Annotated in this window: 45 protein-coding genes and 2 pseudogenes (2 of these 47 only partly in view); 30 read left to right on the top strand and 17 right to left on the bottom strand. The window is 70.6% G+C overall.

Translation table 11 applies throughout. The features are described 5' to 3' along the window. The 5 genes from ACKTSN_RS41675 to ACKTSN_RS41655 form a co-directional block, all read left to right on the top strand. Nucleotides 1-1,212 carry the 3' portion of an ATP-grasp domain-containing protein gene (locus ACKTSN_RS41675; protein WP_409473810.1) on the top strand. Its footprint begins 81 nt before the window's first position, so 1,212 of the gene's 1,293 nt are visible here — the last part of the coding sequence; its start codon lies beyond the left edge, outside the window; the stop codon is at nucleotides 1,210-1,212. After that, nucleotides 1,209-2,462, top strand: coding sequence for an ATP-grasp domain-containing protein (locus tag ACKTSN_RS41670; RefSeq protein WP_409473809.1), 1,254 nt, complete (start codon nucleotides 1,209-1,211; stop codon nucleotides 2,460-2,462). The genes ACKTSN_RS41675 and ACKTSN_RS41670 overlap by 4 nt, the downstream gene beginning before the upstream one ends. 98 nt (nucleotides 2,463-2,560) lie before the next feature. Continuing rightward, nucleotides 2,561-3,439, top strand: a complete 879-nt coding sequence (locus ACKTSN_RS41665; RefSeq protein ID WP_409473808.1) for an isocitrate lyase/phosphoenolpyruvate mutase family protein — start codon at nucleotides 2,561-2,563, stop codon at nucleotides 3,437-3,439. Further along, on the top strand, nucleotides 3,436-4,683 hold the full coding sequence (locus ACKTSN_RS41660) for an MFS transporter (protein ID WP_409473807.1): 1,248 nt from the start codon (nucleotides 3,436-3,438) through the stop codon (nucleotides 4,681-4,683). Before ACKTSN_RS41665 ends, ACKTSN_RS41660 begins: the two co-directional genes overlap by 4 nt. A 183-nt stretch (nucleotides 4,684-4,866) precedes the next feature. After that, a complete protein-coding gene (locus tag ACKTSN_RS41655; RefSeq protein WP_409473806.1) occupies nucleotides 4,867-5,520 on the top strand; it encodes a DUF4158 domain-containing protein in 654 nt (217 codons plus the stop codon). Nucleotides 5,521-5,651: 131 nt separating this feature from the next. Here the strand turns inward: ACKTSN_RS41655 and ACKTSN_RS41650 are convergent, their stop codons facing one another. From ACKTSN_RS41650 to ACKTSN_RS41640, 3 genes and pseudogenes are all read right to left on the bottom strand, one after another. Next, a complete protein-coding gene (locus tag ACKTSN_RS41650; protein ID WP_409475050.1) occupies nucleotides 5,652-6,197 on the bottom strand; it encodes a Tn3 family transposase in 546 nt (181 codons plus the stop codon). A 61-nt stretch (nucleotides 6,198-6,258) separates the two neighbouring features. Next, a pseudogene (locus ACKTSN_RS41645) lies at nucleotides 6,259-8,718 on the bottom strand (Tn3 family transposase); the annotation flags it as partial. A gap of 154 nt (nucleotides 8,719-8,872) precedes the next feature. Further along, nucleotides 8,873-9,400 (bottom strand): annotated as a pseudogene (locus tag ACKTSN_RS41640) (FUSC family protein); the annotation flags it as partial. Between the two features lie 196 nt (nucleotides 9,401-9,596). Between ACKTSN_RS41640 and ACKTSN_RS41635 the strand changes: the two are divergent. From ACKTSN_RS41635 to ACKTSN_RS41615, 5 genes are all read left to right on the top strand, one after another. Then, on the top strand, nucleotides 9,597-10,151 hold the full coding sequence (locus ACKTSN_RS41635; RefSeq protein WP_409473805.1) for a DUF5134 domain-containing protein: 555 nt from the start codon (nucleotides 9,597-9,599) through the stop codon (nucleotides 10,149-10,151). A gap of 94 nt (nucleotides 10,152-10,245) precedes the next feature. Continuing rightward, entirely contained in the window at nucleotides 10,246-11,181 is a 936-nt protein-coding gene (locus tag ACKTSN_RS41630) for a M56 family metallopeptidase (RefSeq protein WP_409473804.1), read from the top strand. 56 nt (nucleotides 11,182-11,237) lie between these two features. Further along, entirely contained in the window at nucleotides 11,238-11,909 is a 672-nt protein-coding gene (locus ACKTSN_RS41625) for a phosphatase PAP2 family protein (protein ID WP_409473803.1), read from the top strand. Between the two features lie 58 nt (nucleotides 11,910-11,967). Further along, nucleotides 11,968-12,657 (top strand): HAD family hydrolase, encoded by a 690-nt coding sequence (locus ACKTSN_RS41620; protein WP_409473802.1) that lies wholly within the window; start codon nucleotides 11,968-11,970, stop codon nucleotides 12,655-12,657. A 142-nt stretch (nucleotides 12,658-12,799) separates the two neighbouring features. Then, nucleotides 12,800-13,498, top strand: a complete 699-nt coding sequence (locus tag ACKTSN_RS41615; protein WP_409473801.1) for a TetR/AcrR family transcriptional regulator — start codon at nucleotides 12,800-12,802, stop codon at nucleotides 13,496-13,498. Here ACKTSN_RS41615 and ACKTSN_RS41610 read toward each other — a convergent pair. Beyond that, complete coding sequence (locus ACKTSN_RS41610; protein WP_409473800.1) at nucleotides 13,486-14,988, bottom strand: LVIVD repeat-containing protein; 1,503 nt, start codon at nucleotides 14,986-14,988, stop codon at nucleotides 13,486-13,488. The two genes, ACKTSN_RS41615 and ACKTSN_RS41610, sit on opposite strands and share 13 nt — an antisense overlap. Before the next feature lie 193 nt (nucleotides 14,989-15,181). Between ACKTSN_RS41610 and ACKTSN_RS41605 the strand changes: the two genes are divergently transcribed. Continuing rightward, a complete protein-coding gene (locus ACKTSN_RS41605) occupies nucleotides 15,182-15,835 on the top strand; it encodes a DUF305 domain-containing protein (RefSeq protein WP_409473799.1) in 654 nt (217 codons plus the stop codon). A 39-nt stretch (nucleotides 15,836-15,874) separates the two neighbouring features. Here ACKTSN_RS41605 and ACKTSN_RS41600 read toward each other — a convergent pair whose 3' ends face one another. Beyond that, nucleotides 15,875-16,339 (bottom strand): DUF6214 family protein, encoded by a 465-nt coding sequence (locus tag ACKTSN_RS41600; RefSeq protein WP_409473798.1) that lies wholly within the window; start codon nucleotides 16,337-16,339, stop codon nucleotides 15,875-15,877. A gap of 219 nt (nucleotides 16,340-16,558) precedes the next feature. On the opposite strand from ACKTSN_RS41600, the gene ACKTSN_RS41595 reads away from it, so the two are divergent. Together ACKTSN_RS41595 and ACKTSN_RS41590 are read left to right on the top strand one after the other, a co-directional pair. Continuing rightward, entirely contained in the window at nucleotides 16,559-17,902 is a 1,344-nt protein-coding gene (locus ACKTSN_RS41595) for an FAD-dependent oxidoreductase (RefSeq protein ID WP_409473797.1), read from the top strand. Between the two features lie 127 nt (nucleotides 17,903-18,029). Then, nucleotides 18,030-19,418 (top strand): nucleobase:cation symporter-2 family protein, encoded by a 1,389-nt coding sequence (locus ACKTSN_RS41590; RefSeq protein WP_409473796.1) that lies wholly within the window; start codon nucleotides 18,030-18,032, stop codon nucleotides 19,416-19,418. A gap of 39 nt (nucleotides 19,419-19,457) precedes the next feature. Here ACKTSN_RS41590 and ACKTSN_RS41585 read toward each other — a convergent pair whose 3' ends face one another. Together ACKTSN_RS41585 and ACKTSN_RS41580 are read right to left on the bottom strand one after the other, a co-directional pair. Next, nucleotides 19,458-23,741 (bottom strand): cation-translocating P-type ATPase, encoded by a 4,284-nt coding sequence (locus ACKTSN_RS41585; RefSeq protein WP_409473795.1) that lies wholly within the window; start codon nucleotides 23,739-23,741, stop codon nucleotides 19,458-19,460. 60 nt (nucleotides 23,742-23,801) lie between these two features. Then, nucleotides 23,802-24,572, bottom strand: coding sequence for a hypothetical protein (locus tag ACKTSN_RS41580; protein WP_409473794.1), 771 nt, complete (start codon nucleotides 24,570-24,572; stop codon nucleotides 23,802-23,804). Nucleotides 24,573-24,936: 364 nt separating this feature from the next. Here ACKTSN_RS41580 and ACKTSN_RS41575 point away from each other — a divergent pair, with 364 nt between their 5' ends. Next, entirely contained in the window at nucleotides 24,937-25,914 is a 978-nt protein-coding gene (locus ACKTSN_RS41575) for a pectate lyase family protein (RefSeq protein WP_409473793.1), read from the top strand. A gap of 33 nt (nucleotides 25,915-25,947) precedes the next feature. Continuing rightward, nucleotides 25,948-26,730, top strand: coding sequence for a pectate lyase (locus tag ACKTSN_RS41570; protein WP_409473792.1), 783 nt, complete (start codon nucleotides 25,948-25,950; stop codon nucleotides 26,728-26,730). Between the two features lie 79 nt (nucleotides 26,731-26,809). On the opposite strand, the gene ACKTSN_RS41565 is transcribed toward ACKTSN_RS41570, so the two are convergent. Next, nucleotides 26,810-27,574: a PaaX family transcriptional regulator C-terminal domain-containing protein gene (locus tag ACKTSN_RS41565; protein ID WP_409473791.1), complete on the bottom strand. Its 765-nt coding sequence runs from the start codon at nucleotides 27,572-27,574 to the stop codon at nucleotides 26,810-26,812. Nucleotides 27,575-27,649: 75 nt separating this feature from the next. Here ACKTSN_RS41565 and ACKTSN_RS41560 point away from each other — a divergent pair, with 75 nt between their 5' ends. Beyond that, nucleotides 27,650-29,326 (top strand): acyl-CoA dehydrogenase family protein, encoded by a 1,677-nt coding sequence (locus ACKTSN_RS41560; protein ID WP_409473790.1) that lies wholly within the window; start codon nucleotides 27,650-27,652, stop codon nucleotides 29,324-29,326. Nucleotides 29,327-29,344: 18 nt separating this feature from the next. Here the strand turns inward: ACKTSN_RS41560 and ACKTSN_RS41555 are convergent, their stop codons facing one another. Continuing rightward, nucleotides 29,345-29,941, bottom strand: a complete 597-nt coding sequence (locus ACKTSN_RS41555; protein WP_409473789.1) for an Rv1733c family protein — start codon at nucleotides 29,939-29,941, stop codon at nucleotides 29,345-29,347. Between the two features lie 203 nt (nucleotides 29,942-30,144). On the opposite strand from ACKTSN_RS41555, the gene ACKTSN_RS41550 reads away from it, so the two are divergent. Next, nucleotides 30,145-31,227, top strand: coding sequence for a WD40/YVTN/BNR-like repeat-containing protein (locus ACKTSN_RS41550; protein ID WP_409473788.1), 1,083 nt, complete (start codon nucleotides 30,145-30,147; stop codon nucleotides 31,225-31,227). Nucleotides 31,228-31,373: 146 nt separating this feature from the next. Here the strand turns inward: ACKTSN_RS41550 and ACKTSN_RS41545 are convergent, their stop codons facing one another. Next, nucleotides 31,374-32,051 (bottom strand): uracil-DNA glycosylase, encoded by a 678-nt coding sequence (locus ACKTSN_RS41545; RefSeq protein ID WP_409473787.1) that lies wholly within the window; start codon nucleotides 32,049-32,051, stop codon nucleotides 31,374-31,376. Nucleotides 32,052-32,211: 160 nt separating this feature from the next. On the opposite strand from ACKTSN_RS41545, the gene ACKTSN_RS41540 reads away from it, so the two are divergent. Next, nucleotides 32,212-33,297 (top strand): N-acetylglucosamine kinase, encoded by a 1,086-nt coding sequence (locus ACKTSN_RS41540; RefSeq protein ID WP_409473786.1) that lies wholly within the window; start codon nucleotides 32,212-32,214, stop codon nucleotides 33,295-33,297. A 181-nt stretch (nucleotides 33,298-33,478) separates the two neighbouring features. Further along, nucleotides 33,479-34,402 (top strand): sirohydrochlorin chelatase, encoded by a 924-nt coding sequence (locus tag ACKTSN_RS41535; protein ID WP_409473785.1) that lies wholly within the window; start codon nucleotides 33,479-33,481, stop codon nucleotides 34,400-34,402. Between the two features lie 80 nt (nucleotides 34,403-34,482). On the opposite strand, the gene ACKTSN_RS41530 is transcribed toward ACKTSN_RS41535, so the two are convergent. Continuing rightward, the gene (locus ACKTSN_RS41530) at nucleotides 34,483-36,129 is read right to left on the bottom strand and encodes an IS1182 family transposase (RefSeq protein ID WP_409473784.1); all 1,647 of its coding nucleotides are present in this window, start codon (nucleotides 36,127-36,129) and stop codon (nucleotides 34,483-34,485) included. A 133-nt stretch (nucleotides 36,130-36,262) separates the two neighbouring features. After that, on the bottom strand, nucleotides 36,263-37,759 hold the full coding sequence (locus ACKTSN_RS41525; RefSeq protein WP_409473783.1) for an FUSC family protein: 1,497 nt from the start codon (nucleotides 37,757-37,759) through the stop codon (nucleotides 36,263-36,265). Between the two features lie 256 nt (nucleotides 37,760-38,015). On the opposite strand from ACKTSN_RS41525, the gene ACKTSN_RS41520 reads away from it, so the two are divergent. From ACKTSN_RS41520 to ACKTSN_RS41510, 3 genes are all read left to right on the top strand, one after another. Continuing rightward, complete coding sequence (locus tag ACKTSN_RS41520) at nucleotides 38,016-38,492, top strand: Lrp/AsnC family transcriptional regulator (protein WP_224735706.1); 477 nt, start codon at nucleotides 38,016-38,018, stop codon at nucleotides 38,490-38,492. A gap of 34 nt (nucleotides 38,493-38,526) precedes the next feature. Further along, nucleotides 38,527-39,222 carry an HAD family hydrolase gene (locus ACKTSN_RS41515; protein WP_409475049.1) on the top strand — a complete coding sequence of 232 codons (696 nt, stop codon included), beginning with the start codon at nucleotides 38,527-38,529 and terminating at the stop codon, nucleotides 39,220-39,222. Nucleotides 39,223-39,354: 132 nt separating this feature from the next. Continuing rightward, a complete protein-coding gene (locus ACKTSN_RS41510) occupies nucleotides 39,355-42,159 on the top strand; it encodes a beta-L-arabinofuranosidase domain-containing protein (RefSeq protein WP_409473782.1) in 2,805 nt (934 codons plus the stop codon). Between the two features lie 9 nt (nucleotides 42,160-42,168). Here the strand turns inward: ACKTSN_RS41510 and ACKTSN_RS41505 are convergent, their stop codons facing one another. Then, nucleotides 42,169-42,912: a LysR family substrate-binding domain-containing protein gene (locus ACKTSN_RS41505; protein WP_409473781.1), complete on the bottom strand. Its 744-nt coding sequence runs from the start codon at nucleotides 42,910-42,912 to the stop codon at nucleotides 42,169-42,171. 58 nt (nucleotides 42,913-42,970) lie between these two features. Between ACKTSN_RS41505 and ACKTSN_RS41500 the strand changes: the two genes are divergently transcribed. Continuing rightward, nucleotides 42,971-43,357 carry a DUF5997 family protein gene (locus tag ACKTSN_RS41500; RefSeq protein ID WP_409473780.1) on the top strand — a complete coding sequence of 129 codons (387 nt, stop codon included), beginning with the start codon at nucleotides 42,971-42,973 and terminating at the stop codon, nucleotides 43,355-43,357. Between the two features lie 88 nt (nucleotides 43,358-43,445). Here ACKTSN_RS41500 and ACKTSN_RS41495 read toward each other — a convergent pair whose 3' ends face one another. The 4 genes from ACKTSN_RS41495 to ACKTSN_RS41480 are packed head-to-tail and all read right to left on the bottom strand — an operon-like array spanning nucleotide 43,446 to nucleotide 48,238. Continuing rightward, complete coding sequence (locus tag ACKTSN_RS41495; protein ID WP_409473779.1) at nucleotides 43,446-44,579, bottom strand: XdhC family protein; 1,134 nt, start codon at nucleotides 44,577-44,579, stop codon at nucleotides 43,446-43,448. Beyond that, nucleotides 44,572-46,707 carry a xanthine dehydrogenase family protein molybdopterin-binding subunit gene (locus tag ACKTSN_RS41490; protein WP_409473778.1) on the bottom strand — a complete coding sequence of 712 codons (2,136 nt, stop codon included), beginning with the start codon at nucleotides 46,705-46,707 and terminating at the stop codon, nucleotides 44,572-44,574. The genes ACKTSN_RS41495 and ACKTSN_RS41490 overlap by 8 nt, the downstream gene beginning before the upstream one ends. Then, entirely contained in the window at nucleotides 46,704-47,696 is a 993-nt protein-coding gene (locus tag ACKTSN_RS41485; RefSeq protein ID WP_409473777.1) for an FAD binding domain-containing protein, read from the bottom strand. Before ACKTSN_RS41485 ends, ACKTSN_RS41490 begins: the two co-directional genes overlap by 4 nt. After that, nucleotides 47,693-48,238 (bottom strand): 2Fe-2S iron-sulfur cluster-binding protein, encoded by a 546-nt coding sequence (locus ACKTSN_RS41480; RefSeq protein ID WP_409473776.1) that lies wholly within the window; start codon nucleotides 48,236-48,238, stop codon nucleotides 47,693-47,695. Before ACKTSN_RS41480 ends, ACKTSN_RS41485 begins: the two co-directional genes overlap by 4 nt. Before the next feature lie 243 nt (nucleotides 48,239-48,481). On the opposite strand from ACKTSN_RS41480, the gene ACKTSN_RS41475 reads away from it, so the two are divergent. The 7 genes from ACKTSN_RS41475 to ACKTSN_RS41445 all read left to right on the top strand — a co-directional run. Next, on the top strand, nucleotides 48,482-49,060 hold the full coding sequence (locus ACKTSN_RS41475) for a TetR/AcrR family transcriptional regulator (protein ID WP_409473775.1): 579 nt from the start codon (nucleotides 48,482-48,484) through the stop codon (nucleotides 49,058-49,060). Nucleotides 49,061-49,321: 261 nt separating this feature from the next. Then, nucleotides 49,322-50,692, top strand: a complete 1,371-nt coding sequence (locus ACKTSN_RS41470) for a cytochrome P450 (protein WP_409473774.1) — start codon at nucleotides 49,322-49,324, stop codon at nucleotides 50,690-50,692. Between the two features lie 28 nt (nucleotides 50,693-50,720). Next, complete coding sequence (locus ACKTSN_RS41465) at nucleotides 50,721-51,728, top strand: (-)-alpha-amorphene synthase (RefSeq protein ID WP_409473773.1); 1,008 nt, start codon at nucleotides 50,721-50,723, stop codon at nucleotides 51,726-51,728. 184 nt (nucleotides 51,729-51,912) lie between these two features. Next, complete coding sequence (locus tag ACKTSN_RS41460) at nucleotides 51,913-54,822, top strand: ATP-binding protein (RefSeq protein ID WP_409473772.1); 2,910 nt, start codon at nucleotides 51,913-51,915, stop codon at nucleotides 54,820-54,822. 206 nt (nucleotides 54,823-55,028) lie between these two features. Further along, nucleotides 55,029-56,033, top strand: coding sequence for a trypsin-like serine peptidase (locus tag ACKTSN_RS41455; protein ID WP_409475048.1), 1,005 nt, complete (start codon nucleotides 55,029-55,031; stop codon nucleotides 56,031-56,033). Between the two features lie 110 nt (nucleotides 56,034-56,143). Beyond that, nucleotides 56,144-57,265 carry an amidinotransferase gene (locus ACKTSN_RS41450; RefSeq protein ID WP_409473771.1) on the top strand — a complete coding sequence of 374 codons (1,122 nt, stop codon included), beginning with the start codon at nucleotides 56,144-56,146 and terminating at the stop codon, nucleotides 57,263-57,265. Between the two features lie 160 nt (nucleotides 57,266-57,425). Further along, nucleotides 57,426-57,671, top strand: partial view of an ArsR/SmtB family transcription factor gene (locus tag ACKTSN_RS41445; RefSeq protein WP_409473770.1) — the 5' portion only. Its footprint extends 117 nt past the window's final position; 246 of the gene's 363 nt are visible here — the first part of the coding sequence; it begins with the start codon at nucleotides 57,426-57,428; the stop codon falls past the right edge of the window.

Raw genomic sequence — 57,671 nt, 5'->3', positions numbered from 1 at the left:
GATGTCGAGCTGGGGTTGTTGCTGGACTCCGAGTCCGTGCACGGTCTGGAGCCCAGGGAGTTCACCCTCGTCGAGAAGATGTCGTTCTCCGCTGGCGTGGAGGCCATCTGCGAGCGCATCGAGGGCCTGCGCGCGCACCGTCATCTCGAATCGATTATCAACATCGACGAGACGCTCGTCCCACTGTGGACCGAGGTATGCGACCGCCTTGGCCTGCCCGCGATGAGCCGACAGGCTGCCACAGCCGTGCGCAGCAAGAGTGAAATGCGCCGCCGCTTCGCCGAGCGCATCGGCATGCACGTCTCGGCTCGATCACGCGTCGTCACCAGCCAAGAGGAGGCGCTCGCCTTCGCCTCGAAGGTCGGTTACCCGGTCGTGATCAAGCCTGGAAACCTGTGGGGCAGTTACTTCGTCTCCCGCTGCGACCGTTCCGAGGACCTGGCTCACGCCTTCGGGGAGATCGCCGGCACACTGCCGGACTTCTCGACACAGCAACGTGTCAACGGCGTCCCGGTCGAGATCCTGGTGGAAGAGTTCATGACCGGCACGAACCACTCGGTGGAGTGTCTGGTCCTGGGTGACGAGGTGTGGACGACCCCGGTGATCGACGTGGTCACCGGGACCGACCTCGGAGGCAACGACTTCCACCACTTTGCCCGGGTGACTGCGACCCGCCTCACCAGTGAAGAGCAACAGCACATGCGGGAGTTGGCGGCCCAGGCCGTCCGAGCCCTGGACGTCGACCGCGGTATCGTCCACGTCGAGTTCGTCCATGGCTCCGACGGATCGCGCCTCATCGAGGCCGGCGGCCGTCCCGGCGCGAACCGGGCCCCGCTGCTGCAAGCGGCGTTCGGGATCAATCTCCTGGCCGGATACCGGGACGTCCTGCGCGGCAGCACACCGCAGGTGGAGTCGGACAGGCATGGGGCAGCGGCTGTCGTCACCCCCTACCCGCACACCGCAGGAGTGCTGTCCAGCTACCGAGGGCTTGCCGAGATCAAGGCCCTGACCAGTACGGTGCAGGTTGACGTCTACAAGAATCCCGGAGAGCGTGTTCAGCCCCGTCAGGAAGGCGCCGGTTCACCGCTGCGCATTGAGATGTGCGCGGACTCGCCCGAGCAGCTCTCGGCCGACCTGCGTACGCTGACAGCCCTGTGCGAGGACCTTTTCGACATCGCGGACACCCAGGACGCCGCCGTGGTGGCCTTATGAGGCGGCATCTGGTCTTCCTGGAGAGCAACCTGACCGGCAGTGGCTACGAGGCCATCGCCGCAGCACACCGGGCCGGGCATCGCGTTACGTTCCTCACCCAGGACATGTCGATATATGTCGCCCCCGGCCATGAAAAGCTCGACCAGGCCTGGATCGACGAGATGGTGGTCTGCGACAGCAACGACCCGCGCGCCGTGGTCGCGGCGGTGCGAGAGCTGGCCCAGCCCGTGGACGCGTTGATCGCGGTGGGCGAATGGCACATGATCTGTGCCGCCGAGGCCAGTCGGGAGCTGAGGCTGCCCGGTCCCGCACCCGACGGCGTACGTGCGGCACGGGACAAGTCCGAGACCCGTCGGCTGTGCAATGCGGCAGGCGTGCCCGTGCCCCGTTTCATACGTGTCACCGACCCCGCGGACGTCCGCGGTCAGGCGCTGACGTTTCCGTGCATCGTCAAACCCCTGGATGACGCAGGCAGTAACGGGGTCAGGCTGTGCGCCTCGGTCGAAGAGGCAGCGGACCACGTCCGTGCGGTGTTGGAGGATACCCACAATGAACGCGGTCAGCGGAAGATCCCCGCGGCCCTCATCGAGGAATACGTCGACGGCCCGGAAGTGAGCGTCGAGATGCTGGTGCATGAGGGCTGTAGCACCACTCTGGCCGTCACTTGGAAAGAACTCGGCGCCCTGCCGCACTTCATCGAGACAGGCCACCATGTACCGGCAGAGCTTGGTGCGGGCCTGGACGAGCAGTGCGTCCGAACAGCCGCCCAGGCGCTACGCGCGGTCGGCTTTGACTTCGGCGCCGCCCATGTGGAACTGCGTCTCGCGGCTGACGGACCCCGGCTCATTGAGATCAACTGCCGCCCGGCAGGCGACCGGATCACCCAGTTGGTCAAGCTGTCCACTGGCGTCAGCATCTCTGCGGAACTCGTGGCTATGCATCTGCCGCCGTGGTCCCCACCGCAGCCGGACCGTGGCAGTGCGGCTGCCATCGCCTTCCTGCCTTCCACGTCCGGAATAGTGACGAGCGTGAGCGGCACGCACGAGGCCCGGCGGATTCCCGGCGTGGTGGACGTCAGCCTCTATGTCGAACCGGGATATTGCAGCGACCCGCAACTCAACAACACTGCTCGCCACGGTCACGCCATCACCATCGCTCCTACCGGGAAAGAGGCCCTGGCCCATGCTCGCGCGGCAGTCGCTTGCCTCCGTGTCGACACATCTGACCAGGTAACCGCCGGCGCTCACTGAGCACCCGCACCAGCGGCACAAATCGATGGATGCCCTTGCCGTGTAGCCCGTCCGGGCTGCATCAGCCTGTGATTTCACAAATGGAGAAGGAGATATCCATGCCCAAGCCCGTTTCTCACCCCTCCTTCCGTAGTGTGCTTGCCGACAAGCGCGCATTGGGCGCGGCCGTACGCGTCGTCGGCGTCCACGATGCTCTCGGTGGAAGACTGGCCGAAGCGGCCGGCTTCGATGCCGCCTGGGCTTCCAGCCTGGAGGTCTCGGCGGCCCGCTGTCTTCCCGACGCGAGCATCCTCACCATGACCGAGTACCTCGAGGCCGCGGCTCACACTCAGAAGGCCATCGGCATTCCGGTCGTGGCCGACGTCGACACCGGTTACGGCAATAACCTCAACGTCGCGCACATGGTCCACGAATACGAGGCTGCGGGCATCACTGCGGTGTGCATGGAGGACAAGCTCTTCCCGAAGATGAACACCTTCGTGGCCACCGCGCAGACCTTGCTGGATACCGACGCCTTCTGCTCCAAGATCAAGGTTGCCAAGGACGCCCAGGGCAGCGACGACTTCTTCTTCATTGCGCGCACCGAGGCCCTGATAGACGGGCTGGGCGTGCAGACTGCCCTGGAACGTTGCACCGCTTACGTCGAGGCTGGCGCCGACGCCGTCCTCATCCACTCCAAGTCCCAGACCAAAGACGAGGTGCTGGAGTTCCTGGGCCTCTGGAACGACCGCGCCCCGGTCGTGGTTGTGCCCACTACGTACCCGGACTGGCACGTGGACGACGCGGTCAAGGACGGGGTGTCCACCGTCATCTACGCCAACCAGGGTCTGCGTGCCACGGTGTCCACCCTACGTGACACCTACATCTCGATCCTCCGCCACGGTGACACTACGCGCCTCGAAGACGACATCGCCTCCGTCGAGGACATCTTCGAGCTTCAGCAGCTGGCCGACTGGCGGAAGCTTGAGTCGGCGTGAGCATCAAGCACTCACTCGTGCGGGGAGCGGCACTCAAGGCGCCGCTCCCCGCAGTGTTCTGGTGGCTGTTCGCCGGCACCCTGCTGAACCGTCTGGGCATTCTCGTCCCGTCCTTCCTCTCCCTCTTCCTCGCTGCCGAGTCCCACACCCCGGCCACGACCATCGGCGTCCTGGTGGGAGTCTGGGGCACCGGTTCCGTACTCGGCGCTCTTGGAGGCGGAGCACTCGCAGACCGCACTGGTCCTCGGGGCGCCATCGTCACCTCCCAGGCTCTGGCGCTCGTCGCCTGCGCTGCCCTCGCTGGCGTGCACGCACCACAAGCCTTGGGCGCTGCCGCCTTCCTGGCCGGGTGCGCCTCCACTGTGCATAAGCCCGCAGGCGCAGTCATCGTGGCACGGACGATTAAGGAGAGCGAACACGTACGGGCATTCGGACTGCTGTACTGGGCCTCCAATATTGGTGCCGCAGTGTCCCCCTCAGTCTCCGGCTTCCTCCTAGAATCATCCGGATACTGGCTCATCGCCCTCAATGTCATCACTGCGACCGCCTACGCGACGATCGCCTTCCGGCTACCTGGCGCACAGCCCTCAACTGCCGGCGTTACGGCCGCCAAGGGTCCGGAATCGCTCAGCGGACTCGTCGCCCCCTTCCGCACACCGGCCACCGCTCGATTCCTGCTGCTCTCCTTCTGCCTCGCTGCGATCTACCTGCAAAAGCAGTCAGCACTCGCTTTGGACATGCAAGCGCATGGCCTCACCCCACACACCTACGGGCTGGTCATCTCGCTCAACGGCTTTCTCATCATCGCCGCACAGCCCTTGGTCTCTCGATGGGCCCGCCGCCTGAACGTCGACACCCAATTCCTCCTGGCCGCCGCACTCGTGGCCGTCGGGTTCGGGGCCAATGCCGTGGCTGGGCAACCGTGGACGTACGCAGCAGCACTCGTTGTGTGGACCGCCGGAGAGATCCTGCTCGTTCCCCAGGCATCCGCCTTCCTCGTCCGCCACGCGCCCCAAGGACGCACCGGCTCGTATCAAGGCGCTTATCACTTCGTGTGGAACCTCGGCCTCGTCCTCGGCGCACCCATCGGCGTCACAGTCCTGCACACCTGGGGGTCCGTCACCCTGTGGACCGGCGCACTGGCCCTGGGCCTCTCGGTGGCGGCCGTTCACACCGTGAGCTCACTCAGGGACCGTCGCCGCAGGACCGTCCCACCAGGGGCATCTGGTGAATTCCGGGCCTGAGACATCCCGGCGTCAACCCACGAGGACACATCGTGGCCTTCGGGACTTCACGGCGTCGGTTGCACCTCTGCTGATCATGTGGCTTAAGGTGAGCGCCGTCGCAGCAAGAAGCGATGGGGAGGGGCAGTACGAGTGGCGTTCCTGACCGACAGACAACGCCGCAACTAGGGCACGTTCACGCAGGTGCCGGACGGCGGACAGCTGGCCGGCTACTTCATGCTGGACCGCGACGCGCGGCGGCGGGCGACGGCCTGCCGGGGCGAGAGGTCGCAGCTTGGCTACGGTATCCAGCTCGGCACCGTGCGGTTCCTGGACACCTTCTTGGACAACCCGGAGGACGCGCCCGCCGAGGTGGTGGAGTATGTCGCCGACCAGCTCGGTCAGTCTCCGTCAGTGCTCGCCGGGTACGGCGCCGAGCGCACCCGCTGGGCCCACAAAACCGCCATCAAGGACGCCTGCGGCTACACCGAACGCTCCGATCCGCCGCAGCCCCCACCCCTCGTCCGAGGCCGCCGCCATCGCCTCCACCCGGGCCTCGTCCAACGCGCCCACCAGCGCGCTCCGCAGCTCCTCCAGCAGACGCATCCGCAACGCGGGGGCCAGCGTCCAACTGCTGACAGAAGCGCTCCACATCCGAGCGCAGGAACCCCACCCGCGGGTCACTCACCTCATCCACGCGGCACAGCGAACAGCCAGCCCAGTCCGGATGTCAAACCATGTGACACCAAACTGCACTCTCTGCGCCGTTCCTACTCGACCCCCTACTCCTCCCTCGGCTGGCGCCACGAGGCCGACGTCTTGATCGCCCGGGGGCCGGTGGTTCCCTCCAACCGGTAGGACTGGCTCACACTGGCCGATCCGCCCATACGCACGGCGCACTCCTGCGGATCCCACCGCGAAGATGCCCGGATGTACTGCAATTCCGTTCCGGCTGTATTCCGGTTGGCCGCCAATCTCGCCTGCCCCTGTCAGAGACCATCCGCAGGAAGGCGAAGCGCGCTGTCATACGGGCCGGGCGGGATGTGAAGGGTGGCGGTGTCGTAGTCGCCGAAGCGGAGCACGTTGTCCCTGCGGTGCGGGCTGAGCGCGGCAACGTCGTCGGGGTTCACCTCCCGGCCTTGGGCGGCCATCTGGCGAAGTGCGTCGGTCATGTCGACGGTGGTGGAGAAAATAATGCTGTTGGCCATCAGGTCGAGGAACTTGACGGCCTTCTCCTGGAGTTCGGGATCGCGGGAGCGCAGGTAGCCGTCTCCGCCGAAGTGCAGCCATTTCGTGTACCCGTTGTATGCCTCGGCCTTGTTCGTCGCCCTGGTGATCTGCTCCCGCAGCTGCGGGTCCGACAGGTAGCGGAGCAAGACGATCGTCCGGACGGCGCGGCCGACCTCGCGGAAGACCCGGTAGACCTGGTTCTTGCGGGAGTGGTTGTTCAGGCGCCGCAGGAGGGTGACGGAGGACACGGTGCCTTCCCGTACCGACAGGCCGACCTGCATGAGGTCCTTCCAGCCGCTCTCGATGAGCTGCCAGTCGATACAGGCGCGGATCAGCGGAGAACAACGCGTCGATATGCCCGTAGCGCGCCTGGGGATCGGGGCGGTGGAAGGTTAGGTCCTGGAAGTTCCGGATCCGCGGCAGCAGGTCGATGCCGAGCAGGTGGGCGAGCCCGAAGACCGGGAAGGACTGGCCCTGAGTGTCGGCGTGTACGGTGTCCGGCCTGACCTCCGACTCGTTCGCAAGGAGCGAGTCGATGAGGTAGACGGCCTCCCACACCCCGCACGGGATGAACCGGGAGAAGAGCGCAACGTAGGTGTCGGAGACGAGATGGTGGGCGATCCCGCCGTAGCCGCCGTAGCGGATCGATGTCTCGGCGAGGAGGTTGTCGATGACGGTGTCCATCATGGTGCCGTCCACCGCCGCCACCGACCCGTCACCCCACGCCGCCGTCAGGTCCAGGCCGGCGTGGGCGTTGACGACGTCGGCACCGCACCGGTTGAGAACCGGGATAGTGAAGTGGCGCTTCGCGATCGCGCCGAGTTCGTGCGCGGCCACGCTGCCTCGCATGTGGCGTACTGCCTGGGCGGGGCCGAGCCCGGAGCCGTAGACGAACGCGGTGGTCACGTAGCGCGGCAGGGGTTCCTTCAGCTTCGGCTCGCTGCCCGAGCGCGGGCCGGGCCGTTTCCACCAGTCCGTCCAGTGCGCCGCCCGCGCCAGATGTTCCAGCACGCTGCGGGCTGGAAGACGCTCGGAGAGAGCTTCTTCCAGCTTCTCCGCGGAGGCGGTGCGCTCGCCTGCTCTTCGCACCGCGAGGGAGGGGACGCCGGTGACCGGGTCGATGGTGAGATCCTTGTTGTCCGGATACCCGGCGTCCACGGTCTCGGCGATCGTGGTGAGCCGCTCGCGCAGCCGAACGGTGAACTCGCTCGCGGTGGCGAGGAGGCCGGCCTGCTCGCAGAAGTGCGCGAGCTTGGGCTCGCACTGCTCCCAGGGCAGGAGCATGCGGGTCCAGTCACCGTAGTCCTCGGCGCCGATCACGGCGACATCACCGCAGCGCAGCTCCTCCACGAGACAGGCGAACACCATTGCCTCGAAATGGCGGCGGACCAGCATTCCCGGCTGTTCACGGGAGTAGACAGTCTTCAGCCACATCTTCGGCGCGAACGACAGGTCCAGCCGTACCGACTCCCCGTTCTCGTCCTTACGGGTGGGATGCGTGTCCGCCACGAGGGGCCGGGTGAGGTGCTGAGAGGCGAGGACGTGGTCCAGCGCCTCCAGCACGCTACGGTCGGTCGAGGTTGCAGTGAACGACAGACGGCGGGCGATCTTGAACATGGTCGGCCGGTCCGGTTTGAAGAAGCGCTCAACCAGCGCCGTGTAGTTGCTGCCCCGGTAGGCGTCCAGGGCCTCCAGCTCCGCCAGCTGGGCCTCGAACCCCCCCGACGTCTCGATCGCAGCCCGGGCGTTCTTCAGCGCCAGCAGGTCATCCAGCGATGCTTCCCCCTCCCACGCGCCGGGAGCGGCCTCGCCGCTGCCGCGCAGGGCGGTCAGCACGTCCCGGAAGGTAGCCAAAAGCTGCTCGGTCGTCTCCTTCTGCCGCTTCTCGATCTCCAGCAGCTCTTCCTGGGCCCGCTTGAGGTGCCGGGACATGCGCTTGGAGAGCATGACCACGGTCTCGTCCCGCACCGCCGCCTGCACCTGCGCCAGCAGGCACACGGTCATCGCGGTGCGGCGGGGCTCGGCGATGTCCTTCATCTCGCCCACCGACAGCACTCTCGCCTGCTCGGCCAGCGCGGCCACCTTCGCCGGCGGTGTCTTCCCCACCCAGAAGACGGCATCCCCCAGCCCGTCCACCCTCTCCATCCGCTCCGCATGAGCCCGAAACCGCGACCATGTCGCCCGCCGCGCGGGCTGCTTGATCCACGCGAACAGGCTCTGGTACTCGCCCTCGACGACCTCCAGCATGCCTGCGACCCGCTGCCGCGCCGCGTCACTCATGCGCGCGACGATCGCCTCGCACTGTGAGGCTTCCACCTCGGAGCGGATACCGGCAGCCATCCGGTCCAGGGTGGAGAAAGCCGGAAGCTCCAGCCGCTCCTTTTGCCGGACCAACTCCTCCAGCGCCACGTTCACCAGGTCCGCGGTATGCGCCTTCACCGGCGCCACCGCCCGCATCGCGACTTCCGCGACCGCGCGGGCCTCGCCCGGCTTGTGCTTCAGCTCCAGGCGGTCACGTACGGCGGAACGGTAGCGCTCCTCGCTCCGTTCGGAATCCGCCTCTGGCACCGTCCCCGCAGCGAGCCCCGCCTGATCACGCACGTGGGCCACGACCACCTCGGGTATCTCCCCAATCTTGAGGACACGGCCCAGCCGTGCCGCGGACTTCAGCATCACCAGCAGCGCCAGGACCCTGCCCGGGCGGTCATGCGTACGCTCACGTGCCCACGCCACCTCCTCCGCCGACGGCGTGAAGAACTCCCGCAACTCCCGTTCCGAGATCAGCCTCTTGAACCTCGGATACGCCGTCCGCTCCAGCGACGCCACACCAACCGCCCCACGCCCGACCGTCTGACAGCGGCCACCATAAACAGCGACGATCCCGGGAGCGGGGCCAGGGCCAGATCACGGAGCGTAGGCACACTCACCGTATTCGATCGTCACGCTCTGCTATGAAGTGGCGGCTTTTACGCGTATCTCCTCCGCCCACCATGCAGACGAGCCAGGACCAGACGCCCGCCACGACGCCCAGCGCCAGGTGACCGGGGACCCGGGCCAGGGTCTGCGGGGCGAACAGTGCGGCGGAGCTGACGAAGGTGAGGACGACATTGCCCGGCGGTCCGATGCGCGTCGCGTCGCACAGCACCTTCTGTACGGCAGCCAGCAGGGCGCCGACGGTGACCAGCGCGACGGCGTTCGTGGTCAGCGAGGCCACGACCAGGGCGGCGGCGAGCCCGCCGAGCATGCCCAGCACCAGCCACGCCAGCGCCCTGGCCCGGGCGGCGTACGGACGGTTGTGGGCGTACAGGGCGCACAGGGATCCGGCCATCGTGTAGACGGCCAGGTCGAGGCGGTCGAGCGCCAGGAGGGTCAGGTTGGGCGGGGCGACCGCGGCGACCACGCTCAGCGCGGGCTTGAACCAGATGTCGGAGGGGCCGAGGCGCAGCACGCCGATGAGCGGGAGTCGGCGCAGGCGCTGGGTCGTGGGGGCGAGGGTCGCACTGCTCATGTCGAACAGCTTAACAGGTGTTTTACTAGTAAAAGAAATCGGGCGAGATGGCCTGCCGGTGCCGCCCCGCCCTCCCGCGCTCCGCCGAACGCTCCCCGCGTACACCCTTGCGCTCGCGTGCGCGCCGAACGGACCGGGCATCCCTTGACCGACCGTCGACGCCCTGTCGACCGGACCGTCGAGCGGGGAGGTGCGCGTGCACGGACCGGCTGCGTCCGGCTGGCTGCTGGTCGCGCTGTGCACGGCGACCGGCGCCTACTGCCTGCTGCGCCTGCGCAGCACCGTCGAGGAACAGCGCCGGGCCGCGGTCGACGAGGCGCTGATGGGCTTCGGCATGGCCGCGATGGCCGTACCGACGGCCGCGTACACACCGCCGACCTGGGCCTGGCCCGCCTTCGCGGTTCTGTTCGGCGCGGCCGCGCTGCGCGCCCTGTGGGCGGCCCGGGGCGGGGCCCGCCATCTGCACCACCTGGTGGGCGCCTCGGCCATGGTCTACATGGCGGTGGCGATGGCCGGCACCCCGAACGACACCTCCGGACACGGACACGGCAGCACCGGACTCCCCCTGCTCACCGGGCTCCTGCTGCTCTACTTCTCCGGATACGTGCTGCTCGGCGGAGTGCGCCTGATACCCGCCCCGGCCGTGGCGGGCGCCCCCCGCGCCGCGGGGTGGGGCGACCGGCCCGAGCTGGCGCGGGCCTGCCGGCTGTCGATGGGCATCGCCATGGTCGCGATGCTGCTGACGCTGTGAGGGGCGGCGGACGCGGACGGTACGAGCCCCGTGGTCTGTGTCACTTTGCGGGAAGGCGAGCCTCCCACTGAGCCGCCGCTCATAAGGTGTCCCCATGATGGTCCCCGCGGCACTGTTGCTGCTCGGCGCCCTGACCGCCGTCCTGGCCCCACGGCTGCTCGCCCGGACCGACTGGCCGGACCGCGAACCGGTGGTTGCCCTGTGGGTCTGGCAGTGCGTGGTGGTGGCCGTACTGCTGTGCTGCGCGCTGTCGATGACGCTCAGCGCGGCGGCCGCCTGGCAGGCGGTGCGCGGCCATGTGTTCGCGCCGGCACCGCGCGCGGTCGTGGAGGCCTATGCGCTGGGTACGACCGGCCCCTGGGCGGCGACGACAGCGCTCACCCTCGCGTCGGGCGCCGTCTGGACCGCGGTGATGCTGGTCCGGGAGGTCGTACGGGCGCAGGCACGGCGTCGGCGGCGACGTGCCGAACTCCTCGTGCGGGCCCCGATGTTGCCGGGTGAGGAGCCGGGGAACGGTCGGCTCGTCGTCCTGGAGGGTGAGCGGCCGGACGCCTGGTGGCTGCCCGGCACGGCACCCCGGCTCGTCCTCACCACCGCCGCCCTGCGCCGGCTGAAGGGACAGCAACTGGACGCCCTCCTCGCGCACGAGCAGGGACATGCGCGGGCCCGGCACGACTGGCTGCTGCACTGCTCGGCCGCACTGGCGTGCGGATTCCCGCGGGTGCCGGTGTTCGCCGCGTTCCGCGACGAGATGCACCGACTGGTGGAGCTCGCCGCGGACGACATGGCCTCCCGCCGCTTCGGGCGGCTGACCACTGCGCTCGCGCTGGTGGGAGTCAACGAGGACCGAGGCGTGTTCGGCCCCTGCCCGACGCCGCAGGCCCATGTGCCGCAGCGGGTGCACCGGCTGCTCACTCCCCCGGACCGGCTCACCGCTGCCCGGCGGCTGCGGCTCACGGCGACGGCCGCGCTCGTGCCGGTCGTACCATTGCTGGTGGCATTCGTACCCGGGTTGCGGGCACTGGGGTAGCCGCATCCTGGGAGGGGGGGTCGCCTTCCGCCCCACCAGTCGGCGAGGATCGCACCATGCACATCCCCACCGTCGAATCCCCACCCCGACCGCCGGAGCAGCGCACCGCCCGCCGCGCGCCCATCACGCTGGCGCTGTGCTCCTTCCTGCTCCTCGTCCTGGTCGCCGCCGAGTGGCACCCCCTCATGAACCTGGACGGCGACGTCTCCCGCACCACCCATCGCTGGGCGGTCGAGGAGTCCGGGATCACGCAGGTGTGCCGCATCCTCACGGACTGGGTCTGGGACCCGCTGACGATGCGCATCCTGTGCGGGGCGGTTGTGGTGTGGCTCGTGTGGAAGCACTCGGCGCGGTGGACCGCGGCGTGGCTGGTGGTCACCGTCGCGCTGAGCACGGCCGTGCAGCAGTCACTGAAGGCCGCGGTGGACCGTGCGCGCCCCGTCTGGTCCGACCCGGTCGACTCCGCTCACTACGCGGCCTTCCCCTCCGGCCACGCCATGACCGCCACGGTGGTCCTGGGCCTGCTCCTGTGGCTCCTGCACCGCCACGGCGCCGCCCGCGTCCTGCGCCGTACGACCCTCGCCGTGGCCGTGGTGTCCGTGCTCGGCGTGGGGCTGACCCGGGTGTGGCTCGGCGTGCACTGGCCCTCGGACGTCGTCGGCGGCTGGCTGCTGGGCGCGACGGTGGTGACGCTCGCGGTGACGGCCCACGAACGGTGGCGATCCTGAAACCACGCCCGGAAACGAACCGCCTTCGGCGTGGAACGCGGGTCCATAGGATCACCGCATGATCGCCGTGCTGTTCGACTTCTCCGGAACCCTCTTCCGAGTCGAGTCCACCGAGTCCTGGCTGAGCGCCGTACTGACCGAGGCCGATGTCCCGCTGCCCGAGCCCGAGTTCGGCAAGGCCGCGCAGGCGCTGCAGGCGGCCGGGGCGCTGCCCGGCGGGGCGCTCCCGGAGCGGGTGCCCGTCGAACTGGCCGACGTGTGGGAGGTCCGGGACCAGAGCTCCGCCCAGCACCGAGCCGCCTACACCGGCCTCTCCCGCCAAGTGCCGCTGCCCGACCCCGGGTTGCACGACGCGCTGTACGACCGCCATATGACCCCGGCCGCGTGGACGCCGTACCCGGACGCCGCCGAGGTGCTTCGGACGCTGCACGAGCGGGGAGTCGGCATCGGCGTGGTGAGCAACATCGGCTGGGACCTGCGCCCGGTGTTCCGCGCGCACGGGCTCGACCGTTACGTGGGCACGTACGTCCTGTCGTACGAGCACGGCATCCGCAAGCCGGATCCGCGGCTGTTCGCCGCGGCCTGCGCGGATCTCGGCGCCGATCCCCAGCAGGTGCTGATGGTGGGTGACGAACCCCGGGCGGACGGCGGCGCGGCCGCCCTGGGCTGTGCGGTCCACTTCGTGCACCACCTGCCGGCCGACGAGCGGCCCGACGGGCTGCGCCCGGTACTGGACCTCGTCGACTGACCCGGGAAAAAACGACCGTCTGTCTCGGACGATCCCCCGCGTCGCCCGAGACAGACGGCACCGCCGATCCCGGCCGTGCAGAGGCCGGGACGGACGCTCTGAGTATAGTTGGCTGGCAGCCAGTCAACGCAGGAGTTACAGCATGACCCCCCGTAGCGCCTCGGTCAATGAAGAGTTGCGGCGGCGTTCCCGGGAGCGGCTCCTGCAGGCGGCGGTCGAGCTGGTCAGCGAGCGGGGATACGAGGCCACGACCCTCGGCGACATCGCGGACCGGGCCGGCTCGGCACGCGGACTGGTGTCGTACTACTTCCCCGGCAAACGCCAGCTCGTGCAGTCCGCCGTGCACCGGCTGATGCACCGCACGCTGGAGGAGGCACTGGAGCGCGAACCGCGCACGGAGGACGGCCGGGAGCGGATGGCGCGTGCCATCGACGCGATCCTCGGCCTGGCCCGGGACCGGACCGTGCTGATGCGCCAGCACATGGCGGGACTGCTGGACACCGAGGGCTTCGTGCAGTGCCCGGAGCAGCAGCGGCTCGCCGAACTGCTGCGGGACACCGTGGCCCGGCACGGCTCCCGGAACGCCGAGGCCGACTATGCGATGCTGCGCGCCCTGCTCATGGGGGCCGTCTACGCGATGGTGCTGCCGAACGTGGGGATGCCGATCACTCCCCTGCGCACCGAGCTGTTCCGGCGCTACCGGCTCGACTGGGAGCTCGGGTGCCCGCCGGACGCCGAAACGCCCGGCGGGACACGCGACGGGGATCTGTCACGGTTCTTCGCGACAGACCCGGCAGACACACCGACCCTCGGTCGGCCGGCCTCGGATCAGTCGAAGTAGTCCGGCTGCGTCTGCACGTTGAGCTCGTGCAGGCGGACACGCTTCGCCGGGTCCGTGCGCCGGTCGTCGAGCTTCAGGACGTCGAAGCCCTTGGCGATGTCGTTCGAGTAGATGTAACCGTTGTAGTAGTACGCCGACCAGGAGCCGGCGGTCGTGACCCGGTCGGTGGTCAGCGGACCGCGCTCGAAGTAGGCGATCTCCTTCGGGTGGGCGGAGTCGGTGAAGTCCCAGACGGAGACGCCGCCCTGATACCAGGCCTGGACCATGATGTCCTTGCCCTTGACCGGGATCAGCGAGCCGTTGTGGGCCACACAGACCTCGGTGTCCGCCTGGTGGCGCTCGATCTTGAAGTAGCTGCGGAAGACGAGCTTGCGGTTGTCGCCCTTGCCGACGATGTCGTAGATGCCGTCGGCGCCGCGGTTCGGGCCGATCTCCTCGTTGCAGGTGGCCGCGCCACCGCCGCCCAGCTCGTCGGTGAACACCACCTTGTCGGCGTCCTGGTTGAAGGTCGCCGAGTGCCAGAACGCGAAGTTCACGTTGTCCTGCACCTGGTCGATGACCTTCGGGTGCTCCGGGTCCTTGATGGAGAACAGGATGCCGTCACCCATGCAGGCGCCCGCCGCCAGGTCCTGAGAGGGCAGCACGGTGATGTCGTGGCAGCCGGTCGTCTTGGAGACACCCGGGTTGGTCGGCCCGCCCGGGTTGCCGCCGCCGTCCGGGCCCTCACCGGGGAAGAGCACCGGGAAGCCCACGAGCGCAGCCTTCTCCGGCGCGTTGCGAGGCACCTTGATGACGGAGATGCCGTCGTGCGGCGGCTGGCAGTCGGGGTACGCGGCGTTCGGCGAGTACGAGGAGACGTAGATGTAGACGTTCCTGCGCTCGGGCACCAGCGTGTGGGTGTGCGAACCGCAGGCGGTCTCGACGGCGGCGACGTACTTCGGGTTGCGCTTGTCGCTGATGTCGAAGACCTTCATGCCCTCCCAGGAGGACTTCTCGGTCACCGGCTGCGTGGTGCTGTTGCAACTGCTGTCGCTGCGCGAGGAGTCGGTGGACAGGAACAGCAGGTTGCCGGAGACGGAGATGTCGTTCTGCGAGCCGGGGCACAGCACCTGGGCGACCGTCTTCGGCGACTTCGGGTTGCTGATGTCGAAGATGCGGAAGCCGTCGTAGTTGCCGGCGAAGGCGTACCTGCCCTGGAAGGCGAGATCCGAATTGGTGCCGGGCAGCACGTCCTTGGGGATGTTCGTGACGTGCTCGATGTTGTCCGAGTGGACGACCTCGTCCTGGCCGGGTATCTCCCCGCTCTCCAGGGCCTCGCGCACCTCGGCCTGGGCGCTGTGGGACACCTCCTTGTCGGTTGCCGGGCCGTCCCCCGGGTCGGGGGTCGCGGCCGCCGGATGGACCGTCAGCAGCGCGGCCAGGAGTCCGGCCGCTGCCGCGGCAACTCCCAGGCGTCTGCGCCGCGTTCGGGGGTTGTTCAACAGGGTCACTGCTTCCTCCCTTGTTCCGTTCGTCAGGGAACGGTTCACGGACCCCCGAAGTATCGTCTTCCGCATGCACAGATCAACAGGGGGCAACGAACATGTAATGAAGGTTTTCGCTCGTTCATGAGTGGAAGCGTGTTAGGACGGTGACCAGCACTCACAAGGTGCCCCCTCATCCCGCCTGCCACAGGAGGTCGTTGTGCTCTTCCGTCGAGCGTCGCGCGCGTCCCTCACCGCGGCCTCACTGGCCACCCTGGCCGCCCTCGCGCTCGGGGGCTGCGACTCCGGCTCCGACGCGGATCCGGACCGGGCGAGCGGCCCCTCGGTGCTCGTGCCCGGCAAGCCCGGCGAGGCGAACCGCACGATGTCCGCCGAGGACGCCGCACAGCAGCGCGCCGACGACGACACGCCCAACTCGGCGGACATCGACTACGCGCGGATGATGATCGAGCACCACTCCCAGGCCCTGGAGATGACCGAACTCGCCCCGGAACGCGCCGAGTCGTCGCGGGTGAAGAAACTGGCGGAACGGATCGAGGCCGCGCAGGGTCCCGAGATCGCGGCGATGAGGAGCTGGCTGGAAACGCACGGCGAGGACGAGAAGAGCGACGGCCACCACCACGGCCCGATGCCCGGGATGGCCACCGAGGCGCAGTTGAAGAACCTGCGCACGGCGGAGGGAAAGGCGTTCGACCAGCTCTTCGTCACGCTGATGATCACCCATCACGAAGGGGCGATCACGATGGCCACGGATGTGAAGTCGCAGGGCAACAACGTGCGGACCGAGGAGATGGCCGACGACGTGATCGCCCAGCAGACGAGCGAGATCACGCGCATGCGCGGAATGCTGTGACCTCCGCGCCCGTGTGACCTCTGCGCCCGCCGGGCCCGCTCAGCGCCGTGCGTGACGCGGGGTCAGGAAGCCCGCGTCCCGCGCCTGGGCGATCAGCCTGAGCGACCGGCGGCGGCTGTGCCCGGTGGCGCACATCACCGCGAGGACGGGGTCGAGCCCCTCGTGCTGCGCGGCGCGGTATTCCTGCGCCACCAGCCGGCTCCCCTCGATGCCACGCGGCCAGGCGGGGCGGGCGCGCCTGCCGCCCGTCGGCTCCCCCTGCAACGGCTCGGTCGCCACGCCGCCGCACACCGAGAACAGCGGCTCTTCGATCCAGTCGGCGAACACCGCCAGATCGTCGAGGGACAGCGCGGGCCGGGCCTGGACGTCCTCGAGGTTGACAAGGCCGTCGGCCGCCACGGCGAGTGCGTCGACCCGGGCGCCGTCGGCGAAGTCGAGCCGCACATGGAACCACGCCGTCGCGCCGCTCTCCTCGCGCACTTCCCACGCGGGCCACACAGACACCGCACCGTCCTCCGGACGGCGATCAGAAAGATCAAGAAAGGATGCTTCCAGCACGCACGCAACGTAACCGCATGATCACACTCCATACGAACGGACACGCGCCCGTCCTTGGCGCGGCACCCTGTCAGCGGAGCGGCAGCGGTGCAATGCTGGAGCCGTCAGCGATCTCCTGTGATGCACCGGACGATCCACCGGACCACCGGACTAAGGAGTTCCGCCGTGCTGCGTGTCGCCGTCGTCGGCTCCGGGCCGAGCGGGGTCTACTCCGCCCAGAGCCTTGTCCAGCTGGACCCCACCGCGTTCGTCGACGTCCTGGACCGGCTGCCGTGCCCGTACGGTCTGGTGCGCTACGGCGTGGCGCCCGACCACGAGAAGATCAAGTCGCTGCAGAACAATCTGCGGACGGTGCTGGAGCACGAGCGGGTGCGGTTCCTCGGCGGCGTCCAGGTCGGCGCCGGCGGAGTGCCGGCCGCCCGGCTGCGGGAGCTGTACCACGCGGTCGTGTACTGCGTGGGAGCCGCGACCGACCGGCATCTCGGGATCCCCGGGGAGGATCTGCCGGGCAGCTTCTCGGCGACGGAGTTCGTGTCCTGGTACAGCGCGCATCCGGACGCCGTGGAGGACGGGTTCGTGCTCGGCGCCCGGTCGGCCGTGGTCATCGGCGTGGGGAACGTCGCCGTGGACGTCGCCCGGATCCTGGCGCGCGGCGCGGCCGAGCTGAGCCCCACCGACATGCCGCAGTCGGCGCTGACCGCGCTGGGGGCGAGCCGGGTGACCGGCATCCACATGGTGGGGCGGCGCGGCCCTTCGCAGGCCCGCTTCACCACCAAGGAGCTGCGCGAGCTGGGCTCGCTGCCGGGTGCCGAAGTGAACGTGGATCCGGAGGAGTTGGCGCTGGATCCGGCGTACGTCGACCCGTCCGCGCTGCCGGCCGCGCAGCGCCGCAACGTGGAGGTGCTGCGGGGCTGGGCCGCCCAGCAGGCCAGGGATCTTCCGCGCCGGATCCGGCTGCGGTTCTTCCTGCGCCCGGTGGAGTTGCTCGCCGAGGGCGGGCGCGTGGGCGCGGTGCGGTTCGAACGGACGCTGCCGGACGGGCAGGGCGGCGTGACGGGGACGGGACGGTACGAGGAGATCGAGGCCCAGTTGGTGCTGCGGTCGGTGGGCTATCGCGGAGTGCCGCTGGAGGGGCTGCCCTTCGACCCGGCGACCGGCACGGTGCCGCAGCTGGCCGGTCGGGTGCTGCGCGGCGGAGTCGTGGCGCCGGGCGAGTACGTGGCGGGCTGGATCAAGCGGGGTCCGACGGGTGTCATCGGCACCAACCGGCCGTGCGCCAAGGAGACGGTGCTGTCGCTGCTCGAGGACGCCCCTGTTCTCGTACGGAAGGAAGTCCCCGAGGATCCCCTCGCGGTACTGCGCGCCGAGGGCGTCGAGCCGGTCGAGTGGGCGGGGTGGCGGGCCATCGAGCGGGCCGAGGCGGAACTCGGGGCCTCGCTCGGGCGGAGCGTGGTCAAGCTGCCCGACTGGGAGTCGCTGCTGACCGCGGCGCGCGGGGTCGACTCGTAGCAGAACCCGGCGCCGCCGGTGGGCAGGACACACAGCTGCAACGAGACGGAAATCAACAAACTGTTCAAGCCGCTTACGGTCTCCTGCAGTTCGGATGTTCCCCGCTCACCGCCGCTCTGGAGTGCCCATGGCATCGACCGCGCCCGTCCATCCCGTCGATGAGGTCCCACCCGTACGACAGCTGGCCGCCTTCGGGCTGCAGCATGTGCTCGCCATGTACGCGGGCGCGGTGGCCGTGCCGCTGATCGTGGGCGGTGCGATGAAGCTGCCGCCGGCGGATCTGGCGTATCTGATCACCGCCGATCTGCTGGTGTGCGGCATCGCCACGCTCATCCAGTGCATCGGCTTCTGGCGGTTCGGCGTGCGGCTGCCGATCATGCAGGGCTGTACGTTCGCGGCCGTGTCGCCGATGGTCATGATCGGGACGACCGGCGGCGGACTGCCCGCGATCTACGGCTCGGTGATCGTCGCGGGACTCGCGATCGTGCTGCTCGCGCCCGTTTTCGGCAAGCTGCTGCGGTTCTTCCCGCCGCTGGTCACCGGCACGGTGATCCTGATCATCGGTATCTCGCTGCTGCCGGTGGCGGGCAACTGGGCCGCCGGTGGTGCGGGGGCCGAGGACTTCGGGGAGCCGAAGAACCTGGCGCTCGCCGCGTTCGTGCTGGCGGTGGTGCTGGGCGTGCAGCGGTTCGCGCCGGTGTTCCTGAGCCGGATCGCGGTGCTGATCGGGATCGCGGTGGGGCTCGCGGTCGCGGTGCCGTTCGGGTTCACGGACTTCGGCGGGGTCTCCGACGCGGACTGGGTCGGGATCAGCACGCCGTTCCACTTCGGGGCGCCGACCTTCGAGGTGTCGGCGATCGTGTCCATGCTGGTGGTCGCGCTGGTGTGCATGACGGAGACGACCGGTGACTTCATCGCGGTCGGTGAGATGACCGGGCGGAAGGTCGAGCCCCGCTCTCTTGCGGACGGGCTGCGCGCCGACGGTCTGTCGACCGTACTCGGCGGTGTCTTCAACACCTTCCCCTACACCGCGTACGCGCAGAACGTGGGCCTCGTCGGTATGACCCGGGTGCGCAGCCGCTGGGTCGTCGCGGCGGCGGGCGGCATCCTGGTGCTGCTCGGCCTGCTGCCCAAGCTGGGCGCGGTGGTCGCGGCGATTCCGGCGCCGGTCCTCGGCGGCGCGGGCCTGGTGATGTTCGGGACGGTCGCCGCGAGCGGCCTCAGGACCCTGGCCGAGGTCGACTTCAGGGGCAACCACAACCTGACGGTCGTGGCCGTGTCGGTGGCCATGGGCGTGCTGCCGGTCGGTGTGCCGACGATCTACGACCGGTTCCCGGACTGGTTCCAGACGATCATGCACAGCGGCATCAGCGCCGGCTGTCTGACGGCGATCGTACTCAACCTGCTCTTCAACCACCTTCCCGCGAAGGCGGGTTCAGATCTCGCCGAGGCGGGCGGCCTGCCGGTCGGCGGCGCCGAGAGGCACGTCGAAAAGCCCCGGGGAGAGGCCGTCTAGAGGGCGGCTCCACTTCGTCCGGTTCGGCCGCGTCGCTGGTCAGTGGCTCAGCCGGACGACCGCTCGCTCCAGCGGGGGCAGCGCCCGCTGGCCGGCCACCGCCAAGGCGATCGCCGCCAGCACGCCGGTCCAGGCGACCGGGCCGAGCGGCGTGCAGCCGAAGAACTGGCTGGGGCCGGGGATCTGGACCAAGGCGACCAGCGCGACCGCGGAACCGAGGACGGTGACCCGCACCAGCGGGCTGTCCCGGCGGTCGGCGAGGGTCTGGGCGAGCTGGCTGCCCACCACGGCGCACAGGGACATCGTGGTCGTCCGGCGGGTCGAGCCCGGCGTGAAGCGGCCGATCAGCCAGGCCGCGACCGCGCCGAGGGTCGTGGTCAGCGCGCGGTGCCGGATCTGCCGCATCAGCGGGGTGCCGAGCAGCGTCGCGCCCAACGGCCGACTGCCGGCGCTCGCGTCCTCGGCCGGGTCCTTCTGCGGCGTGACCGCCACGGCCATCGCCGGGAACAGGTCCGTGAACAGGTTCACCAGCAGCATCTGACGGGTCGACAGCGGCGCCGCGCCCGCGAGGAGGGTGCCCAGGACGCCGAAGCCGACTTCGCCCGCGTTGCCGCCGATCAGGATGGCGACGGCGTCGGCGACGCTGTGCCACAGGGCGCGGCCCTCGGCGACGGCCTCGACGAGGACGGTGAGGTCTCCGTTGGTGAGCACCAGGTCGGCGGCGTTGCGGGCGGCCGCCGAGCCGCGGGCGCTGATCCCGACGCCGATGTCGGCGGCGCGGATCGCGGCGGCGTCGTTGGCGCCGTCGCCGACCATCCCGACAACGCGGCCGGCGTCCATCAGCGCCTCGACGACCTGGAGCTTCTGCTCGGGCGCGACCCGGGCCACGACGCCCACATCGTGCAGCATGCGGGCGCGTTCCGAGCGGTCGGCGGCGGCCAGCTCGTCGCCGGTGATCACGGCCGTGTCCTCGGGCCAGCCCAGGTCGAGGGCGATCGCCCGGGCGGTCTGCGGGTGGTCGCCGGTCAGCATCACCGGTCGTACGCCCGCCTCGCGCAGCCCGTGCACGAGCGCCGTGGATGTCTCGCGCGGTACGTCGGCCAGCGCGAGCAGTCCGGTGAACTCCAGCTTCTCCAGGGGGGCTTCGCACGCTTCGGTGTCCTTCTCGTCCTCGGCCAGGCGCCGCCTGGCGACCGCCAGGACGCGCAGCCCGTTGCGGGCCAGCTCCTGGGCCTTGCCGGAGGCGTGGTCGGGGACATCGCGGCAGGCGGGCAGCACGATCTCCGGCGCGCCCTTGACGACGAGCGTGCGCTCGCCGTCCGCCGCGTGGCCCACCGCGCCGGCGTAGCCCCGGCCCGCCTCGAAGGGCCTGCCCTCGGTCTGGACCCACTCGGGGTCGCGCGGTGCCGCGTCCAGGACCGCCTCGTCGGTGGCGTGCACCGGCCGGTCGGGGCCCTCCTCGGGCTGGGGGCAGGCGCGCACCGCGACCCGCATCGTGACCGAGTCCGCGGCCTCGTCCAGCCTACGGACCTCACCGTCCACGTCGGTCACGCGGACCAGGCGCAACTTGTTCTCGGTGAGAGTGCCGGTCTTGTCGAAGCAGACCGTGTCCATCCGGCCGAGTGCCTCCAGCGTGCGCGGAGCACGGACCAGGACGCCACGTCGGCTGAGTCGGCGGGCGGCCGCCAGCTGCGCGACCGTGGCCACCAGGGGCAGCCCTTCGGGAACGGCGGCCACCGCCACCGCGACGCCACCGCTGACGGCCCGGCGTATCGGTGCGCCGCGCACCAGCGACAGCGCGGTCACCGCGGCGCCGCCCGCCATGGTCAACGGCAGTGCCTTGCGCGTGAGTTCCTGCAGCCGGGCCTGGACGCCGGCGGCGGGCGGTGTGCGGGCGGCGAGGTGGACGGCGCGGGCCGCCTCGGTGCGGTCGCCGGTCTCCACGACGACGGCCCTGGCCTGCCCGGCGACGACCGTCGTGCCCTCGAACACCATGCAGCGGCGGTCGGCCACCGCGGCGCGCGGGGTCGGCTCCGTCTGCTTGTTCGCCGGCAGGGACTCGCCGGTCAGCGCCGACTCGTCGACCTCCAGGCCGTCCTCCCACAGCAGACGTGCGTCGGCCGGTACGACATCGTCGACCGCGAGCTCGATCACATCGCCGGGCGTCAGCCGGGTGGCATCCACCGTGCGGGGCCCGGCCGAGGCGTCCTCGGCGGTGACGCGGGCCTTCTGCTTCTGCTCCGCGAGCAGCCCGGACAGCGCCCGCTCGGCCCGCAGCCGCTGCACCCCGCCGACCAGCGCGTTCAGATCGAGGGCGCCGACGACCAGCAGCGCGTCCACGACGGAGCCGAGGATCGCCGACGCGGCCGAGCCGACCGCCAGGACCGGGGTGAGCGGGTCGTCCAGTTCGCCGCGTACGGCCCGGCCCAGCTGCACCGACCACCGGGCCGGCGCCAGGACGGGGACGCGGGCGACGGACTCGGCCGCCTTGCGGACGCGGCTCCTCGTCTCCTGCACGGGAGTCGGCCGTCGTTCCGGCCCGTGGTCCAGCCGCTTGCGGACGTCGCTCGCCTTCAGGGCGTGCCAGGCCACCCGCGGCCGCGGGTGCGGGGCCCGGGCGGCCGCCACTCCGACGGCGGCCCGTGCCCCGCTCAGCAGGGCGACTGCCGCGCCCACGTCGACGGGGGCGTGGCGCAGGCCGATCAGCGGGGTGCGATTGCCGTTCCCGGACTCGCCGATGGCCACCAGCAGCCCGGACAGGGCGGCACCCGACCGGGCCAGGGTCTGCGAACGCCGGCCGACCTTACGGGCCGCCGGCACCGCGGCGAGCAGCCGCCACACGTCGGCCAGCCCGCCCGGGGCGACGAGGTCCGCACCCCACGCGACGGCCGCGTCCCCGTCGGCGAGCGCGACCGCCACGTCACCGGCGAGCAGCCCGGCCAGGACGTCGGTGTCCTCGGACGACCTCGGGCGGGCCACCGTCAGGACACCGCCGCGCCCGCGCAGCCCGTTCACGACCTCGTCGGCCGACCGGTCGGCGGCGACGATGTGGTCGGCGAGGGCGGTGAACTCGCCGAGCGCCGGATCGTCCACGACCACGACCCTCAGTCCGGCGCGCCGGGTCGCGTCCAGCACGGCCTCGGCCCACGGGTCGGCGTCGCCCTCGGCCGTGTGCAGCGCACTGGGATGCAGGAAGACCGTCCGGACCGTCTCCAGTTGCCGCAGCCGTTGCATGTTGCGCACCAGTACCCCGGTGCGGGCGAGCGCACAGCCCAGCACGGCGTGGAAGGAGGCGGGCCCGTAGCGGGCGGCCTTCGGGGAGCCCGCGAGCACCGCCTCGGCCGCCTCGGTGCCGCTGTGCTTGACCAGCAAGGTCGCGGCGGCGCCCGCCAGGCTGCCGGCCTCGGCGTGAACCGCGTACTCGTGCGCCGGCGTGGTCCGCAGCGGCGGGCGCGGGAACCGGTGCGCGGCCACGTCCTGGCGCCCTGGCCCGCATACCTGGTCGTGCACCGCGTCGAAGGCGGCCGCGCGGGCCAGTGTCTCGGTGAGCTGGAAGGAGCGCAGGACCCCGTCGAGCACCAGCGAGATCGGTGTCTGCCCTGCGCCGTGGGCGGCCGCGTTGACGACCGCCAGCATCAGGTCCATACGGGAGGGGCCGAACCGGGACCGCATCCAGCTGCGGAGGCGGGGGTTCTCGCGCAGCAGCGTCACGCACGCGGTCACGAACCGGGGCGAGGCCGGCAACCGGAGCGCCGACCCGGTGACGGCGGCGACGACTCCCACCGCATCGGCCGCGAGCGCCGCGGCAGTGGTCCGCGCCTCGCCCGGGTCGCCCGGATGCGCGAACTCCTCCACGTCGTCGTCCGCCGGTACCAGTCCGTGCCGGGCTGCGAGGTCGTTCGCCTTCTCCACCACCCGGTCACTCAGCGCGTCCTCGGTCGCGACGATCACCAGCCGGGCCAGCCCACCGTCCCAGTAGGCGTACGCCACGTCCGGATGCTCCGCCAGCGCCCTGGCCACCCGTCGCGCCGCCTGCGCCGTCCCGGCCGCCCGCCGTTCCGTCTCCGGTCCGGCAAGCCGCAGCGCGAGGTGTGCCCGCCGGCCGGACCGCCAGTGGCGATCGCCGCCCGGTACTGCGGCACGGGCGACCCGCGTCATCCGCACCAGGGCGTCCGCGCTGCGCACCCCGGCCCGTGCGGTCCCGGCCAGGACGCCCGCCGCCGCGCCCACCGCGGGCGCGGCACCGCTCACCAGCAGCCCCGGCCCGGCCAGTACGACGCCGGAGAGGGCCGCAGCCGAACCCGTCAGCAACCCAAGCGCCATCTCATCCCTCAGCTCGTGGTTCCGGGTGAGCCGGGAGCCTGCGCTCCCGGCCCGCGTTCCCTATCCGCCTGCGGTCGCCTTGCGCCGGCCGGCAGTCGACGACGCACGGCTGCCGGTCGACGACGCGCGTCCCTTGGTCGTCGTGGTCGTACGCCGGCTGGTGGACGACGTACGGCTGCCGGTGGCTGCCGACTTCCCGCGCTCGGACGTCCCACTCCGGCTGCCGGACGTTCGAGCGCTCGTCGACGTCGAACGGCTGCCACCGCTTGTCGTACGGCGGGCGGCGGCCGTCTTGGTGCTCTTCGCCGTCTTGGTGCTCTTCGCCGTCTTGGTGCTCTTCGCCGTCTTGGTGCCCTTCGCCGCCTTGGTGCCCTTCGCCGTCTTGGTGCCCTTCTCGCCCTTCTCTTCCGCAGCGCCGTCGTGCTGCGGACGGGGCTGGGTGAGCCAGGCCACGCCGGCGGCCGCGGCGGCCACGGGCCACTCGACGAGGCCCGCGACACCGAGCAGGCCGGCGCCGGTGTACACGGCGATGCGCCGACCGCGCGGCGACACGGCGCCGACCGCGTCCAGTGCGCCTTCGGCCGCCTTGGTCACGGTGTCGGCGCCGGGCACCTTGCGCACCGCGTCGGGCAGCTTGCGCACCGCATCGGCTCCGGGCGCATGGCGCACCGTCTCGGGCGCATGGCGCACCGCGTCGGGCACCTTGCGCACGACCCCGGCACCCGGCATCCTGCGCAGCGTCGAGGCGGCGGCACTCGGCACGGCGCGCAGCGTCGCAGCGGTGGCGCGCAGCGGCTGCGCCGGCTCGGGCGAGGATTTCTGCGCTGTCATGACACTCCACGCCTCCCTGAGAGATCCGCTCTCTTCACCCGCCGTGTTCCCGGGAAACGCGACGTCATCCGCACAGGAGGGGAAACCCGCGTGACCGGTGTGGCTCGCAGCGGCTGCGCCTGCCCGTCAGCGAAGCGCTCCCCCACCACGGTTCCAGCCGCTTCCTGCGCGCTCCCAAGTGTCCGAATGTGTTCTGCGCAAAGCGTTGACCAGAAAGCGCTTGCCCCCTACGTTCCGTTCAGCAGGCTGACCGGTCGACGCCCCCTTGGGTCGGAATCGTCACCCTGCCTGCGCGAGGCGTTCAACATGGCGTACGTCATTCACGTACAGGATCGAACAAGTCCTCCCGAAGGGACGCACCCGCATGCGCACAGTCCCCCCACGTACACACGCGCAAAGATCTGCCCTGGTGGCGGCCGCGGCGGCCATCGCAACAGTGGCCGTCGTCACCCTCCCGCAGTCGGCCGGGGCGGCCGAGAGCTCACCGATCGGGTTCGGCGCCGGGGCGACCGGCGGCGGCAGCGCCACGGCGGTGACCGTCTCGACGCTCGACGCCTTCAGGTCGGCCGTGTCCGGCAACGCGGCGAAGGTCGTCCGGGTCAACGGGCTGATCTCGTTGAGCGGTCAGGTCGACATCGGGTCCAACACGACCGTCCTGGGCGTCGGTTCGTCGTCGGGATTCACCGGTGGCGGACTACGGCTGAAGGAGGTCTCCAACGTCGTCGTCCGCAACCTGAACATCAGCAAGCCGGTCGCGCCCGCAGACGGCATCACCGTCCAGGCGTCGACGAAGGTGTGGCTCGACCACAACTCCTTCTCGGCGGACCGCGAGCACGACAAGGACCACTACGACGGTCTGCTGGACATCAACCACGGCTCGGACAACGTCACCGTGTCCTGGAACACCTTCAAGGACCACTTCAAGGGCTCGCTCGTCGGCCACAGCGACAACAACGCGCCCGAGGACACCGGGCACCTGAAGGTGACGTACCACCACAACCACTTCAGCAACGTCTACTCGCGCATCCCCAGCCTGCGCTTCGGCACCGGGCACTTCTACAACAACTACGTGGCCGGCGCCGACACCGCCTGCCACTCGCGCATGGGCGCCCAGATGCTCGTGGAGAACAACGTCTTCCGCGACACGAAGATCGCTGTGACCACGAACCGCAGCAGTGACGTGGACGGCTACGCGAATCTGCGCGGCAACGATCTCGGCGGGGCCGCGACCGAGATCTCCCGGGTCGGCACCTTCACCACGCCGCCCTACAGCTACACCGCGGAGTCCGCGGCCGGCGTCGTCGCCTCGGTGACGTCCGGCGCGGGCGCCGGAAAGATCTGACCACCCCCCCCAACTGGAAGAAGGCATCGGGACATGACTTCACCAGCAAAGCCCCGCGCCCGCCGGCGGGCACTGACCGGCGGGCTGGCCGCGCTCGGCCTCTCGTCTGTCATGATCACGACACTCGGCACGTCGCCGGCGAGCGCCGCCACCTGGCCGACGCCCAACGGCAGCCAGGGGACGTCCTCCACCATCTCCGTGTCCGGCACCAAGGACTACGGCATGAAGAAGTTCTACGGCACCGGGGACCTGGCCGGTGACGGCCAGGAGGAGGGCCAGGACCCGATCTTCAAGCTCGCGGCCGGCGCGACGCTGAAGAACGTCATCATCGGCGCGCCCGGCGCCGACGGCATCCACTGCGAGGGCAACTGCGCCCTGCAGAACGTGTGGTGGGAGGACGTCGGCGAGGACGCCGCGACCTTCCGTGGCGGCTCCGCCTACAACGTGATCGGCGGTGGCGCCAAGAAGGCCGCCGACAAGGTCTTCCAGCACAACGGACCCGGCACGGTGAACATCTCCAACTTCGCGGTCAGCGAGTTCAAGACGCTGTACCGCTCGTGCGGCGACTGCTCCACGCAGTACACGCGCAAGGTCAACCTCAGCAACATCGAGGTGACCGGCACCGGATCCACCGCGCGCCTGGTCGGCATCAACGTCAACCGCAACGACGTGGCGACGCTGCGGGGCATCACGATCCTCAACGACGCCGGCCGCAAGGTCATCCCCTGCCAGAAGTACAACAACAACACCGCCGTGGGCACGGGCCCGGACAGCACGAACTGCCTGTACTCCAGCTCGGACATCACCTACAGGTAGCCCTCACCCGCAGGTAGTCCCCCACGGTGAAGGCGGCCGTCCGAAGCGTCCCCCCACGGCGCTTCGTACGGCCGCCGCGTCATTCCCGGCGGCCACGCGCGCGTACCGCCTCGGTGACCTCCCGCTGGTAGTCCGCGTACACGGTGCGCAACTCGGTGCCCGGCCAGTCGGCGGGGAGGAGTTCGGGAGGCAGAACGGGGTCGGCGAGCAGATGGCGTACGACGGCCGCGAAGGCGGTGAAGCGGTCGGCCGGGCGGTCCGCCCCGGCGGCATGGGCGAGCAGGGCCCGGGCGGTGGTGGACCAGGCATCGAGCGGCCAGAGGTTCGCGGCCAGTTCGCGCGGTGGACGGTCGTCCGGACGGGCCGTGTAGCGCTGGGCCACCTTGCCCAGGTCGTCCGGCAGGGACCGGCGCAGGTTGGCGGGCCGCAGCCAGACGCCCTCGCGGAGTTCGGCGAGCCGGAGGGCGGTCAACCGGCTGCGCAGGTCGGCGCGTTCCGCGGGTCCGCGCCCGGTCGCGGTGATCACGACCATCTCCCAGTCGCCGTCCCACGCGCGCGTGCGCGGATGTACGGCCTCGTCCTGCCGGCGTTGCCGTTCCAGCAGACGTTCGCTGAGCCGGTAGACGCCACCTGCGCGCCGCAGATCACCGGCGGTCACCATCCGGCTGAGCGCGGCCCGCACCGTGGACCCGCCGACGCCGAAAGGCTCCACGCCACGCACGAGGTCCCGCACCGGCAGCTCGGGCGGGTGCGAGCCCAGCAGCAGGCTCAGGACGACCGACCTCGCGGACAGCGGGCGCAGCTCGACCCCGCCGACCTGCTGCGCTGTCACGTTCGCCCGCATGGTCACGTACTGTACGCGGCGGATTTTCCTGTTGCAGGATTGCTGCGACTGTAGCCAGAGTGCAACACTCGCCGTATGGCCTCGACACTGGCGCAGGAGCAGCAGCACCCGGGTTACGCGACGCACGACGTCACCAACCAGCCACCTCCCCTGACCCCCTACGACGCGTCCGAGGACACGGCCCTGCTCGAAGGGCTGCGCCGAGAGGGCGCCGCGTGGGCCGAGGAGGACATCCGGCGGCTCGGTCGGCGGGCCGGGAGTGCCGAGGCGCAGGAGTGGGGCGAACAGGCCAACCGGCACGAGCCCGAGCTGCGCACGCACGACCGGTACGGCCATCGCGTCGACGAGGTCGAGTTCCACCCGAGCTGGCACCACCTGATGCGGGTCGCCGTCGCCGAGGGGCTGGCGGGGGCACCCTGGGCGGACGAGCGGCTCGGAGCGCATGTCGCCCGAACCGCGGGCGGGATGGTGTGGGGGCACACCGAGGCCGGGCACGGCTGTCCGACGTCGATGACGTACGCCGCCGTCCCCGTGCTGCGTCGGCAGCCCGAGCTCGCGAAGGTCTACGAACCCCTGCTGACCAGCCGGGAGTACGACCCGGGTCTGCGCGTGCCGACCGAGAAGCGGGGCCTGCTCGCGGGCATGGGGATGACCGAGAAGCAGGGCGGCTCCGACGTCCGCACGAACACGACGACGGCCACGCCGACCGCCGAGCCCGGCGTGTACACGCTGCGCGGGCACAAGTGGTTCACCTCGGCGCCCATGTGCGACGTCTTCCTGGTGCTGGCCCAGGCTCCGGGCGGCCTGTCCTGCTTCTTCGTGCCGCGTGTCCTGCCCGACGGCAGCCGCAACACCTTCCGCATCCAGCGCCTGAAGGACAAGCTGGGCAACCGCTCGAACGCCTCCTCCGAGCCCGAGTTCGACGGGACCGTGGCCTGGCTGGTGGGGTCCGAGGGCCGGGGCGTCAAGACGATCATCGAGATGGTCAACTGCACCCGGCTGGACTGCGTGATGTCGTCGGCGACGCTGATGCGCAAGACGCTCGTCGAGGCGGGGCACCATGTGCGGCACCGCAGCGCGTTCGGCGCCCGGTTGATCGACCAGCCGCTGATGCGCAACGTCCTGGCCGACCTGGCGCTGGAGTCCGAGGCCGCCACGACGCTCACGCTACGGCTGGCCGGCGCGGCCGACCGTGCGGTGCGCGGAGACGACGAGCAGGGCACGGAGGCGGCGTTCCGCCGGATCGCGACCGCCGTCGGCAAGTACTGGGTCACCAAGCGGGGACCGGCCTTCACCGCGGAGGCCCTGGAGTGCCTGGGCGGCAACGGCTATGTGGAGGACTCGGGCATGCCCCGCCACTACCGTGAGGCGCCCCTGCTGTCGATCTGGGAGGGCTCGGGGAACGTCAACGCCCTTGATGTGCTGCGGGCGTTGAGCCGCGAGCCCGGTACCACTCAGGCGCTGTTCGACGAGCTCGCCCTGGCGCAGGGCGCGGACGCACGGCTGGACTCGGCCGTGTCCCGCCTGGAGCAGGGGCTGGCCACGGCCTCGCCGGCCGGTGCGCGGCGGCTCGTGGAGCTGATGGCGCTCACCCTGCAGGCCTCGCTGCTGGTCCGGTACGCCCCGCCCGCGATCGCCGACGCGTTCTGCGCCACACGGCTCGGCGGCGACTGGGGGCATGCGTTCGGCACGCTTCCCGACGCGGCCGACATCGACGCGATCCTGAGCAGGGCGCTGCCCGGCGAGGACTGAGCGTGCCGGCGGGGCGCGTCACCGGCTCTCGTCAGCCCGTCCTGCGCCCCACAGCGGATCGAACCGCGCCCAGTCGAGGTCCCATTGGTCCAGGCGGCGGCGTTCCAGGCGGGTGAGTAGGACCCGCCCGCCGGCGAACGGCACCATGGCGGCGCCCACCCCCGCGAGGCCGCCGATCAGCGAGGCCCGCACCCGGGCCTGGGACTCGGAGGCGGGCGCGGTCACCAGGCGGCCCCGGCGGTCCGTCCACACGGTGACCGGCGTGCCGACGGAGCTGCCGGGGCGGACCCGGGCCTGGCCGGTGCGCGAGGAACCGTCCGGCGCCGTCCAGCGCACCTCGGCCCACACCCGTTCACCGTTCGACGCGCCGCCTGCCGCGCGGGACGTTCCGGGGACGTCCTTGGTCAGGCTCGCCGTCACGGGCCGCCACTCGGCACGCTCACGAGCGAGCTCCTGTTCCACGGACCGGGCCACCGTCAGACCGGCGAGCACCCCGCCGAGGACGGTGAGCATCCCGGCGCCGAGCAGGACCCAGGCCTCCACCGTGTCGGCACGCCGCTTGAGCGGGTTGCGCCGCCAGCGCCACAGCCACACCTTCGGACAACGGAACGCCATCGAAGGCTTCCTCCTCGTGAGCGCACGAACATCACCGACCGCCCTCCCATACGGCGCACGGCTCACCGATGCTCAGCGCGCGACTGCGCGGTGACCGGCGACACCCCGCTGACCTGCGACGAAGCGATTCCGGGGATGACTGTCAGTGCCGGGGTGCAGACTGGCCGGTATCTGAGACAAGGACGTCGCGGAGGTGATCGGCAATGACCGAGGTACTGCTCGCCGTGGGCACGCGCAAGGGCCTGTTCATCGGGCGTCGGCGCGGTGGCGCCTGGGAGTTCGACGAGAGTCCCTACTTCAACGCACAGGCCGTGTACTCGGTCGCCATCGACACCCGCGGCGCCACCCCGCGGCTACTGGCGGGCGGTGACAGCACACACTGGGGGCCGTCGGTGTTCCACTCCGACGACCTGGGCCGGACGTGGACCGAACCGGCCCAGCCGGCCGTCAAGTTCCCGAAGGAAACGGGCGCTTCGCTGGAGCGGGTGTGGCAGCTGCACCCGGCGGCCGCGGAGCCGGACGTGGTCTACGCGGGCACGGAACCGGCCGCGCTGTACCGCTCCGAGGACCGCGGGGAGCACTTCGACCTCGTCCGTCCGCTGTGGGAGCACCCCACGCGATCGCAGTGGGTGCCGGGCGGCGGCGGAGAGGGCCTGCACACCGTGATCACCGACCGACGCGATCCGCAGGCGGCCGCGGTCGCCGTGTCGACGGCCGGGGTGTTCCGTACGAAGGACGGCGGCGCCAGCTGGACACCGTCCAACTCCGGGGTCTCCGCCGTGTTCCTTCCGGATCCCAACCCGGAGTTCGGTCAGTGCGTGCACAAGATCGCGCAGGACGCGTCGACGCCGGACCGGCTGTACCTGCAGAACCACTGGGGGGTGTACCGCAGCGACGACGCCGGTGCGCACTGGGCCGACATCGGCAAGGGCCTGCCCTCGACGTTCGGTTTCGCTGCGGCCGCGCATCCCCACCGCGGCGACACCGCGTACGTGTTCCCGATCAACGCGGACGCGGACCGGGTACCCGCCGGCCGGCGCTGCCGGGTCTTCCGCACGGCGGACGCGGGCAGCACGTGGGAGCCGCTCACCGCCGGTCTGCCGCAGGAGGACCACTACGGCACGGTGCTGCGCGACGCCCTGTGCACGGACGACGCGGACCCGGCGGGCGTGTACTTCGGCAACCGGAACGGCGAGTTGTACGCCTCGGCCGACGACGGCGACAGCTGGCGGCAGTTGGCGTCGCATCTGCCGGATGTGCTGTGCGTGCGGGCCGCGGTCATCTGACGCCCCTGCCTCGGTGTGCCGGTCACCGATCTCTTGGTCGAGGGACGCCGGCGCACGGCACCGGCCCGCTGGGGCATTGCCCCACAGCGGAGCCGGTGCCGCTGTGCGCGGAGAGGAAGCCTCGCCGCAGGGGTTCCACGGTGTGCCTACGGCAGTCGCCAGTCCACCGGCTGCGCACCCTGCCGCAGCAGCAGATCGTTGGCCCTGCTGAACGGACGCGAGCCGAAGAACCCCCGGTCCGCCGACATCGGCGAGGGATGAGCGGACTCGATCGCCGGGAGATCCCCGAGCAGCGGGCGGAGATTGCGGGCGTCGCGCCCCCACAGGATCGACACCAGCGGCTTTCCTCGCGCAACCAGCGCCCGGATGGCCTGATCCGTGACCTCCTCCCATCCCTTGCCCCGGTGCGCCGCGGGCTTGCGCGGGGCCGTCGTCAACGCTCTGTTGAGCAACAGCACCCCCTGCTCGGTCCACGGCGTCAGATCGCCGTTGGACGGCCTGGGCAGTCCCAAGTCGGAGTGCATCTCCCGGAAGATGTTCTCCAGACTGCCCGGCAAGGAACGCACCTCGGGCGAGACGGCGAAACTCAATCCGATGGCCATCCCCGGCGTGGGGTAGGGATCCTGGCCGACGATCAGGACCTGAACATCGTCGAAGGGCTGTTGGAAAGCCCGCAGGACGTTCTCCCCGGCCGGAAGGTAGGTCCGGCCGGCCGCTATCTCGGCCCGGAGGAAGTCCCCCATGGCAGCAATACGTCCGGCCACAGGTTCGAGAGCCTTCGCCCAGCCTGCTTCAACGAGTTCATTCAAGGGTCGTGGTGCCACGGCGCGTCACTCTACTGGTACGCACCGAGCCCCGGCACAGGCAGACAAGCCCCGCCCACGGACGCCGCTCTCGGCGCTACTCTTCCTCCTCGCCGAGATCGCCGACATCGCTGAGATCTTCGAGCCGGTCGAGCAGCCGGTCGCCGGGAAGGAGGGGAGCTTGTCGCGTCCAGTGGTCAAGCAAGCCCCGTCGGCTTCCCGGGCGGCTGCGACCTCCGCCTCGGGGCTCTCGCATGAGGCGGGCCGGCTCGACGGTCCGGCAGCCGCTGGGGAGGAATCCGCGTTCCTCGCCGTCGACTCGGGAGGCTCCGGCCTGCGGGCCGTCGTGGGCACCGCCGCGCGAGGGCCGCTCGCCGTGCGGGAGTCGGCGGAACCGGTCCGCACCGGCGCGCGGGGGATCGACGCCGGGCACTTCATGCAGCAACTCGTCCCCATGGTCCGGGCGTTGACGGCCGAGGCCGGAGTCACCGCGCTGGACACGGTGGTCGTCGGCGCGGCAGGCTTCAGCACGCTCGGCGACGATCTGCGTGCCGGACTTCCCGCCGCCCTGTACCGGGAATGCGGGATCCGGACCGTCGCCCTGGCCGCCGACGCCGTCACCGCCTACACAGGCGCCCTGGGCCCCAGGCCCGGAGCGGTGATCGCCGCCGGTACCGGACTCATCGCGATCGGCACGGACCTGACGCGATGGCGTCGCGCGGACGGCTGGGGCCATCTGCTGGGCGACTGCGGCAGCGGAGCCTGGATCGGCCGGGCCGGTCTTGAGGCCGCACTGCGCGCCCACGACGGGCGGGAGGGCGGTTCGGCCCCGCTACTGGAGTGCGCCGAGGAGATGTTCGGCCCGATGCCGGGACTGCCCGCCCAGGTGTACCCGCGCTCGGACCGTCCCGCCGTCCTCGCCTCCTTCGCCCCCAGCGTGGCGGCCTGCGCCGACGACGGCGACCCCGTCGCCGTGCACGTCCTGCGCGCAGCCGCCCGGCACATGGCCGATTCAGCGGCCGCCGTGTGCCCCACGACGGGTGAGCCCCAGGTCGCCCTCACCGGGGGCCTGTTCAAGATGGGCGCCGCTCTCCTCGTACCGCTGGACGAGGAACTGACGAAGCGGCTGCCCCACGCCCGCCGGCTGGCGGCCGAGGGCGATCCGCTGCATGGGGCGGTCCGTATCGCGGCCGACCTGACGGCCGGGGCGCTCACCCTGCCGGGTGACGAGAAACTGCTGTACGTGGTGGCCGCCCAGGGTGACTGATCCCGGCACGACGCATATCCGACATGTAGCACTTGGGGTCGCGCAGTTCATCAGTCATCTCACACAAACGCGCTGATCACTTATGATCCGTACGTAACTCATCAGACAAATCTGGACGGATACCGCTCACCTGCACCCTCCCCGAACAAGGGAGCCCAGGAAGCCAGTAACATGCGGCGCCATGAGCTCCCCCACTGGGCCCGCGTCCGGCCTGCCAGTACGAATGCCGCGCCCCCGCCAGCCCGGGCGGCACCGCCGACCCGAGCCCCTGGCGGCTCCCGAGGGCGCGCCCGCGCTCGTCCTCGCGGTTCCGGGCACACCCAGCGTGGCCACGCGCAGCCTCGCCGAGGAGGTCGTGAGCATCGCCCGCTCCGAGCTGCCCGGCCTCGACGCCCGGATCGGCTACGTCGAGGGTGATGACGCGGAGTTCCCCACGCTCCAGTCGGTGCTGGCGTACGCCGCCGACGAGCGCACCGCCCGCTATGAGCAGGCGCGCGCGGCCGGTGTGGAGGTCCAGGAGCCCGACGGCCCGGTCGCCGTTGTGGTGCCGCTGCTCGCCGGTCCGGACAGTGCGCTGCTGCGCCAGGTCCGCCAGGCCGTGATGGACAGCCGCGTCGCGGCCGAGCTGACCGATGTGCTCGGCCCGCACCCGCTGCTCGCCGAGGCCCTGCACGTGCGCCTGTCGGAGGCGGGCCTGGCCCGCGCCGACCGCGCCCGGCTGTTCACCGTGGCCACCGCCGCGGACGGCATCATCCTGGCCTCGGTGGGCGGCGAGGAGGCCGTGCAGGCGGCCGGGATCACCGGCATGCTGCTCGCCGCGCGGCTCGCGGTGCCGGTGATGGCGGCGGCGCTGGACCAGGAGGGTTCGATCGCGTCCGTCGCGGAGCAGCTGCGTTCCTCGGGCTCGCAGCAGCTGGCGCTGGCGCCGTACCTGATCGGCCCCGAGATCGACCCGGGCCTGGTCGCGGAAGCCGCGAAGGAGGCGGGCTGCTCGGCCGCCGAGCCGCTCGGCGCCTACCCGGCCATCGGCAAGCTCGCCCTGGCCAAGTACACGACGGCGCTGGGCATCGCCCCGCAGCAGCCGCAGGGCGCTCCGGTCCACTGAACCGGCGTCACCCGCAGTCGTACGACGAGGGCCCGCTCCGCACGTACGGACGCTGTTGGTTAATTCCGCCCCGCTGGATCTCATCCAGTGGGGCGGAGTGCTGCGAAGGGTGAAACGCGGGTCTTGGCGAGTGGTCTGCCGGTGAGCCATGCATCGACGCGAGCGAAGTTGATGGCCGCGCCGGTGAAGTGGTGCTGCAACCGGGTCTTGTCGAGTCCGCGGTAGCGGGATCTGCGCAGGCCGAAGGCCTGGACACCTTGTGAGATGGTGCCTTCGACGCCGGCTCGGTGTCCGTAGCGGCGGCGCCAGTGGTCGGTGTCCTGCTCAGTACGGGCCTGTTGAAGGATGTCGTGTTCGGTCTTCGGTCTCAGGGTCAGATTGCGGCCGGTCCTGGAGCTGGTGCACGAGGTCCGCAGTTCGCAGGGGTCGCAGTGCCGGGCGGCGAACCGGACCCGGGTGACCGGGGCGTCCCACTGGCTCTGGGCTTCTCGCCAGACGACACTGGTCTGTCCGCCGGGGCAGACGGCCTGGCGCTGGCCCCAGTCGATGGCGAAGTGGGTGTTGTCGAAGACGTCTCCGGTCGCCTGTCCCTTCACGGTGGTGGACTTGACCGGGCCGACCAGCTCGATGTCGTGATCGCGGCGGGCGTGGTGGATCTGTTCGGCGTCGATGTATCCGGCGTCCACCAGGTGCTCGTCCGGCAGCAGACCGCGTTCGGCCAGAGCGGTGTGGGTGTCCTCCAGGACGAGGACGTCGTTGACGGGCGTCGGCGTGGTGCGAATGTGGGTGATCAGATGCGGGGCGTCGGGCTCGCAGGTCTCGCTGAGGTGGACCTTGTAACCGGACCAGCCCAGATCCCGTTTCGAACCAGTGCGGGCCTCGGGCTCGTAGGGGGTCCGTAAGCGGATCAGACCCGGCGGGAGGTCCTTCGTCCCGCGCCAGCGCATGGCCCCGTCGACCTGGTGAAACTGCTGGACCCAGGTCTGCCGCAGGAACTCCACCGCGGGCAGGCTCTGCAACGTGGGCGGTGACACAGCCGACCAGACGGCCTTCAGCAGCATCATGCCGTCGGTCCCGCACTGGTCGGCGTGTTCGACGCGGGCCGCCCACCGGGACGCGAAGCGACTGTCCTCCGGCCGGGCCGAGTAACGGTCGAACCACTCCGGCGGCGACACCGTCATCAGCCAGTCCCCGGCCTCCTCCGCTACCTGGTTCAGTGCCGCCCGCAGTGTCTCGACCACGAACTCCAGCCGGTTCAGGTCTCTCGTTGCAGCCAGCACGTGGGTAGCATCCGTGCGCTGTCGCTTGCCCGCCTTGACCAGCCCTGCCTCGCCAGCCGCCCGAAGTACTGCATCGAACACCATCTGGCCGGCCTCACCGTCGACCAGCCGGGCACGGAACTCGCTGAGCACCGAGAAGTCGAATCCGGTGTCGGCCAACTCCAGCGAAAGAGCGTACTTCCAGTCCAGACGCGAGCGGACCGCGTGCGCGGCCTGCCGGTCGGTCAGCCCCTCCGCGAACTGCAACACCGACACCAGCGCGAGCCGGGCAGGAGACACCGTCGGCCGCCCCCTGACCGGGAAAAGTTCCTCGAAATCGGCATCCGAGAACACCGGCCCGAGCGCATCCCGTACCCGCATCACCAGGCAGCCCTTCGGGAACACCGCACGTGCCAGCCGAGCGGTCTCCTCCGGGATCTCCATCAGATCCACCCCACGCAGCGACACCGAACCCACCCCTCAACACAACGACGGCCTGCACAACCCCAACGGGGTCATGCAGGCCGTCGTCACGCCCGCACCCGATTTACCAACAGCGTCCGCACGTGCGGAGCGGGCCCTTCGCCATGCAGATGCACGCCTAGGCCAAGTGCGGCGACTTGGACGGCGTGCGCAGGGGCGTGACCAGTTCGGCCAGGGCGCGCTCCAGGCCGTGCAGATGGGCGAGGGCGGCCGGTTCGACCGCGCGCTGCTGAGGCGCGAGATCGGGGGCGCCGCCCACCGCATCGCCCGTGAGCGCCTCCACCGCGCCCTGCACGCGCCGGCAGGCGGCGGCCAGGCGGGCGTCGTGGGAGGCCTCCGGGTCGGCGGCCACGGCGACCAGGCCGCGGATCTCGCGGGCGCAGTCGTCGAGCAGGGCCAGCACCCGGCGGGCGCGCCGCTTGCGGCCGAGCACGGGGTTCAGCGGGTGCACCAACGGGGCGACGGCGAGGCGTACCCGGCCGAGGAGCAGTTCCAGTTCCACCACCCGCAGGGCCGGGTCGGCGTCGTCGGCGCCGGCGAGGCGTGCCGCGGCCTCGGCGGTGCACGCATGGACGCAGCGCAGGGCGCGCTGGATCCAGGCGTCGGTGACGGTGTGGGTGGTGACGGGCAGGACGAACAGGACGGCCAGTACGGCACCCACCGCCCCGATGCCGGTCTCGGCGAGGCGCAGCGCGAGCAGCGCGGGCTCGAGCACGCCCAGGAGGCCGTAGAGCAGTTCGGCGAGCAGGGTCACGCAGAGCATCATCCAGGTGTAGGACACGGCTGCCGTGTAGAAGATGCCGAACACGCACACGGCTGCGAGCAGGGCGGAGGGCACCGCGGCGCCGTGCAGTGGGACGGCGACGAGCAGTCCGAGGCCGATGCCGATCACCGTGCCGAGGAGCCGGCGGAAGCCGCGGACCAGGGTCTCGCCGCGCGAGGTGGTGTTCACGAAGATCCACCAGGTGGCGCCGACGGCCCAGTACCAGCGCTCCCCGGACACCAGCTGCCCCACGACCAGGGCGAAGCCCGCGCCGACGGTCGCCTGGACCGCCTGGCGCGTGCTGATCCGGGCGAGGCCCGTCCCGCCCGGTGGCGCGACCGCGGGGGCCGGGGTCAGGCGGCGCTCGTAGCACCACAGTCCGAAGCGCACCGCGGCCGCGGCGAGCACGGACAGCAGGACGGCGGCGTACAGCTCGGGCAACTGCCCGGGGGTCGCCTGCAGGAACTGCGCGATGAAGAAGGTCATGAACGCGAACACGCCGAGACTGTGTCCGCGTGGCCCCCAGCGGCGGGCGTAGACGCCGGCGCCGACCACGGCGAGGAAGGTGAGGTCGCGGGCGACGGGGTGGTCGTGCAGTTCGGCCGCGGCGGCCAGCACGGGCAGACCGACGGCCGGCAGCAGCGCGGTGGTCACGGCCTGCCCACGGACGGTCGTGTCCGTGACCGTGAACAGCGCGAGGAGCGCGGCCAGCCCACCGGTGACGGCACCGGCGAGGGAGTGCCCGGCGAGGCCACAGACGACGACCGCGAGGCCGATGCCGAGGACGGCACGCGCGGCGAAGCGCAGCCGCGTCCGCCCCGGGTCCGGTGCCACGAACACCCTCTTCAGCACTTCCCACCCCTTGCATATGACCGGCATGAAAAAGGCGCCGCGGGATCCGCAGCGCCATCGACGCCTCCATGACAGCATCACTTCCGCCACTGGCTCAAGTGGCTCCGAGTTCACTGGTCCATTGGCACAGCAGCAAGGACTTCCCAGGACTCTCCACCAGGCCAACGGACGACGTCGGACGGCCCAGCCCGACTGCGTCCCGCTGGGCCATTGGTACAGTCGGCTGTGATCTTCGGCGGAAGGGAGGCAGGGTGCCATGGCCGTGGACGAGCTGGACACCCGCATCCTGCGGCTACTGCTGGAGCAGCCGCGTACGAGTGTGCGGGAGTACGCCCGTCTCCTCGGGGTGGCCCGCGGCACGCTCCAGGCCCGCCTCGACCGCCTGGAACGGGACGGCGTGATCACCGGCACCGGCCCGGTGCTCTCCCCCGCCGCACTCGGCCACCCGGTGCTCGCGTTCGTGCACATCGAGGTCACCCAGGGCCACCTCGACGACGTGGGCGACGCACTGGCCGCCGTACCGGAGATCGTCGAGGCGTTCTCGATCACGGGCGGCGGCGATCTGCTCACCCGGGTCGTGGCGCGTGACAACGCCCATCTCGAGGATGTGATCCAGAAGCTGATCAGCCTGCCCGGGGTCGTCCGCACCCGCACCGAGGTGGCCCTGCGCGAACGTGTGCCGCACCGGCTGCTGCCGCTCGTCGAGTCGATCGGCCGGGCGGCCGCCCAATGATCACGGCACGGACACCCTTGGCATCATGACCCGCATGAGCAATCTCGGCGACATCTCGGTCATCTTCGATCTCGACGGAACGCTCGTGGACAGCGAGCCGAACTACTACGAAGCGGGCCGGCAGATCCTCGCCGAGCACGGCGTACCGGACTTCACGTGGGCCGACCACGAGCAGTACATCGGCATCAGCACCCAGGAGACGGTCGCGCACTGGAAACAGCGCTACGGGCTGCGCGCCTTGGTCGACGACCTGTTCGCCGCCAAGAACCGCCGCTACCTGGAGCTCGCCCGCGCCTCCACGCGCGCGTACCCCGAGATGCGCAAGTTCGTCGAGCTGCTGGCCGCCGACGGCGTTCCCATGGCCGTGGCCTCGGGTTCGTCGCCCGAGGCCATCGCGGCGATCCTGGTCGGGACGGGCCTGGACGCCCAGCTGCGAACGGTCGTCTCGGCGGACGAGGTCGCGCACGGCAAGCCCGCCCCCGACGTCTTCCTGGAGGCCGCCCGCCGGCTCGGCGCGGACCCCGCCGACTGCGTGGTCGTCGAGGACGCGGCTCCCGGCGCGGCCGCCGCCCACGCGGCCGGCATGCGCTGCATCGCGCTCCCCTACGTGGCCGCGCAGGCCGACGCCCCGGAGTTCGCGACCGCCGACCTCCTGCTGCGAGGCGGCCAGGATGAGTTCACGGCACGGGCGGCGTACGACTGGCTCGTGCGCACGACTCGGGCGTCCTGAACCCCAACCGCAGCGCACCGGTTGCGGAACTCGCTGTCGAACCCGTCAGAACCGTTGACGCCCTCCCGTCCCACCCCTACGGTCTGGTCGATCATCCGCACATCGTTCGTAATATCGAACATGGAGGAGCATATGGCATCGCCTCTCTCCCGACGGACCGTGCTGCAGTCGGCGATGCTCGCCACCGCCGCGTCCGGATTCGCCGCCACGGCGTCCGCGCAGGCGTCGGCGGCCGCGCCTCCGCCGCCGGCGTCGTGGACGCTGCAGCCCTTCCACCTCAAGGACGTCAGGCTCGGGGACGGAATCTTCGCCGGCAAACGGCAGCTGATGCTCGATCACGCCCGCGGCTACGACGTGAACCGGCTGTTGCAGGTCTTCCGCGCCAACGCCGGCCTCTCCACCCGGGGCGCGGTCGCGCCCGGCGGCTGGGAGGGGCTGGACGGCGAGGCCAACGGCAATCTGCGCGGGCACTACACCGGCCACTTCCTCACCATGCTCTCCCAGGCCCACGCGGGCACCGGGGAGCAGGTGTACGCGGACCGGATCCGCACCATGGTGGAAGCCCTCGCCGAGGTGCGCGAGGCACTGCGACGCGACCCGGCCGTGCTCGCCGTGGACGGCAGATTCGGCTCGGCGGCGGAGAACGTACGCGGTTCCTACCAGTTCGTCGACCTGCCGAGCGGCGTGCTCGACGGCGCCGGGTCGATCACCCTCTCCGCCTGGGTCAAGCCCACCCACGAGGGCAACTGGGCCAGGATCTTCGACTTCGGCGACAACACGACCCGTTACATGTACCTGGCGGCCCGCACCGCGAACGGTGTGCCGCGCTTCGCCCTCACCACCGGCGGCCCCGGAGCCGAGCAGGGCCTCGACGGCACCTCCGCCCTGCCGCTGAACCGGTGGAGCCACCTGGCGGTCACGATCGCCGACGGCACGGGCACGCTGTACGTCAACGGCTCGGCCGTGGCGCGGAACACGGCGATGACCCTCACCCCGGCGGCCCTGGGCACCCCGGCGGACAACTGGCTCGGCCGCTCCCACTTCTCCGCCGACCCGGTCTTCGCGGGCGCCTTCGACGAGTTCAACGTCTGGTCACGCGCCCTGACCCCCGACGAAATCGCCGCACTGCAGAACAATCGGGCCGCCGACACCCCCGCCGGACGAGGTGACCGGGCGTCGTACGCCTTCGACGAGACCACCGGGGCCACCTTCACGGACGCCTCCGGCCGCGGCCTGCACGCCACCCTGCGCCGCACCTGGGGCGGGCCCAGCCACCCCGGCTTCCTCGCGGCGTATCCGGAGACCCAGTTCATCCAGCTGGAGTCGATGACCAGTTCCGACTACACCAAGGTGTGGGCGCCGTACTACACCGCGCACAAGATCCTCCGCGGGCTGCTGGACGCCTACCTCGCCACCGACGACGACCAGGCGCTCGACCTCGCCTCCGGGATGTGCGACTGGATGTACTCCCGGCTGTCCAGGCTGCCCGACGCCACCCGGCAGCGCATGTGGGGGCTCTTCTCCAGCGGCGAGTACGGCGGCATCGTGGAGGCGATCGTCGACCTGCACTCGATCACCGGAAAGGCCGAACACCTCACGCTGGCCCGCCTGTTCGACCTGGACGAGCTGATCGACGCCTGCGCCGCGAACACCGACACCCTCGACGGCCTGCACGCCAACCAGCACATCCCCATATTCACCGGCCTCGTCCGGCTGTACGACGCGACGGGCGAGGAGCGCTGCCTCACCGCCGCCCGGAACTTCTGGGGCATGGTCGTACCGCAGCGCATGTACGGCATCGGCGGCACCAGTACGGGTGAGTTCTGGCGGGCGCCTGGTGTCATCGCGGGGACGATCAGCGCCACCACGGCAGAGACCTGCTGCGCGTACAACATGCTGAAACTGAGCCGGATGCTCTTCTTCCACGAGCAGGAACCGGCGTACCTGGACTACTACGAGCGGGCCCTCTACAACCAGGTCCTCGGCTCCAAGCAGGACTCGGCGGACGCGGAGAAGCCGCTGGTCACCTACTTCATCGGGCTGACCCCGGGCCACGTGCGCGACTACACGCCCAAGCAGGGCACCACCTGCTGCGAGGGCACGGGCCTGGAGAGCGCCACCAAGTACCAGGACTCGGTGTACTTCAGGAAGGCCGACGGCAGCGCCCTGTACGTCAACCTGTACAGCCCTTCCACGCTCGACTGGGCGGAGAAGGGCGTCACCGTCACGCAGACCACCGACTATCCGCGCGAGCAGGGCAGCACGCTCACCGTCCGGGGCCGCAGCGGGGCCTTCGAGCTGCGGTTGCGGGTGCCGTCCTGGGCGACGGCCGGTTTCCGGGTGACCGTCAACGAGCAGACGGTCGGCGGGACTCCGAGACCCGGCAGCTACTTCGCCGTCTCCCGGACTTGGCAGGACGGCGACACCGTGCGGGTGACGATCCCGTTCCGGCTGCGGGTCGAGCGCGCTCTGGACGACCCGTCCCTGCAGACCCTGTTCTACGGGCCGGTCAACCTGGTCGCCCGCAACTCCGTCACCACTCACCTGGAGTTCGGGCTGTACCGCAATGCCGCCCTCTCCGGCGACCTGCTGCCCTCGCTCACTCCCGTGACCGGCAAGCCGCTCCATTACACGCTCGACGGCACGGAGTTCGTCCCCTTCTTCGAGGGCACCGAGGAACCGACCCACGCCTACTTCCGGCGCGCCGAACCCCGGGTGGTCTTCGGCAACACCGTCTCGGGCGTCGCCAACCCCGCGAAGGCGGACGGCACGACGCTGCTCGACGAGGTGTGGGCGGGGGCGCCGTTCAGCAGCAAGGACGTCCTGGTCACGCGGGTGCGGACGACGGTGGACGCCTGGGTGGCGGCGGGGCTGCTCAGCCGGGCCGACGGTGACCGGGTCGTGCGTACGGCGGAGCAGGCGTCGTACGTCCCCTGATTCCGGGCGCTAGGAACGGCGGCGGGGCTTGCCGCGGTGGCCGCTCTTGGCGGTGCCCGACCGTGGATTCTTCCTCGCCGCCGGCTTCCGCCGTGCGGCGGCCTCGTCGCGGCGCTTCTCCTTGGGCTGCGCCGCCTGCCGGCTGCGGCCCCGCGTGCTGTTCACGGTGCGGCCGCGGACGATGCCGATGAAGTCCTCGACCAGGTCGGTGTGCGCGTCCTCCGGCCAGCACAGGGCGACGCCGGACTGCGGGGCGTCCACGAGCGTCCGATAGGTCAGATCCCTGCGGTGGTGCAGGCGGGCCAGGGACTGGGGGACGGCGAGGACGCCGATGCCCGCCGCGACGAGTTCGATCGCGTCGGCGGTGGTGGCGGGGCGTTCGAAGGCGGGCTCTCCGGGGGGCTGCTCCCAGCCGAGGACGTCGTCGAGGGGGTGGAGGACGACCTCCTCGGCGAGGTCCTCGAGGGTCGCCTCGTCCGCCGCGGTCAGGAGGTGGTCCTTGGGGACCACGACGACCGTCGTCTCGGTGTAGAGGGGGATCGCGCTGAAGACCGTACGGTCGACCGGCAGCCGTACGATCCCCGCGTCCGCCGCGCCGTCCCGCAACACATCGGATGCCTCGGCGGCCGTGACGGAGATGAGGTTCAGGGGGACGTCGGGCAGGCGCTCGTTCCAGATCCGCACCCACTTGCCGGGTGTCGCCCCAGGGACGTACGCGAGCCGGAACGAAGGGTGTGCTTCCGAGCCTGTCACCCCGCCAGGTTACCGGCTGTGGTCGGAGGTCTCGTATCCGGCCGATAGTCTGGACAGCATGAAGTCGCACCAGACCACCCAGACGATGAAGCCCGCGACCGCGGCGAAGAAGCTGGGTGTGTACCTCCCCGCCACGCCCGCCGAGTTCCAGCAGGGAGTCGTCTCGCGCGCCGAACTGAACGAGCTCCAGGCCAATCCGCCTGAGTGGCTGCGGGAGCTGCGACGCAACGGCCCGCACCCGCGGCCGGTGGTCGCGGCGAAGCTGGGCGTCTCCATCGCGGGGCTCGCACGCGGCGGGGTGACGGAGCCGCTCACCAGCGAGCAGATCGAGGCGCTGAAGGCGGAGCGGCCCGAGTGGCTGGAGAAGGAGCGCGCCACCCAGGCGGAGGTCCGCAAGGAAGCGGCCCGGCTCAAGGCGCGCAGCGCCGAGCAGGGCGATCACTGACGCGGAATTCCGCCACCGAGACCGTGCACGCGGGTGAGGGCCCCGTTTGCGGACCGGGGCCCTCCCGCATAGGAGTGGACCGGCGGTCTCAGGCGGCCTCCCGAGCGCCGCGCTCCGACCCGTCCCGGTGAATGGGCGTGCCCGAGCCGGTCAGCGGGACGCCCGTGCCGCCCCGCCGGGTCGCGACGATCTCCGCCGCGATGGACAAGGCGGTCTCCTCAGGCGTACGGGCGCCCAGATCGAGGCCGATGGGGGACCTGAGCCTGGCCAGCTCCCGCTCGCTCACGCCTGCCTCCCGCAGCCTCCGGTTGCGGTCGGCGTGGGTGCGGCGCGAGCCCATCGCGCCGACGAACGCGACCGGCAGCCGCAGGGCCTCCTTCAGCAGTGGTACGTCGAACTTGGCGTCGTGGGTGAGCACGCACAGGACCGTGCGCGCATCGGTCGCCGTACCCCGCAGATAGCGGTGCGGCCAGTCCACGACGATGTCGTCCGCCTCGGGGAAGCGGGCCCGCGTGGCGAAGACGGGGCGGGCGTCGCACACGGTGACGTGATAGCCGAGGAACTTGCCCGCGCGCACGAGCGCCGCGGCGAAGTCGATCGCGCCGAAGACGATCATGCGTGGCGGCGGCACGCTGGACTCGACGAACAGCGTGAGGCCGCCGGGGCAGTGCGAGCCGTCCTCCGACAGCTCGACCGTGCCGGTGCGGCCGGAGTCCAGCAGGGCGCGGGCCTCCGCGGCCGCCGTCCGGTCCAGCTCCGGGTGACCGCCGAGACCGCCCTCGGTCGTTCCGTCGGGCCGCACGAACAGGGCACTGCCGAGGAGTCCGGCCGGACCGCGGGCGACCCGGGCCACCGCGGCCGGCTCGCCCTGCGCGGCGGCCGACAGCGCCGCCGCGAACACCCTGTCGCCGGACGCGATCGGCGTGACCAGTACGTCGATGACCCCGCCGCAGGTCAGCCCGACCGCGAAGGCGTCCTCACCGCTGTAGCCGAACCGCTCGCGAACCGTCTCGCCGTCCTGCAGCGCCTGGACGCACAGGTCGTACACCGCCCCTTCGACACAACCACCGGAGACCGAGCCGATGACCGTGCCGTCACGGTCGACGGCGAGGGCGGCGCCGGGATCACGCGGCGCGCTGCCGCCGACGGCGACGACGGTGGCGACCGCGAAGTCCCGGCCCTCGGCCACCCAGCGGTTGAGCTCCTCGGCGATGTCAAGCATCCCGGGCTCCGGTGCCCGCGGCTGCGGCCAGCAGGACGCGGTCGGGCCGGATCGGCAGGTTCCGGTGGCGTACGCCGGTCGCGTGCCAGACGGCGTTGGCGATCGCCGCCGCCGCACCGACGATCCCGATCTCGCCGATCCCCTTGATGCCGACCGGGTCGTCGGGGTCAGGGTCGTCCACCCAGTCCGCCTCGATGTGCGGCACGTCGGCATGCGCGGCGACGTGATAGCCGGCCAGGTCGGCGCCGACGTGACCGCCCGAAGTCCGGTCGCGGACCGCCTCCTCGTGCAGGGCCATGGAGATGCCCCAGATCATCCCGCCGACGAACTGGCTGCGCGCCGTCAGCGGGTTGACGATCCGCCCGGCCGCGAACATGCCCAGCATGCGCCGGACGCGCACCTCACCGGTGGTGACGTCCACGGCGACCTCGGCGAACTGCGCTCCGAAGGAGTGCCGTTCCTTCTGTGCGAGGGCACCCACGGCCGCGGAGGTGTCCGAGCGGACCGTGATGCCCTCGGGCGGAATACCGCCGCCCAGGGCGAGTCGCTCCCGCAGCTCCTGCGCGGCGGCCATGACCGCCCAGCCCCAGGAACGGGTGCCCATCGAGCCGCCGGCGATCATCGCGAAACCGAAGTCGCTGTCCCCGATGCGGACGCGGACGCGGTCCGGCGCGACCTCGAGTGCGTCGGCGGCGATCAGGGTGAGCGCGGTGCGCGCCCCGGTCCCGATGTCGGACGCGGTGATCCGCACGGTGAAGGTGCCGTCCGCCTCCGCCGTCAGGGCCGCCGTCGAGGGCGCGGCCCCGGCGCCGAACGAGGCCGCCGCCGTGCCGGTGCCGAGCAGCCAGCGTCCGTCCCGGCGCAGTCCGGGGCGCGGGTCGCGGTCCGCCCAGCCGAACCGGCGGGCGCCCTCCCGGAAGCAGGCGAGCAGGTTGCGGCTGCTGAACGGCAGCCCGGAGACGGGTCCCGCCTCGGGTTCGTTGCGGGTGCGCAGTTCGATCGGGTCGAGGCCGCACTTCTCGGCGAGTTCGTCGAGCGCCGACTCCAGCGCGAACGAGCCCGGTGCCTCGCCCGGCGCCCGCATCCAGGTCGGAGTCGGCACATCGAGTCGTACGACCTCGTTGGCGGTGCGGTGGGCGTCGGCGTCGTACATCACGCGGGCCGGCCCGGAGCTCGGCTCGACGAACTCGTGCACGGTCGACGTCACGCTCAGTGAGTGGTGCTCCAGTGCGCGCAGCCGTCCGTCGGCGTCGGCCCCGAGCCGGACGCGCTGGGCGGTCGGGCTGCGGTAGCCGGCGAGCGAGAACATCTGGCGGCGGGTGAGGACGACCCGGACCGGGCGCTGGAGGGCGGTCGCGGCCATCACGGCGGCCACCTGGTGTGCGCGGACGCCCTTGGACCCGAAACCGCCGCCGATGTGTTCGGACCGCACACGCACGGCGGACGGTTCGAGGGAGAACAGCGCCGCCAGCTCCTGCGCGACCCAGGTGCTGCCCTGGTTGGAGTCGACGACCTCCAGCCGGCCGCCGTCCCAGTGGGCCGTCGCCGCGTGCGGCTCCATGGGGTTGTGGTGCTCCTCGGGCGTGGTGTACTCGGCGTCCACGACGACGGCGGACGCGGCGAGTTCGGACTCCAGGTCCCCCTTCTCCGTCACCCCCGGCATGTGGGAGTCCACCGCGTAGGCGTCCGGGCGTCCGGCCGAGAACGCGACGTCGTGCGGCTCCTGCTCGTACGTCACGACGAGCGCCTCGGCGGCCTCCCGGGCCTGCTCGGACGTCTCCGCGACGACCAACGCCACCGGCCAGCCCACGTGCGGCACGCGGTCGTGCTGGAAGAGGGCGGTGGTCGGCTCCGGCTTCACTCCCAGCAGGCCGACGTGGTCGGTGTCGACGCGGGGGGCGTTGCCGTGGTGCAGAACGGCGAGGACGCCGGGCATCCCCAGGACGCTGTCGGCCTCCACCGAGCGAATGCGGCCGCGGGCCACGGTGGACAACGCCAGCCAGCCGTGGGCGAGTTCGGCGAAGGGGATCTCTCCCGCGTAGCGGGCAGCGCCGGTGACCTTGTCCACGCCCTCCACACGGGAGTGGGCGGTGCCGACGGAGGGCGTCAGGCGGGTGGCCGTGGTCATCGGGCGGCCTCCTCGGCGAGTTCGGTCAGCACGGCCACGACGAGGTTGCGCATCAGGGTCACCTTGTATCGGTTGTCGGGCAGTGGTTGGGCGGCGGCCAGTTCGGCGTCCGCGGCGGCGGCGAAGGCCTCGGCGTCCACCGGTCCCCCGGTCAGGAGGCGTTCGGCCTCGCGGGCCCGCCAGGGCCGGGACGCGACGGCACCGAGGGCGAGGCGTACGTCCCGTACGACCCCGTCGCGGACGTCCATCGCTGCGGCGAGGGAGCCGATCGCGAAGGCGTAGGAGGCGCGCTCGCGGACCTTGCGGTAGCGCGAGTGGGCGGCGACCGGGGCGGGCGGCAGGATGACGCCGGTGATCAGCGCGCCCGCCGGCAGCGCGGTCTCCAGATGGGGCGTGTCGCCCACCGGCAGATAGAACTCGGTGAGCGGCAACTCGCCCGGCCCGTCGGCCGTTTCGTACGAGACGACGGCGTCGAAGGCGGTGAGGGCGACGGCCATGTCCGAGGGGTGCGTGGCCACGCAGTGCTCGGAGGCGCCCAGGATGGCGTGGTTGCGGTGCTCGCCCTCGACGGCGGGGCAACCGCTGCCGGGGACGCGCTTGTTGCAGGGCTTGCTCACATCGGCGAAGTAGCCGCAGCGGGTGCGCTGGAGCAGGTTTCCGCCGACGGTGGCCATGTTGCGCAGCTGTCCGGAGGCGCCGGCCAGGACCGCCTGCGTCAACGCCGGGTAGCGGCGGCGGACTTCGGGGTGCGCGGCGAGGTCGCTGTTGGTGACGGTCGCGCCGATGCGCAGGCCGCCCTCCTCGGTCACCTCGATCCGGTCGAGGGGCAGTTCACGTACGTCGACGAGCCGGGCGGGCCGCTCGACGCCGGTCTTCATCAGGTCGACGAGATTGGTGCCGCCGCCGAGGAAACGCGCGTCCGGATCGGCGCCGAGCAGCGCGACCGCGCCGGAGACGTCATGGGCCCGCTGATAGCCGAAGTCCCTCATGCCGCCGCCTCCTCGTCCACCGCCGCGGCCTGGGCAACGGCCTGGACGATCGACACGTACGCACCACAGCGGCACAGGTTGCCGCTCATCCGCTCCCGGATCTCGTCCGCGGTCAGGGGTGGCGGCCCCGCTTCGGGCCGGACGTCGTCGGTGACGGCGCTGGGCCAGCCCGCCGCGTGTTCCTCGATCATCGCGACGGCCGAACAGATCTGTCCCGGCGTGCAGTAGCCGCACTGGTAGCCGTCGAGGTCGAGGAACGCCTGCTGCACCGGGTGCAGCCGCTCACCGTCGGCCACGCCCTCGATGGTGGTGATCTCCCGCCCCTCGGCGGCCACCGCCAGTTGCAGACAGGCCACGGCCCGTCGCCCGTCGACCAGGACAGTGCATGCGCCGCATTGTCCCTGGTCACAACCCTTCTTGGTGCCGGTCAGATCGAGACGCTCGCGCAGTGCGTCGAGCAGGGTGGTGCGGTGGTCGACGGTCAGCGGATATTTCTCGCCGTTGATGGTCAAGGTGATGTCGCTGGACGTCGATGGGGCCATGATCAGCCTTCTTTCGCGTATCCGGAGCACGTCGGGGACGGTCCGGCAGGCAGACGAATCGGAACGTATCGATAGATCGATGGACGTATCAGAAGAGTCGAGAGGCAGGGAGATGGCGCCACACATGGCGATATCGGCTCGTCCGTCGGTATGGTGACCCTAAGCGGACAGTCTGTCCGCTACAGAAAAACGTACCGGACAGACTGTCCGCTTAGCAAGGCGTGCTTCCGGCCAGGAGGACGAGTGCAGGAGAAGAAGCACACACCTCTGCGCTCGGACGCACAGCGGAACCGCGAGCGCATCCTGGAGGTGGCCCTGGCCGAGCTGACCCGCTCCGCGGACACCCCGCTGAGCGCGATCGCCAAGAAGGCGGGCGTCGGTCAGGGCACGTTCTACCGCCATTTCCCCAACCGTGAGTTGCTCGTCCTGGAGGTCTACCGCCACGAGATGCAGCAGGTCGCCGACTACGCGACCCAACTGCTCGAGACGCGGGAACCGGACCGGGCTCTACGGGAGTGGATGGACCGCTTCGCCCAGTTCGCCATGGCCAAGGCCGGCCTGGCGGACGCGATACGGCTGGCCACCAACCCGCCGGGGACCATCCACAAACCCGGCCCGACCCCGGTGATCGCCGCGGCCGAACTCCTGCTCCGCGCCAACGAGGAGGCGGGCACCATCCGCCCGGGAGTCACCGCGGACGTTTTCCTCCTCGCCCTCTTCGGCCTCTGGCAGATCGACCCCCGCGGCGACTGGCAGCCGCGAGCCACCCGGCTCGTGGACCTCGTCATGGACGGACTGCGCGCCGGAGCACCCGGGCGGTGACACGGATCCCGGCGCGGTGGCGCCGGACGAGCCATATGTGCCTCCGCCGCCTTCTGCACACCTTCTGCAGAAGTCAACAGCCATGCGGTGTAGCCCGCATCAACAGCCGTTCACCCGTGCTTCTTCGTGCTCCTGTGCGCCCCCACGGAAAGGTGATTCAGGAGCCGACGGCGGGTTGGACTGGGCAGAACAAAGATTCAGGCGCCAGGTCGGTGAGCGATCACCGATTTCCATGGGTCGACTGAGGCAGGGGGGTATTCGATGGGCGGCACTGTGACCGAACCGGGGCGGATATGGACCGTGGGTACTGCGCCGGGCATATTACCGTTCGTCAGTCATGCTATCGCCTTGTTCCGACGTCCGCTGGACTTTCTGAATTCCCTTCCCGCCCACGGAGATCTGGTCGAGATACGTCTGGGCCCCATGCGCGCCTGGGTGGCCTGTGATCCTCAACTGGTCCACCAGATGCTGATGGACCCGCACACCTTCGACAAGGGCGGTCCGCTGTACGACCGCCTCGGCGCACTGATGGGCGACGGCCTCGTCACCTGCCGCCAGAGCGCGCATCGCCGGCAACGCACTCTCCTGCAGCCCGGTTTCCGCCCGGCCCGCGTCGCCGCGTACACGGAACTGATGGGCGAGGAGGCCGACGCGCTGTGCCGCGAGTGGCGGCCGGGAGAGAGGGTCGATGTCACCGCGGCGATGATGGGTCTGACGACGCGGGTGACGAGCCGGGTGCTGTTCTCCGATTCGCTGGACGCGGAGCGGGCAGCCGCAGTGCGTAAGAGCCTGGCCACCGTCGTGCGGGGCCTCTTCGTCCGCACGGTGGTGCCGATGGACGCCCCGTTCCGTGTCCCGACACCCGCCAACCGCCGTTACCGGGACGCGCTCGTACGCCTGCACTCGCTCGTCGACTCCCTCATCGCCGAGCGTCGGCAGGGCACACCCCGCAACGATCTGCTGGGAACCCTGCTGGAGGCCGAGCGCCGCGGCGACGGAGCGGAAGGGCTCACCGAGCAGGAAATCCACGACCAGCTCATCACGCTCCTGCTCACCGGGGTCGAGACCACGGCGATGTGTCTCGCCTCGGCCTTCCGCCTCCTGGCGGTGAATCCGGAGGCGGAACGCAGCCTCCACCGCGAAGTCGACACGGTCCTCGACGGTCAGCGCGCTCCGGGACCGGAGGAGTTGGCGCGTCTCGTCCACGCCCGCTGCGTGGTCACCGAGACGCTGCGCGTGCATCCACCCGGCTGGCTGTTCACCCGGGTCACCACCGAGGAAACGCAGTTCGCGGGCCGCCGGCTGCCCCGCGGAGCCACCGTGCTGTACAGCCCGTACCTCCTGCACCACGATCCGGCGTCCTTTCCCGAGCCCGAAGCGTTCCTTCCGGAACGCTGGTTTCCGGAGCGGGCCACGTCCGTACCGAAGGGCGCGATGCTGCCTTTCTCCGCGGGGAACCGCAAATGCATAGGCGACACCTTCGCCATGGCGGAGGCCACCGTGGCCCTCGCGACAATTGCCGGTCGCTGGCGCTTGCGCCCGGTGTCGAGGCACATCGGTCCCCCGCGCCCTGCGGTGACGTTGGGACCCAGGTCGCTGGAGATGATCTGCGAACCGCGTCAGCGCACATGACAGGACTTCCGAATGGCAGGTGACGAAGATGTCCACGGTGTTCGAGGAGTTTCCGGCCGCACCGCCCAGCGGAATGCGGGCAGGCAGTCTCAAGGAACTCATCGAGGTCTCCCTCTACATGCCCTTCCCGTTTCTCAGCAATCCCCATGAACCCCAGGCAGCGGAGGGGGTCGACGCCTGGTTGCACACATGGGGACTGACCGACGATCCCGCCGTGGCCGAGATGATCGCCCGCACTCGCCCGGCCCAACTCGCTTCCTACAACAGCCCGACGGTGGATTCCGGCATCCTCCAGATCGTGGCCAATCAGATCGCCTACCAGTTCGTCTTCGACGACACGGCGGAGGAGCTCGGTCGACATTGGCCGGGCCGGCTGCTGCCCATGCTGTGCGAGAGCATCGGCATTCTCCGGGACGGCCGACCGCCCAGCACGCCCCTCGGAGCAGCCCTGGCCGACCTCCACCGCCAGGTCGGGGAGAGGTGCACGCCCGCACAGGCCGAGCGATGGGTCTGGCGGAGCTGCGAGTACGTGCACGGCCTGTTGTACGAAGCCGTGGCGCAGACCCACCCCGCCTCCATACCCACCGGGCTGTGCACCTCGATCCGCGCGCTCACGGCGGGCGTCGATCCCTTCTACCCGCTGTACGAGGCCGCCCAGCCCTGCGAGCTCGCCCCCGGGGATCTCTATCACCCCGTCACAAGGCGCCTGCGGCGCCTGTCGGTCGATGCGGCGGTGTGGACAGCCGATCTGTTCTCCGCCGTGAAGGAACAGCGGTCGGGCGGAATCATCAACCTCGCCCTGGCCCATCAGCGCGCACATCAGTGCTCACTGCCGGTGGCCGTCACGCTGGCCGTACAGCAGATCAACGGCACGATCCGTGAGTTCGAGAGGCTCTACGAAAAGATCAAGCCGGAGCTCACACCCGCAGGCATCGGCTACGTGGAAGGCATGGTCGGCTGGATCCGCGGCTGTTACTACTGGTCCCGCACCGTGCCGCGCTATGCGGACGCCGGGACGGCGCCCATGCTGACGTGAGGCTTGACTTCCCAAGGGGGAGCCAAACGGGCCAGGTTACCCAAGGACTGGACAGTCAAACCACTCTGCCGGTCGATTCACCCTTCCCTGTCGTCCTCGGCCCTCAATACGACCACGGGGCGTCCACAACGGCGTACTCTCGGCGCTGTCCTGCGAGAATCACTGACAGGAAGCGGTAGCGCACATGGCGCATGGGTCGCGACAACCGATCATCGAATCAAGGTCGTTGTTCGAGCGCGATCGGGAACTCCGGGCGTTGGATGCCGCGTTGTCGGCCCTGCGTAGCACCGCCCATGGCGCGCCGCGCGTGCGACAGGACAGACTGCTCGCCTTCACCGGTCCGGCCGGGCATGGAAAAACACGGCTCATGGCGGAGGCACGGGCTCGGGCCGTCGCACACGGGTTCACCGTGCTCTCGGGCAGAGGCGGCGAGAAAGAACAGGAGTTGGCGTTCCACGTGGTACGGCAGCTCGTCCAGCCCGCCCTGGCCACCATGGACGCCACGGAACTGCGTACCTTCCTGGGAAGTTGGTACGACATCGTCGCCGCCGCCCTCGGACTGGAGGCGAAGGAGACCGGCACTGTGCCGGATCCGACCGGCGTGCGCGACGGTCTGGACTGGGTCATGACCCGACTGACAGTGATGAAAGCGCCCGTCGTCCTGCTCCTGGACGACCTCCACTGGGCCGATGCCGAGTCCCTCGGCTGGCTCACGTCCTTCGCCCCACGGTCCGAAGTCCTCCCGCTCCTGATCGTCGTCGCCTACCGGCCGGACGAACTGCCGCCGGAGGCCGCCCCGTTCCGCGCTCTGGTCGAACGTGAGGGGAACCGCCCTTACTCCCTTGCTCCACTTTCCGCGGCCGGCGTGGCGCGGCTCGTCCGGGAGGAAGTGGGGGAAGAGGCCGAGGACGAGTTCTGCGACGAATGCTGGGCGGTCACCGGCGGCAGCCCCTTCGAGGCGGTCGAACTCGCCATCAGGCTGGGCGAGCGGAACCTGACCGGCGCACCGGACGAGTTGTTCGCGATGCGGGATCTCGCAGCGGCGGTCAAGGGGCCCGGAATCATCGAGCGGCTCGAGCGGCTCGGCACCAGCACGGTCCGCTTCGCGCAGGCCGCGGCCGTACTGGGCGCTCCCTTCTCACCGGAGCTGGCGGCCGCCATCGCGGTGGTCGGCAGCGAGGAAGCCGCGCAAGCGACGGAGCGACTGCGCGCCGCGCGGATCCTGGCCGACGGCGCCGGCCCCAGCGCTGGTCTGGAATTCGTTCACCCACTGATCGCCACGACGATCTACCGGTCCATCCCCGCTCACCTGCGAGTCGGTCTGCACAATGCGGCCGCGGTGGCCGTCCGTGCGGCGGGATACGGTCCGACCGCCGCCGCCCGGCATCTGCTGGAGGTTCCCTGCGAAGGCAACCATGAGGCGGTCGCCTGCCTGCGCGAGGCCGCCCGCGAGTCCCTTCGCGCCGGGGCCCCGGAGGCCGCCCGACGCCTGCTGGCCCGCGCTCTGCAGGAGCCACCCGATCCGGAGGAGCGAGCCGCACTCCTCCATGAACTCGCGTGCTCCACCTTCCTGATCGAGCCCACAGCCACGGTCAGCCATCTCCGGGAGGCGCTGGCGGAACCCGGAGTCGACCCCGACCTGCGTGCCTCCATCGTCTACCGACTGGCCCAGGCGCTGGCCCACACCGACCGGATGGCTGAGGCGGCGAGCGTGGCAGCGGACGAGGCTCGGCAGGCCGCCAGTCCGCGCGTACGCCTGCGGATGCAAGCCGATCATTTCGTCTGGAGCATGTTCCGGACCGACGAGCCGGACTCGCCCGCCCGCTCGCGCAGGCTGGCGCGGCTGGCCCAGCGGCTCACCGGCCGCGGTCTGGAGGAGCGCTACATCCTGGGGCTGCGGGCCTGGGACGCACTGGTGCGCGGCGAGCCGCGGAACACCGTCCTCTCGTATGCCGAAGAAGCCCTGCGCGGGGGAATGAGCTGGACCGAGGAGAACCGGGGGTTCGAGGTACCTGTCTCCGTCGCTCTGGCGTTCATGTACTGCGATCAGCCGCGACGTGCCGAGGACTTGTTCACCAAGGGCATGACCGAGTGCGAGCGCAAAGGCTGGCGCGGCTCCCACCTGGCCGTCGGCCAAACCCTGTTCGGTTACATCCGCTACCGCCGCGGCTGGCTCGCCGAGGCAGAGAACTGGGTACGCGAGGGCCTGCGCACCGCCGAGCGAGTAGAAGGCGCCGTCCCCGCCCAATGGTTCGCCATCGGCATCCTCATCCAGACCCTGCTCGCCCGCGGCCGAACCGAGGACGCACGCCGGCTCGCGGACTCGTACCGCTATGGCGAGGTCGTCCCGAACGCGGTCGTCTACCCCGATCCCCGCACGGTGTACGCCGAACTGCTGCTGGCCGAGGGCCGGCTCGCCGAAGCGGAAGGGCTGTTGACCGCCCTCGGGGACCGGCTGGAGGCGCGGGCCTGGCGCAACCCCGCCTGGTGCCCGTGGCAGCTGGACCTGTCGTCCGCGCTTGCCCCCAGCGCGCCCGACCGGGCGGTCCGTCTCGCCCGGCATGCGGTGAAGCGGGCCCGGGACTTCGGTGCGGCCTCCGCGATCGGTCAGGCGCTGCACGCCGAGGCGGAGGCGACCGGAGGTCCGGCGGCTCTGGAGCTGTACGCGGAGGCGGTCGACCATCTGCAGCGGTCGCCGGCCGCGTACGAACTGGCCCGTGCCCAGGTCGGCCACGGGGCCGCGCTGTCGCGGAACGGGCGGCTGCAGGAGGCCGCCCACCGGCTCTACCAGGGCCTGGAGGGTGCCGTCCACTGTGGTGCCGAGGCCCTCGCCGTCCGGGCCAGGGACGAGTTGTCCGCGGCCGGCCTACGGCCGCTGCCCCTGCGTTACGCCCAGACCGACACCCTCACCGCTCCCGAGCGCAAGGCTGCCGAGATGGTGGCCGTGGGGCATCCGATGGCCGTCGTCGCGAAGGATCTGCGCCTCACCGAGCAAGGGGTGACGCAGTTGCTCTCCTCCGTCTACCGCAAGGTCGGCACCGATGCCGCCGGCCTCGCCAGGGCCCTGGAGGCCTTTCCCCGGCCCCGGCCGTGACACTGCGGCGCTTACCGAGGGCGTGCCCGCCCTCGTGTTCGCGACGAAGAGAGTGTGTGCTTTTTCAGCCATCGTTATGACGTGCACCTGTCCAAACCTTGCTTTCCGATGGCACGCTGCCTTTCTCACTGCGCGCAGTAACACCCCTGCCTGCCCGGGCGGATGGTCCCCACCGCCCGGCCCCCACCGCAGAAGGAGACCGTGTGATAGGCAGCCTCCGCAGGTTTGGCACATCCGGCGGCACCCGTGTTCGCCGCACCGTTCTCGGCGCTCTGGTCGGCGTCGCCGCGTTGCTGGCCACCGGTGTCACCACCGCACCGGCAGGCGCCGCCGACACGGAAGCGGGAGTCGTGCCGCTCTCGGCGCAGGAACGCGCCCATGGCTTCTGGACGCCGGAGCGGATGCGTCAGGCCACACCGCTCGACGTACTGTCCGTCGACCGCTCGGACGTGAGAGCGTCAGCCCTTCGTAAGGGCAAGAAGGCGATCATCGCGCCCAGCGCTCCGGCATCCGCCGTCGGGACCCTGGCGTTCCCCAACAGCGGCGGCGCCTGGACCGGGGGCGGGGCCGTGGTGCAGACCGCGGGGCGGGTGTTCTTCACCTACCAGGGCCGCACCGCCTCATGCTCCGGCAACGCCGTCACCAGTGCCAACAAGAGCACCGTGATCACCGCCGGCCACTGCGTGAAGCTGGAGGGATCCTGGCACACCAACTGGGTGTTCGTGCCGGGCTACCACGACGGGCAGGCTCCGTATGGCAGGTGGGCGGCGGCCAAGACCCTGTCCACACCGCAGTGGACGGCCAGTGAGGACATCAACTACGACGTCGGCGCGGCGGTGGTGGCCCCGCTGGACGGCAAGAAGCTGACCGATGTCGTCGGCGGCCAGGGCCTGGCCTTCAACACCGGCTACAACAAGGCCATGTACGCCTTCGGCTTCCCGGCCGCCGCACCGTACGACGGCGAGAAGTTCATCTACTGCAGCGGCACCACGTACCGGGACTTCCTGCTGTCCAGCGACCACGGTCTGACCTGTGACATGACCGGCGGCTCCAGTGGAGGCCCCTGGTTCACCCAGTTCGACGAGTCCACCGGCACCGGGCTGCAGTCGTCGGTGAACAGCTTCAAGTACAACTTCCTGCCGACCGCCATGTACGGGCCGTACTTCGGGGCGGACGCGCAGAACCTCTACCAGACCGCCCAGTCGTCCTGATCGGCCGGCCTGCCCCTCGCGCCGTGATCCCGGGCCGCCATGCCACGCCACGTTGAGTAACGTAGTGAGTGCAGGGAATCACTCACTTCCGTGATCGAAAGTGGTTGAGCATGGCGGCGCCATCGTTCACGACCGACGACGCTGAGGAATCTGTCGTTTCGCCGGTCAATTCACACAACGAGTGGGATCCGCTGGAGGAGATCATCGTTGGGCGTCTCGATGGCGCGGCGATCCCCTCCAAGCACCCGGTCGTGGCGTGCAACATCCCACCCTGGGCGGCCCGGCTGCAGGGGCTTGCCTCCGGCTTCAGGTATCCGCGCCTGCTGATCGAGCGGGCGCAGCATGAGCTCGACCAGTTCGTTGCTCTTCTGGAGTCCCTCGGCATCACGGTGAGGCGCCCGGACGCGGTCGACCACAGGCAACGCTTCGGGACCCCCGACTGGTCATCGCGCGGTTTCTGCAACACCTGTCCGCGTGACAGCATGCTCGTGATCGGCGACGAGGTCATCGAGACACCGATGGCTTGGCCGTGCCGGTATTTCGAGACCCACTCGTATCGCTCAATTCTCAAGGATTACTTCCGGCGCGGCGCGCGCTGGACGGCGGCGCCGAAGCCGCAGCTCACCGACGCCTTGTTCGAGGCGGATTTCCGTACACCCAAGGCCGGCGAGCCCATGCGCTACATCCTCACCGAGTTCGAGCCGGTGTTCGACGCGGCGGATTTCGTGCGCGCGGGACGGGATCTGTTCGTTACGCGGAGCAACGTAACCAACCAAATGGGCATCGACTGGTTGCGTCGCCATCTCGGACCCGGCTATCGCATCCACGAGATCGAGAGCCGCTGCCGTACACCCATGCACATCGACACGACGTTCGTCCTGCTCTCGCCCGGCAAGGCGCTGGTCAATCCCGAATACATCGACGTCGACCGCCTGCCCGACGTCCTGGACTCGTGGGACATCCTGGTCGCCCCCGAGCCCAACCCGATCGACGAGCAGATCCTCAAGATCACCTCGATGTGCGGCAGGTGGCTCAGCATGAACGTTCTCATGATCGACGAAAAGCGGGTGATCGCGGAACGGCACCATACCGACATGCTGCGCGCGCTCGAGAAATGGGGGTTCGAACCGATCCCGTGCGACCTGCTGCACTACGCCCCGTTCGGCGGCTCGTTCCACTGCGCGACGCTCGACATCCGGCGTCGCGGCACGCTCGAATCCTATTTCTCCTGATCGGCCCACCGATCCCGTAACCGCCCGCCGGCACCTGCTCTCCGCCCCCGAGCCGACCCTGAGAGATCCCCCATCTACCCCCGAGATGTGTCAGGAATCTTTGACAGGTGCCCGAGGGGCTGTCAGCCTTTTCTGACAGGTACGACGGAAAGGGGCCGCGATGCCCGAGGTCCCGCCTGAGGCACCGACGGGCGACGAGCTGCTGAAGGTGCTCTCCGCGCTCGGCAATCCGCACCGCATGCGGATCATCGCGGCGCTCATGGAGAGCCGGAACTACGTCAGCGCGCTGGCTCGCGAGATCGGTATGGGCCGACCGCTGCTGCACATGCACCTGCAGCGGCTGGAGGCCGCCGGACTGGTCGTCGGCACGCTCGAACTCGCTCAGGACGGCAAGGCGATGAAGTAC

It is taken from the genome of Streptomyces flavusporus, from assembly GCF_046267975.1.
Taxonomy (GTDB): domain Bacteria; phylum Actinomycetota; class Actinomycetes; order Streptomycetales; family Streptomycetaceae; genus Streptomyces; species Streptomyces flavusporus.
This window is presented reverse-complemented; position numbering and strand designations above follow the sequence as displayed.

Excerpts from the sequence above, each read along its gene's own strand:
- ACKTSN_RS41575 (WP_409473793.1), top strand. The coding sequence starts at position 24,937 with ATGCGCACAGTCCCCCCACGTACACACGCGCAAAGATCTGCCCTGGTG.
- ACKTSN_RS41460 (WP_409473772.1), top strand. The coding sequence starts at position 51,913 with ATGGCGCATGGGTCGCGACAACCGATCATCGAATCAAGGTCGTTGTTC.
- ACKTSN_RS41670 (WP_409473809.1), top strand. The coding sequence starts at position 1,209 with ATGAGGCGGCATCTGGTCTTCCTGGAGAGCAACCTGACCGGCAGTGGC.
- ACKTSN_RS41495 (WP_409473779.1), bottom strand. The coding sequence starts at position 44,579 with ATGCTTGACATCGCCGAGGAGCTCAACCGCTGGGTGGCCGAGGGCCGG.
- ACKTSN_RS41570 (WP_409473792.1), top strand. The coding sequence starts at position 25,948 with ATGACTTCACCAGCAAAGCCCCGCGCCCGCCGGCGGGCACTGACCGGC.
- ACKTSN_RS41625 (WP_409473803.1), top strand. The coding sequence starts at position 11,238 with ATGCACATCCCCACCGTCGAATCCCCACCCCGACCGCCGGAGCAGCGC.
- ACKTSN_RS41630 (WP_409473804.1), top strand. The coding sequence starts at position 10,246 with ATGATGGTCCCCGCGGCACTGTTGCTGCTCGGCGCCCTGACCGCCGTC.
- ACKTSN_RS41480 (WP_409473776.1), bottom strand. The coding sequence starts at position 48,238 with ATGGCCCCATCGACGTCCAGCGACATCACCTTGACCATCAACGGCGAG.
- ACKTSN_RS41500 (WP_409473780.1), top strand. The coding sequence starts at position 42,971 with ATGAAGTCGCACCAGACCACCCAGACGATGAAGCCCGCGACCGCGGCG.
- ACKTSN_RS41585 (WP_409473795.1), bottom strand. The coding sequence starts at position 23,741 with ATGGCGCTTGGGTTGCTGACGGGTTCGGCTGCGGCCCTCTCCGGCGTC.
- ACKTSN_RS41550 (WP_409473788.1), top strand. The coding sequence starts at position 30,145 with ATGACCGAGGTACTGCTCGCCGTGGGCACGCGCAAGGGCCTGTTCATC.
- ACKTSN_RS41615 (WP_409473801.1), top strand. The coding sequence starts at position 12,800 with ATGACCCCCCGTAGCGCCTCGGTCAATGAAGAGTTGCGGCGGCGTTCC.
- ACKTSN_RS41555 (WP_409473789.1), bottom strand. The coding sequence starts at position 29,941 with ATGGCGTTCCGTTGTCCGAAGGTGTGGCTGTGGCGCTGGCGGCGCAAC.
- ACKTSN_RS41490 (WP_409473778.1), bottom strand. The coding sequence starts at position 46,707 with ATGACCACGGCCACCCGCCTGACGCCCTCCGTCGGCACCGCCCACTCC.
- ACKTSN_RS41620 (WP_409473802.1), top strand. The coding sequence starts at position 11,968 with ATGATCGCCGTGCTGTTCGACTTCTCCGGAACCCTCTTCCGAGTCGAG.
- ACKTSN_RS41470 (WP_409473774.1), top strand. The coding sequence starts at position 49,322 with ATGGGCGGCACTGTGACCGAACCGGGGCGGATATGGACCGTGGGTACT.
- ACKTSN_RS41590 (WP_409473796.1), top strand. The coding sequence starts at position 18,030 with ATGGCATCGACCGCGCCCGTCCATCCCGTCGATGAGGTCCCACCCGTA.
- ACKTSN_RS41560 (WP_409473790.1), top strand. The coding sequence starts at position 27,650 with ATGGCCTCGACACTGGCGCAGGAGCAGCAGCACCCGGGTTACGCGACG.
- ACKTSN_RS41520 (WP_224735706.1), top strand. The coding sequence starts at position 38,016 with ATGGCCGTGGACGAGCTGGACACCCGCATCCTGCGGCTACTGCTGGAG.
- ACKTSN_RS41580 (WP_409473794.1), bottom strand. The coding sequence starts at position 24,572 with ATGACAGCGCAGAAATCCTCGCCCGAGCCGGCGCAGCCGCTGCGCGCC.
- ACKTSN_RS41485 (WP_409473777.1), bottom strand. The coding sequence starts at position 47,696 with ATGAGGGACTTCGGCTATCAGCGGGCCCATGACGTCTCCGGCGCGGTC.
- ACKTSN_RS41535 (WP_409473785.1), top strand. The coding sequence starts at position 33,479 with ATGAGCTCCCCCACTGGGCCCGCGTCCGGCCTGCCAGTACGAATGCCG.
- ACKTSN_RS41510 (WP_409473782.1), top strand. The coding sequence starts at position 39,355 with ATGGCATCGCCTCTCTCCCGACGGACCGTGCTGCAGTCGGCGATGCTC.
- ACKTSN_RS41565 (WP_409473791.1), bottom strand. The coding sequence starts at position 27,574 with ATGCGGGCGAACGTGACAGCGCAGCAGGTCGGCGGGGTCGAGCTGCGC.
- ACKTSN_RS41450 (WP_409473771.1), top strand. The coding sequence starts at position 56,144 with ATGGCGGCGCCATCGTTCACGACCGACGACGCTGAGGAATCTGTCGTT.
- ACKTSN_RS41515 (WP_409475049.1), top strand. The coding sequence starts at position 38,527 with ATGAGCAATCTCGGCGACATCTCGGTCATCTTCGATCTCGACGGAACG.
- ACKTSN_RS41465 (WP_409473773.1), top strand. The coding sequence starts at position 50,721 with ATGTCCACGGTGTTCGAGGAGTTTCCGGCCGCACCGCCCAGCGGAATG.
- ACKTSN_RS41665 (WP_409473808.1), top strand. The coding sequence starts at position 2,561 with ATGCCCAAGCCCGTTTCTCACCCCTCCTTCCGTAGTGTGCTTGCCGAC.